Origin of the sequence: Methylococcus capsulatus str. Texas = ATCC 19069 (assembly GCF_000424685.1) — a bacterium.
Lineage (GTDB): Bacteria > Pseudomonadota > Gammaproteobacteria > Methylococcales > Methylococcaceae > Methylococcus > Methylococcus capsulatus.
On the sequence record NZ_AUKJ01000019.1, the window covers coordinates 1 to 55043 of the forward strand.

The following is a 55043-nucleotide window of genomic DNA, read 5'->3' on the forward strand; positions in this document are numbered from 1 at the left end:
TCCAGGTTGGCGTGACGAGTTCTCATTTCTTCTTCGGGGATGCCTTTCTCGTGGATGATGTGAGAGATGGTGGCCTCGAGGAAGAGGAGGGTGGAGAGCTCGAAGACGGTGCCCATGGGCATGCCGACGACTTTTCCGAAGAGCTCTGGGGAGCCGATGCGGAAGACGGAGTCGGCGAGGTCGCCGAGGGAGGAGCTGTCGCGGGTGGAGATGAGGGCGATGGAGGCGCCCTGCTCCTTGGCTTTTTTGGTGAAGGCGAGCATGGTTTCGGTTTCACCGGAGCCGGAGATCACGATCAGCAAGTCGCCCTTGCGGATGCTGGGGGTGACGATTTCGCCGACGACGAAGACGTCATAGCCGCCGTGCATGAGGCGCATGGCGAAGAACTTGGCGACCAGCCCCGACCGGCCGGCCCCCGCGACGAAGATGCGGGAGGCCTGGTCGAGCATGGCAGTCAGTTTTGCATCATAGCCGGCATCGGTGGCGGCGAGGATGCCGGAGATTTTGTCTATGATCAGTTTCTGATGCATGCAAATTCCCGATTAGGCGGAAGCGGCGACGACCTGTTCGTAGATTTCGCGCGCGGCATCGGCGGGGGAGGCGGCGCCGTAGATGGCGGCTCCGACGACGATGATGTTGGCACCGGTTTTGACGACCTGTTGGGCGGTGGAGGCCTTGATGCCGCCGGCGACGGAGATGCGGACGGGGAGGCCGAGCTTGGCGATGGCCTGGAGGTCGGCGAAGGGGGTCTGGCCGGCGGCCTGGGCGTCGAGGCCGGTGTGGATGCCGACGATCTGGGCGCCGGCCTTGGCGGACTCACGGGCGCAGGCGGCCTTGTCGGGGACGTTGATCAGGTCGACCTGGACCTCGGCGTTGTGCTTGTTGGCGGCGTTGATGACGCCCTTGATGGTGGCCAGTCCTGCGACGCCGAGGACGGTGGTGATGTCGGCGCCGGCGGCGAAGAAGGGGGTGGCTTCGTATTCACCGGCGTCCATGGTTTTGAGGTCGACCAGGAGCAGCTTGTTGGGGAAGCGTTTTTTGAACTCCTTCACCAGGGCGATGCCGTTGTGCTTGATGCTGGGGGTGCCGATTTCGAAGATATCGACATAGGGCGCGGTGAGGCTTGCGAGCTTCAGGGTCTGCGGGATGTCCAGCGTGTCCAGGGCGAGCTGAATCAATGGTCTTGCCATGAGATCTCCTCCGATCAAAAAAGTAAGGTAGAGAGAAAAAAGTCGGGCTTAAGCCTTAGGAGTTATGGGGTATTGCTAAACGCACAATTTCCCAACTGTAAAGAGTGAGGGGGCCGCTGTCAATGCAGCCCCTCCCCTTTCGCAGGGTCAGCCGTTGAGGCTTTTCAGGTACTTGGTGACGCCGGTTTCGCCCGTGGCCACGACGGCGGGCTTGGGCAGGTTCTTGATGTACCTGGCGACACCGGTTTCGGCGGCGGCAGCCACTTCGGGCAGTGGCAGGTTCTTGAGGTAGCGGGCCACGCCGGTTTCGGCGGTACGGACGGGTTCCGGCAGCGCCTTGAGGTATTTGGCGACACCGGTTTCGGGGCCGGTGGCGAGCCCTTGGGCCTGGAGGTATTTGGCGACGCCGGTGGCTGCCGGCGCCGGTGCGGCGGCGGGGGCGGCCGCTGCGGCGGTTGCGGCCGGGTGGGCGGTGGCCGGACGGCGGCTGCTCCAGAGCACGAAGCCGATGAGGGCGGCGACCACGCCGCCGAACAGGTAATAATCCGAGCCGGTGTCCGGGGCGGGTTTGGCGGGGCTGGACGGTGCGGCCTGGGGTTCGGGGGCTGCCTCGGTCTTGGCGGGGGCCGCCGGTGCCGGGCGGGCAGACGCGGCGGGCGCTGCCTGGGGTTGGGCCGGCGGGGCGGCTTCGGGGGCCGCGGGCTTGCCGGTCAGGCTGGGATCCCGATAGATCACCGACGGCTTGAAGTCGGGCGGATAATCGGCGGCGCCCGCGAGCGGGGCGGCCAGCAGCAGGGCTGCGGACAGGATGTGGGTCGAGAACGGTTTCTTCACGTGGTTTCCCCCATAAGTCTGGTCAGTTGGGTACAAAAGCTCGGCGGGGCGGGTTGCGGGATCGCCCCCCTTGTTTTTCCAATTGCATCGCTTGCGTTCCGTTGCCGGACGCTTTCACGTCCGCCTCCCGGCGCCCGTTCGGCCCACCGCGCTAGCGGACGATCGGATCGAGTTTGCCCTGGGCATACGCCAAGCTCATGTCCTCCAGGCGCAGGGGCTTGATCTTGGCGGCCTGGCCGGCGGCGCCGAAGGCCTCGTAGCGGGCCCGGCAGATCGCGGTCATGGCGGTTTGCGCGGCCTTGTAGAGCTTGCGCGGGTCGAAGTTCTTCCTGTCCTCGACCATGAACCTGCGCATGGCGCCGTAGGAGGCGATGCGCAGGTCGGTATCGATGTTGACCTTGCGGACACCGTGGCGGATGCCCTCGACGATCTCCTCGACCGGCACGCCGTAGGTCTGGCCGATGTCGCCGCCGTAGTCGTTGATCATCTGCGCCCACTCCTCGGGGACCGAAGACGAGCCGTGCATCACCAGATGGATAGTGGGGATCCGCTGGTGGATCGCCTTGACTCGGTCGATCCGCAGCACCTGCCCGGTCGGTTTGCGGGTGAACTTGTAGGCGCCGTGGCTGGTGCCGATGGCGATCGCCAGGGCATCGACCTGGGTCTGGCGGACGAAATCCGCCGCCTCGTCCGGATCGGTCAGCAGCAGCGAGTGGTCCAGCTCCCCTTCCGCGCCATGGCCGTCTTCCTTCCCTGCCCGGCCGGTTTCCAGCGAGCCCAGGCAGCCGAGTTCGCCTTCCACCGATACCCCACAGGCATGCGCCATCTCGACCACCTTGCGGGTGGTCTCGACATTGTACGCATAGCTGGCCGGGGTTTTCATGTCCTCCAGCAGGGAGCCGTCCATCATCACCGAGCTGAAGCCGGATTGGATGGAGCGGATGCACACCGCCGGGGAGGCGCCGTGATCCTGATGCATGCACACCGGGATGTGCGGATACATCTCGATGGCGGCCTGCACCAGATGGCGCAGGAACGGCTCGCCGGCATAGGTCCTCGCGCCGGCCGAGCCCTGCAGGATCACCGGGGCGTCCACGGCCGAAGCCGCCTCCATGATGGCCTTGATCTGCTCCATGTTGTTGACGTTGAACGCCGGCAGGCCGTAGCCGTGCTCGGCGGCGTGGTCCAGCAGTTGGCGCAGGGAGATCAAAGCCATGGGATGGTCTCGGGTGAGGTTAGAACAAGGCCTCGGCCTGGCCGACCACGTTGTCGACGGTGAAGCCGAAGGTCTTGAACAGCACGCCGGCCGGCGCGGATTCGCCGAAGCGGTCCAGGCCGATAACTTTGCCATGGCTGCCGACGTATTTCCACCAGCCGTCGCTGACACCGGCCTCGATGGCGAGGCGGCGGGTCACGGCGGGCGGCAGCACGCTGTCGCGGTACGCCGGCTCCTGGGCATCGAACACGTTGGTGGAGGCCATCGACACCACCCGCACCTGCCTGCCCTTGGCGGTCAGGGCCTCGGCCGCTTTCACCGCCAGCTCGACCTCCGAGCCGGTGGCCAGCAGGATGAGGTCGGGGGTGCCGGTGCAGTCAACCAGGACATAGCCGCCCTTGGCGATCGCGGCGATCTGCTCCGGCGTGCGGGGCATGTGCGGCAGGTTCTGGCGCGAGAAGATCAGGGCGGAGGGACCGTCCCGGCGCTCGATCGCGCACTTCCAGGCCACCGCCGATTCCACCGCGTCGCACGGCCGCCAGACCTGCATGTTGGGGATCAGGCGCAGGGTGGCGGTCTGCTCGACGGGCTGGTGGGTGGGGCCGTCCTCACCCAGGCCGATGGAGTCGTGGGTGTAGACGTAGATCACCGGGATCTTCATCAGGGCCGACATGCGCAGCGCGTTGCGGGCATATTCGGAGAACATCAGGAAGGTCGCGCCGTAGGGCTTGAAGCCACCGTGCAGGGCGATGCCGTTCATGATGGCGGACATGCCGAATTCACGCACGCCGTAGTAGACGTAGTTGCCGTCGTGGCCGGGGGCGTTGACGTCCTTGCAGCCGGACCACAGGGTCAGGTTGGAGCCGGCGAGGTCGGCGGAGCCGCCCAGGATCTCCGGCAGCAGGGGCCCGAAGCCGTTGAGGGCGTTCTGGGAAGCCTTGCGGCTGGCGATGGTCTCGGCCTTCTCGTTCACCTGGGCCACGAAGGCGGCGGATTTCTCCGCCCAGTCGCGGGGCAATTCGCCGGCCATGCGGCGTTCGAACTCGGCGGCCAGCTCGGGGAATTCGCGGCGGTAGTTTTCGAAGCGGTCGTTCCACTCGCCTTCGGCCTTGGCGCCGGTCTCGCGCGCGCTCCAGGCCTCGTAGATGTCGGCCGGGATTTCGAAAGGCGGGTGCGACCAGCCGATGTTCTCGCGGGTCAAGGCGACCTCGTCGGTGCCGAGGGCGGCGCCGTGGCAGTCTTCCTTGCCCTGTTTGTTGGGCGAACCCCAGCCGATGATGGTCTGGCAGCAGATCAGCGACGGTTTGTCGGTGACCGCGCGGGCTTCCTCGATGGCCGCCTTCACGGCGTCCGGATCATGCCCGTCGACCTTGGGGATCACGTGCCAGCCGTAAGCCTCGAAGCGCCGGGGGGTATCGTCCATGAACCAGCCGGGCACGCCGCCATGGCCGCGCACTTCGCCGTCGATGGAGATGTTGTTGTCGTCGTAGAAGGCGATCAGCTTGCCCAGCTTCATGGAGCCGGCCAGCGAGCAGGCCTCGTGGGAGATGCCCTCCATCAGGCAGCCATCGCCCAGGAAGACGTAGGTGTAATGGTCGACGATGGTATGGCCGGGGCGGTTGAACTGGCCGGCGAGCGTGCGCTCGGCCAGGGCCATGCCGACGGCGTTGGTGATGCCCTGGCCCAGCGGACCCGTGGTGGTCTCCACCCCGGGGGTGTAGCCGTATTCGGGATGGCCGGGGGTTTTGGAGTGGAGCTGACGGAAGTTCTGCAGCTCCTCGATGGGCAGATCGTAGCCGGTCAGATGCAGCAGGGAATAGATCAGCATCGAGCCGTGGCCGTTGGACAGCACGAAGCGGTCGCGGTTGGGCCACTTCGGATTGGCCGGGTTGTGGCACAGGTAGTCGTTCCACAGCACCTCGGCAATGTCCGCCATCCCCATCGGCGCCCCGGGATGGCCCGAGTTGGCCTTCTGCACGGCATCCATGCTCAAGGCGCGTATGGCGTTGGCGAGTTCTCGTCGCGTCCTCATGTCGGTCTCCTCCAATGTTGTCTGCTCGCTGGGATGCGTGGAAAATTCTGAAACAATGTATTATCCCTCAGTAAATTCCATCTTGTCACGCCTCGAGGAACCGGCGCGGGGGGGCGGGCGCGCCGCGCTGAAACGGCCGGCGTGACTCGGGGCGCCTAATTTATTGGCAATCCAGGATAAGAGAAAATCAGTCTATATTAACAAAATAATAAATAAAAATTATCCATGAACATTACCCTCCGGCAGTTGAAGGTCTTCGAGCGGGTCGCGCGGCGGCTGAGTTTCACGCGCGCGGCGGAAGAGCTCTATCTGACGCAGCCCGCCGTTTCGATGCAGATCAAACAGTTCGAGGAGAGCATAGGGCTGCCATTGTTCGAGCGCTTGGGAAAAAAAATCTTCCTCACCCGTGCCGGCGAGGAGCTGTATCGATTGAGTCGGCAGATTTCGCTTCAGCTCGATGAGGCCGAGCAGCTCATCGAGGAGTTGAAAGGCATGGAAGGCGGGCGGCTGGTCGTCGCGGTGGCGAGCACGGTGCATTATTTCGCGATCCGGCTGCTGGCGGACTTCTGCAAGCGCTATCCGAAGGTGCGGGTGAATTTCAAGGTGACCAATCGCAAGGGGCTGCTGCAGATGCTCGACGACAACGAAGTGGATACGGTGCTGATGGGGCGTCCGCCGGATGACATGGACCTCGTGGCCGAGGCGTTCATGGACAATCCCTTGGTCATCATTGCGCCGACGGATCATCCCCGGGTAGGCGAAAAAGGCATACGTCTGGAGGACTTGCGCAATGAGACGTTTCTCATGCGCGAACAGGGGTCGGGCACCCGCAATGCGGTCGAGCGGTTCTTCGCCGAGCGGGGGGTGCGGGTGCTCGCCAGCATGGAAATGAACACCAACGGAGCCATCAAGCAGGGAGTCGAAGTCGGTCTGGGGCTGGGACTGGTCTCGATACATACGGTCGAACGCGAACTCGCCGACCGCCGGGTGGTGGTGCTGGACGTGGAAGCATTTCCGATCATGCGTCAGTGGTACATCGTGCATCGGGCGGGCAAGCGCTTGTCGGCGACGGCCACGGCGTTTGAGGAGTTCGTGCGAAGTGAGGCCCGGCGGTTCGTCGCGCCATTCAATGCAATCCTCGGCGCCGGGAAGGAGGCGGTGGTCGGAGCGATGGAATATTGAGGGGAGAGACTATTTGCCGAGACAGAAACTCGAAAATATCCGGTTCAGCAAGTCCTCATTGGTGAATTCGCCAGTGATCTCGCCCAGCGCTTTCTGGGCGGCGCGGAGTTCCTCGGCCAGGAGTTCGGCAGTCTTGGTGTGCAGGTAGAGGCGGGCGTTGGCCACGGCGGCGCGGGCTCTTCGGATGGCGTCCAGATGCCGTCGGCGGGCACTGAACACCCCTTCGGTGCCTTTCTTGTAACCCGCGCGACGGATGATTTCCTGCCTCAGCAGATCGACACCTTCGCCGGTGCGAGCGGAAAGATGGATCACGGTGGTTTCTCGTTGGACCGTCAGGGATGCCGGCGCCCCCGTCAGGTCGATCTTGTTGAAGATCCGGATGAGCGGGATGGTTTCCGGCAGGTCCGCCGGCAGGGCGTCGCCGGCTTCGGTGTGGCGGGCGTCGCAGACCAGCAGGATGCAGTCGGCGTTGGCGAGTGCATCCCGGGCGCGCCGGATGCCTTCGCGTTCGATCGGGTCTTCGCTGTCGCGCAGTCCCGCGGTGTCGACGATATGCAGGGGGAGGCCGCCAACCTGCAGCGATTCGCGGAGGAGGTCGCGGGTGGTGCCGGGAATCTCGGTCACGATCGCCAAGTCGCGGCCGGCCAGGGCGTTGAGCAGGCTGGATTTGCCGACATTGGGACGTCCTGCGATCACCGTCGTGAGACCTTCGCGCAGCAATGCCCCTTGGTGCGCCTTGGTGTCGATGGTGTCGAGCTCGTCCAGTAGTCCGGTGATCTCATGGCCGAGAGTGGCGTCATCCAGCAGGTCGATGTCCTCGTCGCTGAAGTCGATGGCGGCTTCGACGTAGGTCCGGAGCCGGACGAGGCATTCCTGCAGGTGATGGATGTGAGCGGAAAACTCGCCCTGGAGCGAGCGCTGTGCAGAGCGGGCGCTTTCTTCGGTGCTGCTGTCGATGAGGTCGGCGATGGCTTCGGCCTGGGCGAGGTCCAGCTTTCCGTTCAGATAGGCGCGTTCGGAAAACTCCCCCGGTCGGGCGAGCCGGCATCCCAACTGCAGCGTACGTCGCAGCAGGAGGTCCAGGACCACTGGGCCGCCATGGCCGTGCAGTTCGAGGACGTTTTCGCCCGTGAACGAGCGGGGTGCGGGAAAATACAGTGCGATACCGCTGTCGATGGCGCGGCCGTCGGCGTCCAGGAAATGGCGGAACTCGGCGTAGCGGGGACGCGGCGGGCGGCCGAGCAGGGCGTCGAGAACCGGTCCGAGATTGCTGCCGGAAATGCGGACGATGCCGACGCCGCCCTTGCCGGGCGGCGTGGCGATCGCGGTTATGGTGTCTCGATCGGGGGCTGCCATCGCCGGGCGAGGACTAGGCCCTGGCGGTGTTTTTCTCGATCTGGCGGGTGATGTACCACTGTTGGATGATCGAGAGAATGTTGTTGACCACCCAGTACAGCACCAGCCCCGAGGGGAAGAAGAGGAAGAACACCGTGAAGACCAGTGGAAAGAACTGCATCACCCGTGCCTGGATCGGGTCGGTAGGCGGCGGGTTCAGGCGCTGCTGGATGAACATGGAAACACCCATGATGAGCGGCAGGACGAAGTACGGGTCTTTGGACGAAAGATCGTCCAGCCAGAGCAGGAACGGCGCTTGGCGCAGATCCACGCTTTCGACCAGCACCCAGTACAGCGAGATGAATACCGGGATCTGAACCAGGATCGGGAGGCAGCCGCCGAGTGGGTTGACCTTCTCCTTGCGGTAGAGTTCCATCATCGCCTGGTTGTAGCGCTGGCGGTCCTCGCCATAGCGCTCCTTCAATTCCACCAGCTTGGGTTGCAGCTTCCGCATGTTGGCCATGGAACGGTAGCTGGCTTCGGAGAGCTTGAAGAACAGCGCCTTGATGACCAGGGTCACGAAAATGATGGCCCAGCCCCAGTTGTTGAAAAAGCCGTGGAATGTTTCCAGCAGCCAGTAGATGGGCTTGGCGATGACGGTCAGGATGCCGAAGTCGGCGGTCAGCTCGAGGCCGGGGGCAATGCCTTCCAGCACGTGCTGCAGCTTGGGGCCGGCGAACAGCCGGGCTTTGAGTGTCTGGCTGCTGCCTGCCGGGACCTCGGCCGGGGGCGAGTAGGCGCCGATCACGAAAACGCGGTCGGCCAGCGCCTTGGTGTAGAAGGTCGATTCGTCTTCCGCGGGAGGAACCCAGGCGGCGAGGAAGTAATGCTGGATCATGGCGATCCAGCCTTGGCGGGATTTCGCGTCCAGGTTGCCGCTCGCCATGTCCTTGAAGGCGATCTTCTCGTAGCTTTTGTCCTCAGTGTGCAGGACACCGCCGGTGTAGGTACGGATGAATTGAGAGTCTTCCTGCGCACTGGTTGGTTCCTTGCGCTGGAGTTGCATGTACTGGCGGCCCGTCCAGTTGGTGTTCGAGCGGTTGTCGATCGTCTGTTCCATGTCGATCAGATAGCTGCCGCGCCGGAGGATGTATGTCTTGGTCACCGTCACGCCCTGGCCGTCGGTCCAGGTGAGGGGTACGCGTAGGATGTCCTGGCCATCTTGTAGGCGGTACTCGCCGGCTTCGGCCTGCCAGAGGCTGTGATGGTTGGGGACCTGCTGGGCGGCACCGATGAAGCCGCTCTGGGCGACGAAGATGTCGCCCTGGTCGGTCAGGAGGCGCACGGGCCGGTCCGGCTGCTCCTTGCTGACGGGGTAGTTGAGCAGGTCGAGTTGGCGCAGGTCGCCACCGCGGGTGTCGATTTCGAGGCTGAGGACGTCGGTGTGGACCCGGATGCGCCGACTGCCTTCCTGCGTCGGTGCTTCGGTGTGCACCGTTACGCCGCTCTCGTCGTCGCTGGGCCGTTGCGGCAGATCGCCTGCCGGGCGGGAGGCGCCGTCGGTCTGGGCCACGGCTTGGGGCTTCGGGCCGTAGTCGATCTGCCACTGCTCCCATAGCAGGAAGCTCAGGAATATGAAAAAGACGAAAAGCACAAACCGTAGGTTATCCATTATTGTTTTCCAAGTTTTTCCGGGACCGGATCGATGCCGCCAGGATGCCAGGGGTGGCATCTCATGAGCCGCCGTATTGTAAGGTATGCTCCGCGCATCGCGCCAAAGCGTCCGATGGCGTCCATGGCATAGTTCGAGCAAGTGGGGAAGAAACGGCAGTGATGGCCGAGCCAGGGGCTGAGCAGGTATTGGTAGAGCCTGATCAGGGTGATGAGGAGCCGCTGCATCGTCGGGTCAGTATGAGCCAGTGTTTTTCCAGGGCGCGCAGCAGGACGGCGGAATTCACGCTGGTTGCCGGGGTGCGGGCCATGACGACATAATCGATGGTGCCGAGCTGTGCCTGGCGAAGACGGAACGATTCGCGAACCAGTCGCTTGATCCGGTTGCGATCGACCGCTTTTCGAATCTGCTTCCGGGAGAGCGCCAAGCCCAACCGTGGATGGGCCAGGCTGTTGGGGCGGGCCAGCACCGTGAGCCACGAATCCGAGGAGCGGCAGGCGTCTTCGAATACGAAACGGAACTCGACGGGGCTGGCCAATCGGTGGGATCTGGGAAACCCGTACCCTTGGCCGGGAACGGGCCGTTCCATCAGACCGAGAGCTTTCTGCGCCCTTTCGCGCGCCGGGCGCTGAGGACGGCGCGGCCGCCGCGGGTCTTCATGCGGGCGCGGAAGCCGTGGGTGCGCACGCGCTTGATCTTGCTTGGTTGATAGGTTCTTTTCATGATCGGTCCTGCTTGATGCCGAGCAGCGGCAAAAAGAAAAAGAGCGTAACTATAAGATGCGGTACGTTCGCCGTCAAGAATCTGGTAAGGGGCCATTTTCCGGTAGAATAATCCCCCCTTCCGGGGCGGCCCGCCCCTGCCAGTTTCCCTAAGGATATCCCCGATGAGCGTGCTTTGGAGTCATTGCATCAGCAAGCTTGAAGGCGAACTTCCTCCGCAACAGTTCAACACCTGGATCAGGCCGTTGCAGGCGGTGGAGGACGGGGGGGAGTTGCGTCTTCTGGCGCCGAACCGGTTCGTTCTCGACTGGGTGAAGCAGCATTTCATCGGTAAGATCGAGGAGGTCGTGTCCGAGCAGAACCGCGACTCCGCCCCCAACGTCGTGCTGGAGATCGGTTCGCGCGCCGCCGAGGCGGCCCAGATGAGGTCGGCGAATCCCCCCCGCAAGACCGCTCCGGCACGCAAACAGGTGCCTAACAACCTGAACAGCGCCTTCATTTTCGGTAATTTCGTCGAAGGCAAGTCCAACCAGCTGGCGAAGGCTGCCTCGCTGCAGGTGGCGCAGAACGTGGGGCGCGCCTATAATCCGCTGTTCATTTATGGTGGCGTCGGTCTTGGTAAGACCCATTTGATGCACGCCATCGGCAACGAAATTCTCCGCGGAAATCCGGCGGCCAACATCGTTTATCTGCATTCCGAGCGCTTCGTTTCCGATATGGTGAAGGCGCTGCAGCATAATGCGATCAACGCCTTCAAGGAGTTTTACCGTACCGTCGATGCCCTGCTGATCGACGACATCCAGTTTTTCGCAGGCAAGGAGCGCTCGCAGGAGGAGTTTTTCCACACATTCAACACCCTGCTGGAAAACAAGCATCAGGTGGTGCTTACCTGTGACCGCTACCCCAAAGAGATCAAGGGCCTGGAAGAGCGGCTCAAATCGCGGTTTGGCTGGGGATTGCCGGTGGCCATCGAGCCGCCCGATCTGGAGACGCGGGTCGCCATTCTCATGAGCAAGGCCCAGCAGTCCGGCATCGATCTGTCACCGGAGGTGGCGTTTTTCATCGGCAAGCGTATTCGCTCCAATATCCGTGAGCTGGAGGGCGCGCTTCGTCGCGTCATCGCCAACGCGCAGTTCACCGGGCGGCCGATCACCCTGGAGTTTGCCAAGGAGGCCTTGCGCGACCTGATCGCGCTGCAGGACCGGATGATCAACGTGGAAAACATCCAGAAAACGGTCTCGGAGTATTTCAAGATCCGTCAGGCCGACCTGTTGTCGAACAAACGCACGCGTTCGCTCACCCGGCCACGCCAGATCGCCATGGCTTTGTCCAAGGAGCTGACCAGCCATAGCCTGCCGGAGATCGGTCAGATGTTCGGTGGGCGGGATCACACCACGGTGCTGCATGCCTGCCGGAAAGTACAGGAGCTCAAGGAGAGCGATGCCAGATTCATGGAGGATTTTTCCAATCTTCTGCGTATTCTCTCCAACTGACACCCCGTTTCTTTCGCCAAGGGCTCGAGCCATGAAATTCCGTATCTTGCGGGAAGATTTGTTATTGCCGCTGCAGCAGGTCATCGGTGTCATCGAGCGGCGCCAGACGCTGCCGATTCTTTCGAACGTGCTGATCGAGGTGGAGGCCGGACGGATGGAACTGGCCGGGACCGATCTGGAGGTTCAGCTGGTTGCAAATACCGACATGGAAGGTAAGGAATCCGGGCGTTTCACCGTGCCTGCGCGCAAACTTATGGACATCTGCAGGCTCCTGCCGGAGGGCGGGGAGCTAGCATTCGACGTGAAGCCGGAGCGAGTATCGCTGCAATGCGGCAAGAGCCGTTTCATTTTGGGTGCACTGCCGGCGGAGAACTATCCCAACTTCGAGCATGGCGATCCGGAGGCGGTGTTCGACTGCGAGGCGCAGTTGCTGCGGCGGGCCATCGAGAAGACGGCTTTCGCTATGGCTCAGCAGGACGTGCGCTATTATCTGAATGGTCTGCTTCTGGAAATCCGGCAGGGTCGGATACGGGCTGTGGCGTCCGATGGCCATCGGCTGGCGCTGTTCGAGGATGTTGTGGACGGAATGCCGGACGTCGCCAGGCAGATCATCATTCCCCGAAAGGGGGTTCTGGAGCTGGGGCGTCTTCTGGCTCGCGTGGAAGGCTCGGCGAGCGTGCGGATATCGGCGAATAACGTCAGGATCCTGTTCGGCACATTCAGTTTCGCCGTGAAGCTGGTCGAGGGTCGATATCCGGATTATGAGCGTGTGATTCCAAAGACGGCTTGCCGGGTCGTCGTGGTCGACCGCCATGAACTGCGCGGTGCACTGACGCGGGTCGCCGTGCTGTCCAACGAGAAGTTCAAGGGCGTCAGCCTGGAAATCGGAGAGGGGCTCATCCGTCTCAGGGCGCAGAATCCAGAGCATGAGGAGGCGGAAGACGAGGTGCCTGCCGACGTGTCCGGCGAGGCCTTCGCGGTGGGTTTCAATGCCTCCTATCTGCTCGATGCGATCAACGCGGTGGCTTCGGATGCGGTGCGCATGTCCTTTACCGATGCCAATGGCAGTTGCCTGATAGAAGATTTGTCGGATTCCAGGTACCGCTTCATTGTGATGCCGATGCGTCTCTGATGCCGGAATATCCGGCCTTGAGGAGCAAAGGAGTCGGAACCGCCGGCACCGTATGGCGCTGCTGAAGCTCGACATTGCCGATGTCCGTAATATCGAATCCGCCAGCCTGAGTCCCGGCGAGGGGCTCAATCTGCTGTTCGGAGCCAACGGCAGCGGCAAGACTTCGCTGCTTGAGGCGATTTATCTTCTCAGTCGGGGCAAATCCTTTCGCTCCCCGCAGTCCGGCCGGATCATCCGTTTCGATCGGCCGTGTCTTACGGTTTCCGGTAGTATCGGGCGGCCGGGAGCGGGTATTGCGGTGGGCGTTCGCCTCGGTCGCAGCGAGAAGGAAGTCCGTGTCGGGGGGCGGAGCTGTGATTCCAGTGCGCAATTGATCCGCCTTTTTCCTGCTGTCTTGATCCATCCTGCCAGCGTTGCACTGCTCGAGGGGCCGCCTCGATGGCGAAGGCAGATGCTCGATTGGGGGGTGTTCCACGTGGAACAGGGCTATCTCGATCTGCTGCGCCGCTTTTCGCGCACACTCGAGCAGCGCAATGCGGTACTCCGGGGCGAGGCGCCCGGTTCGAGTCTGGCGGCATGGTCGGGAGAGCTGGCACGATGGGGTACAATGATCGCCGAACTGCGATCGTCCTACCTTGATCGGATTCGGATGCATTTCGGGGAAATGGTGTTCGCATTGCTCGGCCGGACGGATGTCGAACTGGTGGTTCGTCCGGGGTGGCGAGCGGGATGGTCCTATGCGGACGCTCTCGCCGCATCCCAGCCGACGGACCGGCGGTTGGGCTATACGGAGCCGGGTCCCCAAAAAGGGGATTTCGCGGTGCTGGTCGGGGGGCGGCCGGCCAGGGACTATTTGTCGCGGGGCCAGCTGAAGCTCCTGACCTATGCGCTTTTGCTGGCGCAAGCCGGCCTGCTGGAAGCGGATCAGCCGGGTCGGGTCTGCCTTCTGGTCGATGACATTGCTTCGGAACTGGATTCCCGCAACCAGGAGCGGCTGCTGAGCCTGGTCAAGTCGACCGGCTTGCAGTCCTTCGTTACTTTTTCCGGCGCCACTCAGGGGGTGGCGGCCGTGGTCGGCCGGACCGCCAGGGTGTTCCACGTGGAACAAGGTCGCATCCGCACTGGCTCATGAGAATGAGACGATCCCGGCGACCCGCTTTCCCGCTTTACGAAAGCGACCTTCACGCCATGCTCGTTTCCCCTCGCCCCGCCCGCTCCCAAGGGAGCGGGTGAGCAAGGTTGAGCGACTTTCACGATTAAATGACTCAATCGAATGACTACCAAGCCTAACGAATACGACAGCTCCCACATCAAGATTCTCAAAGGGCTCGACGCGGTGCGCAAGCGTCCGGGCATGTACATCGGCGACACCGATGACGGGACGGGGCTGCATCACATGGTCTTCGAGGTCGTGGACAACTCGATCGACGAAGCCATGGCCGGCTACTGCAAGCGTATCTGTGTGACGGTCCACGAGGATGAATCGGTCACGGTCTCCGATGATGGCCGCGGCATTCCTGTCGATATCCATCCCGAAGAGGGGCGTTCGGCCGCCGAAGTGATCATGACCGTGCTCCATGCCGGGGGCAAGTTCGACGACAACGCATACAAGGTGTCGGGAGGGTTGCACGGCGTGGGCGTTTCCGTGGTCAACGCATTGTCCGAAAGGCTCTGGCTGGAGATCTGCCGGGGGGGGAGGCGTTACCGGCAGGAATATCGGGACGGGGAGCCTCTGGCGCCCTTGGCGGAGGTCGGGCCGGCCGATACGACGGGAACGACGGTGCGGTTCAAGCCCAGTCCCCAGATTTTTTCCAATATAGAGTTTCACTACGAGATCCTTGCCAAGCGCCTGAGAGAGCTGTCCTTCCTCAATTCCGGCGTGCGGATCGAGCTGGAGGATAAGCGCAGTGGAAAGAACGAGGTGTTCGAGTTCGAGGGCGGCATCCGGGCTTTCGTCGAGCACCTGAACAAGAACAAGACACCGCTGTTCGACAAGGTATTCCATCTCCAGGCTGAACGGGATGGCGTCGGCGTCGAGATCGCCATGCAGTGGAACGATTCTTATCAGGAAAACGTTTTCTGCTACACCAACAACATTCCCCAGCGCGACGGGGGGACGCATCTGGCCGGCTTCCGCGCCGCCCTCACACGTACCGTAAACCAGTACATCGAAGAACAGGGGCTGCTGAAGAAGCAGAAGGTCGTCACCGTCGGCGACGATGCCCGCGAAGGACTGACTGCGGTGTTGTCGGTGAAGGTGCCGGACCCCAAGTTCTCTTCCCAGACCAAAGAAAAGCTGGTGTCATCGGAAGTGAAATCCGTGGTCGAATCGGTCATGGCGGAGAAGCTGAACGACTTCCTGCTGGAGAATCCGTCGATTGCCCGGACCATTGCCAACAAGGTCGTCGATGCGGCCCGCGCCCGGGAGGCGGCCCGGAAGGCCAGGGAAATGACACGCCGCAAGTCCGCGCTGGATATCGCGGGTCTGCCAGGCAAGCTGGCGGACTGCCAGGAGAAGGACCCGGCACTTTCTGAGCTGTTCATCGTCGAGGGCGATTCCGCCGGCGGTTCCGCCAAACAGGGACGGGACCGGCGCAGCCAGGCCATTCTTCCGCTCAAAGGCAAGATCCTGAACGTCGAACGGGCGCGGTTCGACAAGATGCTGTCGTCGGAAGAAGTCGGAACTCTCATCACCGCCTTGGGGTGCGGCATCGGCCGGGAGGAATACAACCCGGACAAGCTGCGCTACCACCGCATCATCATCATGACCGATGCCGACGTCGACGGTTCGCACATACGCACTCTCCTCCTGACCTTTTTCTACCGCCAGATGCCGGAGCTGGTCGACCGCGGCCATGTCTACATCGCACAGCCACCCCTTTACAAGGTCAAGAAAGGGCGCCAGGAGCACTATGTCAAGGACGACGCCGAACTCAACGAATACCTGCTGCAGCTCGCCATAGACAAGACCCGGCTGGTCGTCGACGACCAGTCCCCACCCATCCAGGGGCAAGGCCTGGAAAAGCTGTCGCACGAGTACCTGCACGTCAGGAAGCTGATCGGCCGACTTGCCCACCGCTATGATGAGGCCTTCCTCGAGGCGCTGACGGTGTTGCCGCCTCTGTCCGCCGCAGAGCTCGAAGATGAAGCCCGGCGCCGCGAATGGTTCGCGGAGGTCGGGCGGATCCTGAATGCAGAAGGGCCGGCGCACTATGTCGTCGCGGTCCGGTCCGGGGACGCTCCGGGAGACTTCACGGTGCAGGTGGACCGCCGTCTGCACGGGGTCGAGCGGACTTTTGAAGTCGGAGCGGGATTCTTCGGTGGCAATGACTATGCCGTATTGAGTGCCTTCGGCCAGCGTGTGGCGGGTTTGTTCGGCGACACCAGCACAGTCTGTTTCAACGACGAACGCCGCCCGGTGCGGTCATTCAAGGAGTTGTTTGACTGGATGCTGACTGAGGCCAAGAAGGGACAGCACATTCAGCGCTACAAGGGATTGGGGGAGATGAATCCGGAACAGCTTTGGGAAACGACCCTGGATGCCAACACGCGTCGCCTGCTGCAGGTCCGCATCGAGGATGCCATCGCTGCCGACGAGGTGTTCACCACCCTGATGGGGGATCAGGTCGAGCCGCGGCGTGAGTTCATCGAGCGCAACGCGCTGCAGGTGGCGAATCTGGACGTGTAGTGCAGGCGTGCCCCGCCGCCCCTCGGGGGCGGGGCGGCTCTTCACTTGAGCCCGGTGGGGCCGGGGCCGACGTAGGCACTGAACTTGATTCCGTATTCCAGCCTGGCGAGAGAATTGAGCAAAGCCTCCGGTTGGGTCTGCCACAGGGGTTCTCTCGTCGCGCCGGCGCTCTTGCGTTCCATGTGCCCGAGCAGGGCATTGATATGGAGTTCCGGAGCACCGGCCAGTCTCAGGTAATGCTGAAAAGTCGCGCGGAAAGCCTCGGTTCGCCGCCCGCTCCGTTTCAGGCCATGTCGTTCCAGGTGTCTGCTCAGCCACATCCCCATATTCTGTCCTTTGCTGCCCAGCCGGGGGATGATCAGGCCCGGCCACAGCGTGTCGAGGCCGTCGAGTCCGTCGACGTAGGCCAAAAGACCCAGCTCGATCAGTTTGGGGTGCACCGGTACCCGGCGTTCGGATTTTCCCCGGGCGGTCGACGCCACGAACCGGAACGCCGGAATCCGCTCGCCGATCAGGGTGATGTCCTTGGGTTCGAGCTGGCAGATTTCGCCGATGCGTGCGCCGGTGTGCAGCTGAATCAGAGGAACCCAGTATTTATAGGGGGTGTCGAAATCGGCAGCGGTCTCTTCGCCTTCGAAAAAAGCCCGCAACTGTTCCAGGGTCAACGGCTTGTCTGCCGGCTGCTGGCGCTGCTCCGCCGCCACCGTGCCCGTCGGCAATTTGCAGCCGCTGCAGGGATTCTCCATCAGGCCTGGGTGCCCCTGAGCGAGCGCCCAGTTGAACAAAGCGGAGAGGGAGCTGAGGTGGCCGTTGACCGTGGAAGCGGAGAGGCGCCGCCTTTCTGACAGTTCTTTCGCGAAGGCCGTGACGTCGGCGCTCAGGTATTCCGGGAGCGGCCTGTCGCCGGCGATCTCGATGAAACGCAGCAGATGGTTTTCCGCCTGCCGCAGCCTTTCGAACCGGACTTTCCCATGCTGGTCCCGGATGTATTCCCGGATCATGGGGAACATCGTAGGGGCCCCGCCGTGCCGCCGTCGCCGATGTCCATACCGCTCGACATGCCGAGTTTCTGCCTTTTGGGTCTGGGGCTCGCTTTGCTTTTCGATGTTCATCGTCGCGCGTGATCTCTTTCTGGACATGGATGGATGGCGGAGTTGAAGGGGGCGTGTCGCGTGGTGGCGGGAGGCGCGGCGACATAAACTTGCCCTTGGCATCCCATTTTTGGAAACCCTAGCAAATCATCCGTCTTCGTTCTTGGACAATAACGTATTCGAATAGGACTATTCTTTACTCTGAAACATGGGATATGCCCGGACGTCGCCCGTTCTGGCGAAAAGCAGACATCCTCCGGCCGGGTCTGTCCCGACTTTCGGTCCGTTCGAGGCACGACGCAGCGCGGACAGGGGCTGCGGATGTTGTCCACCTAAGAGGAGGTTTCGGCCATGATCACTGAGCTGACGTTCGATTCCGATGCCATCGCCGAATGCGATCGTTTCGAAGTGTGGCGGGAGATGTTCTGTTCGAAGATGTGGGGGTTGGACATCGCGCATTCCGACTCCCGGCCATTTTTCGCCCGCTGCCGTTTCGTGAGTCTCGGAGCCGTAGAGGTCATCCGCAGCGAGCTGAACGGGCTGGATTTCAGTCGCACCCCACGTAGGGTTCGTCAGCAGGAGTCGGACGACTTCGGGTTTCACCTCAGTCTGTCGGGGGGCGTCCGTGCGGTTCAGGCGGGATGCCATGCCGAAGTACGCGGTGCGGGGGGGCTGCTTTTGGCCGGCGGCCAGCCCTATACCCTTTCCACTCCACAGATGCCGGGAAGCGCCCATTACCAGTGTTATTCGCTGCATTTGCCGAGGAAAGAACTGCTGCAGCGCGTCCCGGATGCCGAACGCCATTTGGCCGAAGTCTGCGCTGGCGGCGAGCCGTTGAATCTTCTGGTGCAGTATCTGGACCTCGTGGCGGGTCATGATGCGGCCTTGCGGTCACCCGACCTGCGCAGACTCGCCGGCGAGCACCTGCTGGATCTCGTTGCCCTGACGCTGGAGCCCGGGCGCGATCCGGAATCACAGTTCCAGCGGGGCGGGCTGCGCGCCGCACGGCGTGCGGCATTGGTGAGATATCTGGAGCAGCACTACCGGGACGAACGTCTTTCAGTGAAAACGGCCGCGGCCGCGTTGGGGATCTCCGAAAGCTACCTGCACCGTCTGATGGCGGAGAGCGGAGAGAGTTTCACCGAAATGGTCAACCGTTTGCGGCTGGAGCGGGCGAAACGCATGCTCGAAGACCCGGGATGCGATGGTCTGCGCATCGGCGACATCGCATTCGCCACGGGATTCAACGATTTCACCTATTTCAACCGGCTGTTCCGGCGACGCTTCGGTGATACTCCCCGGACGTTCCGTGCCGATCGGCCGGAGCAGGGCGATACGATGCAGTGATCGTCCCCGCGCGCCCTTGCGAAGGCAGTCACTCCACGTTCTGGACCTGTTCGCGCATCTGCTCGATCAGTACCTTGATGTCCACGGCCGCGCGGGTGGTCTCCAGATCGGCCGACTTGGACGCCAGCGTGTTGGCCTCGCGGTTCATTTCCTGGATCAGGAAATCCAGGCGGCGCCCCGCGGGTTCCCGTTGGGTGAGGATGTGCCGCATTTCAGTGGTGTGCGCGGTCAGCCGATCCAGCTCTTCGGCGACGTCCATCTTCTGCGCGAGGTAGACCAGTTCCTGTTCGAGGCGGGCGGCATCGGGCTCGGCGGCCAGTTCGGCCAGCCGCGCCCTCAGCTTGTTCCGGATACCGGCGAGAATCGCCGGCAGGCGCTCCCGTACCGCGCCGACCGCGCGCTGGATGTCGGCACAGCGCAGGTCCAGCAACGCGGCGATCTGGGCACCCTCGCGCTCACGGAACGCCCGCGCCTCGGCCAGCGCCCGGTCGAGCACGGCGAGGAGCCCAGGTTCGAGCGTGGCGAGGTCCGGCTCGCTTTCCTGCATGACGCCCGGCCAGCGCAGCAGTTCGATGGCGCTCAGGCCGGCCCAGCAGCGGTCTTCCAGCGCTTCGACGTTTCGCAGCGCACCGAGCAGGCCGCGTACCAGCGCGGTGTCGATACATGTCGGGCCGGCTTCCGGCGCCGAGGGTTTCCACGTCAGGGTGCAGTCCACCCGCCCCCGCTTGAACGACTCGCCTATCCTGTTGCGCACCGCCAGTTCCAGGCCGCGCAGGGGATCCGGCAGGCGCAGGCCGACATCGAGATAGCGATGATTGACGGCACGCAGGTCCCAGCTAACCCGCCAGTTGCCCACCGTCCCTTGCGCGGTCCCGAAAGCCGTCATGCTGCGGATCATGATGTCTCCTCAAAGCTCCATTCAATGTCCGCGTACTATGCCCTGCATGAGGATCACGTGAAACCCCTCGCTGGCACCAGGCGTCAGAGTGCTGGCTTGAGTCGCAGCGTTTCCACGGGCGGGCCGGGTTCGAAAGGCAGGGGTCGGCCGGTGGCCCAGGCATCGTGCTGATCGCGGTAGTGCGGGGATAGAGGATGACCGGACTGGCCGGCCGGCATGTGCAGGATGCCGTCACCATGATGGCCGGGCGATACCACCAGCCGCTCGCTCGCTCCCTGATGGGGTGTCAGCACCCGGATGCATTGGCCGCCGCAGCCGACACCCTCCACTTGCGGCATGTCCAGCAGCGCGGATATCAACGGCAGGTTCTTGCTGAACGGATGCCGGACCTCCACCCGGTTGACCCGGCCCCAGGTCAGGTCTTGAAGTGCGGCGGTACCGAATTCCCTTTTCAGTTCGTCTATGCTCTGTTCCAGAGTACCGCGTAGAAACGCGTCCCAGGAGCCACTGCGGTCCGGAACGGTGCCCGGCAGACGCGAGGAAATCAGTGCACGCAGCGGCGTCTCCGCTTCGCGCCAGGCATAGACGAAGCCGGGGTCGGTCTGGTTGCAGCGGCTCAGCAGGCGGGAGAATACCGTGCGGGCGAGATTGCGCCGGTAACGTACCAGCAGCGCGATGCCACGGCTGTCCGCCTCCATCCGTCCATCCCAGGCTTCCACCGCCCGCCGGGCTTCGGTGAGCACCGGATCGTTGGCGTTCGCCGTCAATGCCAGGACCAGGTCGCGGTAGAAATCGAAGAACTCACTGCGGGTATCGAGCTGCAAGCCGAACAACTCGGTTTCGGTCAGTGCCTGTGCCTGCTTCAGTCTTTCGCCGATACGGTAGGCGCGGTAACTGTTGGAATAGTTGTGGCCGATGACATAGGGATAATCGCGCCCGAGTGTGCGGTTGTTGGCCGTGGCGAGGTATCCCCCGGGGGGATCGACCACCCGCGGCAGCCGTTCGGGCGGAACGAAACCGTCCCAGGCGGCGCCGTCGCTCCAACTCCGGCTCACCGAGCCGTCGAAGCCGCGCCGCAGCGGAAACCGGCCGGTGAGGGTCCAGGCGATGTGACCCGCCCGATCGGCCAGCACCACGTTCTGCGGCGGGTTCCCGGCACGGTTCATGACCGCCATGGCCGAATCCAGATCGCGGGCGCCGTCCATCTCCAGCAGGCCGAGATCGACCCCCTGGGCCTCGAGCGCGGTCCAGCGCAACGCCACCGGCATGCCCAGCAGCGGCTCGGTCATGACCGGCCCCCAGCGGCTGGATTTGAGGACCAGGGTTTCGTCCACCCCGTCTTTCACGCGCAAGGTTTCGGTACGCGTGTCCAGTGTCGCCCAGCCTTCGGGTGTGCGGTAGCGATCCGGTTCGAAGGCGTGCATTTCCAGTTTCACCAGGTCCAGCACGTCCGCGTCGACGTTGGTGAAGCCCCAGGCGATCCGGTCGTTGCTGCCTGCCACCAGCAGCGGCAGGCCGGGCAGGGTCACGCCGCTCATCACGGCTTCGCCATAGCGCAGTTCGGCCCGGTACCAGATGTTGGGTACGCCCAGGTTCAGATGCATGTCGTTGGCAACGATCGCCCGTCCATCCCGGGTCCGGGTGCCGGCGACCGCCCAGTTGTTGGAGCCGGCGGGGAGGGGTTCGGCATCGACCGCGGCGCCCAGCGTGAGATGCGGGGTTTCGGCGAGCAGCTCTGCCAGCGCAGCCGCGGGTACCGGCCGTTCGGGGCGCCGCGAGCCGTTCCCGCCGGCGAGGACCGTGGTGTAGGCATCGACGTCCGGCGTCAGGAAGGCGAGGACTTCCGGCGGCAAGGTCTCGGCCATTACACTGAGCATGCGTTCTTCGTCGGGATGGCCGTTGAGGGTCTGGAACATGCCGAGGCCGACCAGCAGGCTGTCTTCCGCCCGCCATGGTTCCGGGGTATAGCCAAGGACCAGTATTTCCGGGGGCGGTACGGTCTGTTCGGCCATTCGGGCGTTGACGCCGGCGACGTAGGCCTCGAGCGCCAGCCGCTGGGATTCCGGAAGCGCGGCGACGATGGCCGCGGCGGCGCGCCCGAAGGCGTAGATCCGCTGCGCGCGGTCGTGCGCCCGGGCCTGTTCTCCGAAGATTTCGGCCAGCCGGCCCGCAGCTTTGCGCCGCATCATATCCATCTGGAACAGCCGGTCGCGCGCGTGCAGATAGCCCAGCACGCGCAGGGCGTCTTCCCGGTTCGCCGCCATCACCCGCGGGATGCCGAGCCGATCGAATTCGACGGTGGCGGGCCGGGTGAGCCCCGGCAGTACGCTCTCGCCGCCGGTGGCAGGGAGCGAGGCCGCCGCCTTTTCCAGGCGGGTGCCGGCATAGGTCGCGAGGGCGAGGATCCCGAAGCCGGCGATGTACAGGATATGCTTGAATTTCATGGTGAAAGCGGGTCAGCGCCGCAGCGGCAATTCGAGTATACTGACGCGCTTTTCATCGGATAAGCAAGCCCATATGAGACCCAGCGGACGCCGTCCCGATCAACTCCGTCGCATCGCCTTCACCTGCAACTACACCAAGCACGCCGAAGGCTCGGTGCTCGTCGAATTCGGCGATACCCGCGTCATCTGCACCGCGAGCGTGGAGGAGCGGGTTCCGCCTTTCCTCAAAGGCAAAGGCAGCGGCTGGATCACCGCCGAATACGGCATGCTGCCGCGTGCCACCCACGAGCGTACCGGCCGTGAGGCCGCCCGCGGCAAGCAGGGGGGGCGGACCATGGAGATCCAGCGCCTGATCGGCCGCTCCCTGCGCGCCGCGTTGAACCTGGAAGCCCTGGGCGAGCGCACCGTCACCCTCGACTGCGACGTCATCCAGGCCGACGGTGGCACCCGCACCGCATCGATCACCGGCGGCTACGTGGCTCTGGTGCTGGCCGTGCAGCGGCTGCTGAAGAGCCGCAAGATCAAGACCAATCCGGTGCACGGTCAGATCGCTTCGGTCTCCGTCGGCATCTGCCAGGGGGTTCCCGTCCTCGACCTGGACTACGCCGAGGACTGCGACGCCGAAACAGACATGAACGTGGTCATGAACGACGCCGGCGCCTTCATCGAAATCCAGGGCACGGCCGAAGGCCATGCGTTCCGCCGCGACGAGCTGGATGCCATGCTGCGGCTCGCCGAGGCCGGCATCGCCGATCTCCTGCTGCACCAGCAGGAGGCGTTGGATGGCTGTGGCATCAAAAGCTAGGCCGGTCATGCGGCGCAAACTGGTCCTCGCCAGTAACAACGCGGGCAAGGTGCGGGAACTCCAGGCGCTGATTTCGACGTCGGGCTTCGAGATCATCCCCCAGGGGGCGCTGGGGATCCCGGAGGCCGAGGAAACCGGCGCCAGCTTCGTCGAAAATGCGTTGATCAAGGCGTACCACGCGGCCAGACACAGCGGATTGCCCGCCATCGCCGACGATTCCGGACTGGAGGTCGATGCGCTGGGCGGTGAGCCCGGGGTCCATTCGGCGCGCTATGCCGGCCCGGCGGCCTCCGACGATGACAACATCGACAGACTGCTGGCCGCTTTGGACGGCGTCGAGGCTGGGCGCCGCCGTGCACGTTTCCGCTGCGTCATGGTGTTCGTCCGCGATGCGGAAGATACCGATCCCCTCGTTGCCGAAGGGTGCTGGGAAGGCTGGATCGGCGAGAACCGCCGGGGTAGCGGCGGCTTCGGTTACGATCCGGTGTTTATCGTACCGGGAACGGGTCTTTCGGCCGCCGAACTCCCACCGGAGGACAAAAACCGCCTGAGCCATCGCGGCCAGGCTGCGGCTGTCCTCGCTAGCCGGCTCCGGGCTCTGACGGGCGGCTGATCCGCCCGGTTTCCTGCGGTTTGTCATCCCTCTGTGCCTCGACAGGAAAGGGAAAACACACCACAATTCAGGGCCGGGTCCAGCCGTCCCGGCGTCACCGGATCTCGCGCTGGCAGAAGGTGCCCATGACCAGTTCCGATACGCTCGAATTTCTCGAATCGTTCCTGGCCAAGGACTTTGAGGCCGAATACCATCGGCGTCGGCCCCGCAGGCGCGCCGAACCCCTGGTCATCACCCTGTCCCGCGATTTCGGCGCCGGCGGCGAAGCGCTGGCTGCGGATCTGGCCCATTTTCTGGACCTGCCGATCTACGACAGGGAGATTCTTGACCGGGTCGCCGACAAGACCCGGATCGACAAAAGCCATTTCGAGCATCATGATGAGGATAGCGCCGAGCGCATCAGCGACCTGCTCTACAACTTGATGTTCGGTACGAAGGTATTCCGTCTGCGCGTGGTCGGGTCGCGTGCGGTCTGCGGCGAACGCATCGCGGCCGAACTGGGCATCGGCCAGGCCGAGGCCGAGCGACTGGTGTTCGAGACCAACAACAAACGGCACAAGTCGGTCCAGACGCTGTTCAGCGATCTGTATGACGCGTGTTCCCTGGAACACGCCGTCAATTTCGATCTCGTGCTCAACACCGACCATCTGCCAGCCGGTAACGCTCTGCCGACCGTACTCGTGGCGGTACGGCAGTTCGGCTTCGAAGTCTTCGATCTCGGTCAGCGGGAAGCCTCGTGAGCCAGGCGGTGGGACAGACCGCATCCCGTCTGCTAACGGTCGAGATCGTCGACGTCTGCCGGGAGATATTTTCCGGGCGTTGTAGCCGGGTGGTCGCGCCGGCCGTGGACGGTGAGGTCGGCGTCCTGCCCCGTCATACGCCGTTCCTGACCCGGCTCCGGCCCGGCGAGATAAGGCTCAGGACCGAGGCAGGCGAAGACCAGTATTTCTACCTCTCGGGGGGCTACATGGAGGTGCAGCAGTGGGAGGTCAGCATCCTGGCCGACCAGGTGCTCCGCTCCCAAGAGATCGACCGGGAAGCGGCCCTGGCGGCCAAGCGCAACGCCGAGCGGATGCTCCGCGAGAACCGGATTCCCGGCGAGCGTGACCGCGCCTATCTGGAATTGCTCAAGGCCCTGGCCCAGTTGCGCCTGCTGGAACGGCTGAATGCACGAAAGAGGGGCCGGAACCGGCTCTGATCCTGCGGTGACAAGCGGCGAACGCGATAGTTCGAGGAGACCATCATGACGATGAAGAAGCGTGTCTACGCCTTCTCCGAAGGCGACGGCAAGAACAAACGCCTGCTCGGCGGCAAGGGGGCCAACCTCTGCGAAATGACGCAGATCGGGCTCAACGTGCCGCCGGGTTTCGTTATTACCACGGAAGCCTGCCTCGAATACCTGGCAGACAAGAAGCTGCCGGCCGGCTTGATGGACGAAGTCCGGGAGCACATGGCCCGGCTCGAACAGGCTACCGGCAAGCGCTTCGGCGATCCCGCCAATCCGCTTTTGGTCTCGGTGCGTTCCGGTTCGGCCCTGTCCATGCCGGGCATGATGGATACCATTCTCAACCTCGGCCTCAACCACGATACACTCCAGGGGTTGATCCGGCAGACCGGCAACGAGCGCTTCGGTCACGATGCCTACCGGCGGTTCATCCAGTTGTTCGGCAAGGTTGCCCTCGGTGTTCCCGACGAGCTGTTCGACGCCGAATTCGAAGCCATCAAGCACCAGGCCGGGGTCGCCGCCGACATCGGCCTGAGCGCCGTCCATCTCGCCGACATCGGCGAACGTTTCCTCGCCGTCGTGCGCCGCCATACCGGCAAACCCTTCCCCGAAGACGTCTACGAGCAGCTCGAGATCGCGATCCGGGCGGTATTCGACTCCTGGATGGGAAAACGCGCGGTGGATTACCGCCGCGAATTCCACATCACGCCCGACCAGGCCAACGGCACGGCGGTGAACGTGGTGACCATGGTGTTCGGCAACATGGGCGACGACTCCGCCACCGGTGTCGGCTTCACCCGCAATCCCGGTACTGGTGAGAACGAGATGTTCGGCGAGTATCTGGTCAACGCCCAGGGTGAGGATGTGGTAGCCGGAATCCGCACGCCCAAGCCCGTGCACGAGATGGCAACCGAAATGCCGGCGCTTTACGCCCAACTGGTGGAACTGCGCGACAAGCTCGAAGCCCATTACCACGAGGTGCAGGACTTCGAGTACACCATCGAGAAAGGGGTCTTGTACTGCCTGCAGACGCGCAACGGCAAGATGAACGCCCAGGCGATGGTGCGCACCTCGGTCGAGATGTGCCGGGAAGGGCTGATCACGCGGGATCAGGCACTCCTGCGGGTCAACCCCGCCCATCTGGAACAGTTGCTCCATCCCTGCCTCGACACCTCGCACAACCCCACGCCGCTGGCGCAGGGGCTGCCTGCCTCGCCCGGCGCCGCCAGCGGCCGTTGCGTGTTCGATGCGGATCAGGCCGAACTGTTGGGACGGGCCGGTGAAAAGGTCATCCTGGTGCGTGAGGAGACCAAGCCGGAAGACATCCACGGCTTCTTCGCGGCCCAGGGAATCCTCACCAGTCGCGGCGGCAAGACCTCGCATGCCGCCGTGGTCGCCCGCGGCATGGGCAAGGCCTGCGTGGCCGGTGCCGAAGGCATCAGGGTGGACAGCCGGGCGCGGCTGGCAACGGTGGGGGAAGTCACGTTGCACGAAGGTGACATCATCACCATCGACGGCAGCACCGGCCGCGTCTATCTCGGCGCGATCCCGACGATCGCGCCGACCTTCTCCGAACACCTCAGGACACTGCTGTCCTGGGCCGACGAAGCCGCGCATCTCAAGGTCAAGGCCAATGCCGACACGCCGGAAGCGGCGAAGGAGGCGCGCGAATTCGGTGCCGTGGGCATCGGGCTGTGCCGTACCGAACGCATGTTCAACGCCAGCGACCGGCTCCCGGTGGTGGTGGAGATGATCCTGGCGCCCGACGTGGAGGAACGCAAGGCTGCACTGGACAAGCTGTTGCCGATGCAGCGCTGCGACTTCCAGGCGATTTTCACCCTGATGGCTCCCTACCCCGTCACCGTCCGGCTGCTGGACCCGCCCATCCACGAATTCCTTCCAGACGAGCATTCCCTGGCGGACGAGATCGATGCGCTGCGGCAATTCCGGCGGGTCGCGAAAGGGCGGGCGGCGGCTTTGAGCGCGCTGGGTCAGGCCGTCGAGACCGACGGCGTCGGCGAGGATGCCGTGGCTGCCGTCATCGCCCGCAAGGAGCGACTGCTGGCCAAGGTCCGAGAACTGCACGAGATCAACCCGATGCTGGGGCATCGTGGGGTGCGACTCGGGATCACCTTCCCCGAAATCTACGAGATGCAGATCCGCGCCGTGCTCGAGGCCGCGGCGGAGTGCGTCAAGGCCGGCGTGGCCGCCGCCCCGGAGATCATGGTGCCCCAGGTCGTCGACGGCGCGGAATTGGAGTGTGTCCGGGCGATGGTCGATCGCCTGCGGCAGGAAATCGAAGCCAGCCACGGCGTCCGGCTCGATTTCAAGTTCGGCAGCATGGTGGAAACCGTGCGCGCCTGTGTGAGCGCCGATGGGTTGGCGCGGACCGCGGAATTCTTCTCCTTCGGGACCAACGACCTGACCCAGGCGACCTGGTCGTTCTCGCGCGAGGATGCGGAAAACAAGTTCCTCCCTCAGTACATCGGCAGCGGCATCCTCAAGGACAATCCGTTCGAAGTGCTCGACGTCGTCGGTGTCGGTGCCATGATGCGGATGGCGGTGGAAAAGGGACGCAGCGTCCGTCCGGACCTCGAAATCGGCATCTGTGGGGAGCACGGCGGGCATCCCGGCTCCATCCGTTTCTGCGACGGCATCGGCCTCAGCTACGTCTCCTGTTCGGCGCCGCGGGTGCCTGTCGCCCGGCTGGCGGCGGCACACGCCGCCTTGCTGAACGGCGGCTGAGGGAGCGTCTGGCAGGAAGGGACTGCCGCGCCGAGCGCGGTCGCCGCGGTTTGCCATCGTTCCATCGCGTCCGTATACTTCGCCGACCCTGTAACGACTGGCCGAACTCGAGGAGCGCGCCGTGGAAAAGCCTTATATCCTGCACATGTTCACGCCGGAAAAGAATCTGAGCCCGTTCGATGCGAACATGGCGCTCGACGCCGGCTGGTTGTCCCTCGTGCCCTATACGAACCTGGAGGCGGGGGAAATCACCGCCCTGGTACAGGATGCGATCTTCTCGCGCAGCCCCGCCGGCGTGAAGCGCACCGCCGTCTTCATCGGCGGACGTGATGTCGGGACAGCCATGGCCATGCTGCGCACCGCCCGGAAGTCGATGGTTCCGCCGTTCGAGATTTCCGCTTTCGCCGATCCGAGCGGCGCCTTCACGACCGCCGCGGCGATGGTCGCAATGGCCGAGGGCGAGCTGCGGAAGCATTACCAGACCGGTCTCGAAGGCAAGTCGGTGCTGGCACTGGGCGGCACCGGTCCGGTCGGCCAGATCGCCGCCGTGCTGGCGGCCCGTGCCGGCGCCCAGGTCAAGATCATCGGACGCCAGCTCGAAAAGGCCCAGAAAGTGGCCGCGCTGTGCAATGCCGAATTCGGCGAAGGCCAGACCGCCATCGAGGGCGATGCCGATGCCAACAAGGGCGAACTGCTCAAGACCGCCGATGTGGTATTCGCGACCGCCGCCGCCGGCATCCAGGTGCTGAGCGCCGAGCTGCTGGCGGCATCACCCCGGCTCAAGGTGGCCGCCGACGTCAACGCCGTGCCGCCGTCCGGCATCGCCGGCTTGGATCCCCATCACAAAGGCACGCCGATCGAAGGTTCGCCGAGCGGGGCCATCGGCATCGGCGCGCTGGCCATCGGCAACGTCAAATACCAGGCCCAGCACCGGCTGCTGCTGCGGATGCGCAACACCGACATGCCGGTCTATCTGGCATTCAACGAGGCTTTCGAGATCGCCCGCGAAGTCGTCCGCGGTGGCTGAGGTCCAGCCCTAAGCCGCGCCGGTCGGAATTTTCGCAGGGCGCGGCCCGACGCCTTCTTTACTTACCGATTTTTTCCGAGACCCACCCAGAATGGAAAAACGCGCCGTCCTCCACATGTTCGACCCCATGCCGCATGTGAGCCCCTTCGATATCAACATGGCGGTCGACGCCGGTTTCGAGGTCATCGTGCCCTACAGCGACGTCAAGGCGGAAGAGGTGCATGGCCTGGTGCAGGATGCGATTTTCTCGCGCGGTCCGGCGGGCGTGAAACGCACCGGAATCTTCATCGGCGGGCGCGATCTGGCGGTCGCGCTCACCATGCTGGAAACCGCCAAAGCCGCGATGGTGCCGCCGTTCGAAGTGTCGGTGCTGGCCGATCCCAGCGGCGGATTCACCACCGCGGCGGCGCTGGTGGCGCTGGTGGAAAAGCAGCTCAAGCTGAAGCACGGCGCAGAGCTGGCGGGCCAGCGTGCGGTGGTGTTCGGCGGCACGGGGCCGGTGGGCATCGCCACCGGCGTCATCGCGTCGCTGGCCGGGGCGGACGTGACCCTGGTCGACCCGTTCAACGTCGAAACCGCACTGGCCAAGGCCGACGAATACAACCGGCGCTGTGGTGCCCGCCTGCACGGTACCTTCGCCGGTTCGGAAGCCGACAAGGCGCGCCTCTTGTCGAATGCCGACGTGGTGTTCTGCACCGCCAAGGCCGGTGTCGAAGTGCTCAACGCGTCGGTACTGGCCGATGCCAAACGCCTCAAAGTCGCCGGTGACGTCAACGCGGTGCCACCGCTCGGCATCGAGGGGATCAAACTGAAGCACAATGGCGAACCGCTGGTGCATGCGGTCAACAGTCCCGGTGCCGTCGGGGTGGGAGCCCTTGCCGTCGGCAACGTGAAATACCAGTTGCAGAATCACCTGCTGGCGCTGCTGTTGAAATCGGAAAGTCCGGTCTTCTTCGACTTCCGGGCCGCGTTCGAGCGGGCACGCGAAATCGTCTGATCGGTGTTTCCTCGATGGACGGACGAAAAGACCCTGCCCTCATGGCCGGGTTTTTCGTCGAAGGAATGATCAGGTGCCGTCACTCGGACCGGGCAATCGGGCGGCTTCGATGGCGCCGGATTCGACTGCTCCTGGCTGGATGGTCTGTCTGGCGCCGACCCGGCGGCCCACCACTATTCCCCCCAACAGGCAGGCCAGGAAAACCCCCACGCCGGCATCCGCCGTGACGAGGGAAACCACGGCAGGTCCGGGACAATAACCGGTCAGCCCCCAGCCCACGCCGAAGATCGCGGCACCTCCCACGAGGCGGCCGTCGATGTGTTTCCGGACCGGAAGATCGAAGCGATCTCCCAGGACAGGGCGCCCCCGTCGCAGAATCCGCGGAAACGAGACGAAGGTCAGGCCCACTGCCCCTCCCATCACCAGCATCAGCGACGGGTCCCAGTTTCCGCCGACGTCCAGGAAGGCCAGGATTTTTCCTGGGCGGGTCATGCCGGCCAGCCCCAGCCCCGTTGCGAAGATCACGCCCCAAAGGAAAGCACTGAAAATGGGCATCCCGGCTCAACCTCCGCTGAGGCGGTTGAAAAGGAGCACGGTTGCCATGCCAGTGCCCATGAAGGTCAGCACGGCGATCACGGAGCGCATGGACCGGCGGCCGAGCCCGCAGACGCCGTGCCCGCTGGTGCAGCCGTTGCTGATCTGTGCCCCCAGGCCGACCAGAAAGCCGCCGATACCCAGCGCCCACAGCGGCCTCGGAGCCGTGTCGAAAGTATCCGGGTAGACGCCGAGCAGCAGTACGCCGGCGACCACCAGCCCCAGCACGAAGGCACATCGCCAAGCCCAGTCTACCGAGGCGGGCCATAGCATTCCCGCCAGTATGTTGCTGACCCCTGCCAGCCGGCCATTGAAATAGAGAAGGCCACACGCGGCCGCGCCGATCAAGGCGCCGCCGCCGAGAGCCGACAGCAGGGCTTGAGAGTTCATGAGGATCGCATCCGAGTTCGTACACCAATGAGCGGCACTATAAGGCGTGCAGTGTACATTCGGCAAAGAGCATTTTCTCATTTCGTTATATTCAAATGTTTTCATAATCTCCGTGCCGATTTTGAGTTTCCCCTCCGTCGTCAAGTGCGCTATCTTGGACCGTGAAAACCGTCGGTCGACGGAGGACCTAAAGTCATGAACAAGGCTTTGTGGTATGTCGTCTTGCCCGCATTGCTGGTCACCGTCCTGGCGCAGCGCTTCGGCCATCTTACGGTCAACTTCCCGCTCAAATCCGTGTTCGGCGGAGCAGCGCCCGCCGAGGCGGCTTTGCACCGGAGGATCGCGCTGCCTTCGGGGTTCAGCCTCACGGTTTACGCGGCGGACTTGCCGGGGGCCCGGATGCTGCGCTTTACCCGGACCGGCGACCTGCTGGTCAGCCAGCCGCATGCCGGCGCCATCGTCCTGCTGGAAAAGGACGCCGACGGTGATGGCCGCCCCGACGGCCGGCGGCAACTGCTGACGGGACTCAGTCGGCCGCACGGCCTCGATCTCCGCGACGGGTGGCTCTACGTGGCGGAAACCTACGGCGTCGTTCGCGTCCGTTACGACGCGGCCGAGCGGCAGATTTCCGGGGCGCCTGAGATGGTGGTGAGCGGGATTCCCGGGGGAGGCAATCACTGGAGCCGGACTCTCAAGTTCGGCCCGGACGGTGGGATGTACGTTTCGGTGGGTTCGAGTTGCAACGTTTGTATCGAAGATGACCCGCTTCGCGCCACACTGCTGCGTTTCGAGCCGGATGGCACGAAGCGGGAAATCTACGCCACGGGTCTGCGCAATACCGTCGGTTTCGACTGGCGCCCCGGCAGCCGCGAGCTTTATGGCACCGACAATGGTCGTGACCTGCTGGGCGATGATTTCCCACCGTGTGAACTCAACCGCATCGAAAAAGGCGGCTTTTACGGCTGGCCTTACGCCAACGGCAACCGCGTCCCGGATCCCGATTACGGACGAGGACACGAGGCCGACATTCGACGCAGCTTGCCGCCCGTCCATGAATTCCGTGCTCACGTCGCCCCGCTCGGTATGGTTTTCCTCAAAGGCGGGGGATTGCCGCAGGACTACCGCGGCGCCGCCCTGGTCGCCCTGCACGGCTCCTGGAACCGGTCGAAAAAACAGGGCTACGAGGTCGTGTCACTGCATTTCGGTGCTGACGGCCGGATAGCCGAGCGTCCCTTCATGACCGGATTCAATATCGACGAAGACGTCATCGGCCGGCCGGTGGATGTCGCCGAAGGGCCCGACGGTGCCATCTATGTGTCCGACGACTATGCGGGGGCCATCTACCGCGTCCTTTACCGCCCGCCTGTCACCGCTTCCCACGACTGACTGCATAAGCTCGGAAACCTTTGGCCCTCCTTTGGCGAGGGAGGAGTGTCGTGCAAGTGCAGCACATTGGGCACGGCGTCCGGGGGTGACCGGGTAGCCACTTCGGGGCGTCTTGGGGAGATGACACCCAACGATGACCAACGAAGACTCGAAATCCGGTGCCTTGGGGACGAGCACAGGTTGGCGGCCCAGTCCAGTGCGGCCCAACCATCGCCACCCCCAGAGCGATCCGGGGCTGGTGGCCGAAATCCGTAGGCTGCGCACGCTGCATCCCAACCCAGGCAAAGACCGCCCTACTGGCATGCCTGGCGGTTGATACCATCGATTGCGTCCGCAATGGCATGCGCCGCTACCTCATCACCTTCATCGATCCAGCCAGCGCCTCGGCCGCCCTCCTCTCCAATCCCTCGTCCAACATCATCCCGAGTGTCAAAGGTGGGGGAGGCATACGCTGCTTGACTCAAGGAGCCGTTCCCTGCTTTAATTGGCAGCTCTTTGGCCAGGTAGCTCAGTTGGTAGAGCAGGGGACTGAAAATCCCCGTGTCGGCGGTTCGATTCCGTCCCTGGCCACCAATATATGAAGGTCAACCGTTCTCGGTTGGCCTTTTTTCTTGCGCGCTCCCGCGTGTTCGCGGGGACTCCTGCGGATTCCTGCGGACTTCCTTCCTCCGGTCGTCTCGCCCATCTCGGACCCATTTCGCTCTCTCCGCGCCGTTATTCTCTCCAGCCTCGCTCCCCGACTAAGGGCCGAAGTCCACAGAGGCCGCAACGCGGACCCATACAGATCAATGGGTTACGCGCTGACGAATCAAACGGTTGGATTGCGGCATCGGCAGGCAAAGGAAACCATGTCAGTTGTGTTTTGTCGGTAGTTCTTGACAGCTACCGACGTTTCGCAACATTATGACGACATGGACAGTTCGCACCAGAGCATTCTGGATCTTGCCGCCCAGCGCGGCCTTATTCGCCCACGCGATCTCAATGAGCGTGGGCTGCCCACGGTCGCCCTCACGCGGCTGGTGCGGCAAGGGCTGCTCCAGCGCGTGGGACGGGGCCTGTACGCAATTCCGGACCGGGCCGTCTCGGAACACGGCGCACTCGCCGAGGTGGCACGCAAGCACCCGCAAGCCATCGTCTGTCTGCTGTCGGCACTTCGCCTACATGAACTCACCACACAGTCGCCGTTCGAGGTCTGGCTGGCAATCCCCAACAAGGCACGTGCGCCAAAGATGGACTATCCCCCGCTGCGCATCGTGCGCTTCTCCGGCGCCGCGCTGACGGAGGGGGTCGAGGAGCACCTCATCGATGGTGTGCCTGTGCGCGTGACCAACGTCGCCCGGACGGTGGCCGACTGCTTCAAGTACCGCAACAAGATCGGCCTGGATGTCGCGCTGGAGGCGCTGCGTGAGGCCTGGAAAGCAAAGCGCGTCGGCATGGACGAACTGTGGCAGTTTGCCAAGCTGTGCCGGGTGGCCAACGTCATGCGCCCCTACCTGGAGAGCCTGACGTGAGCAGCCGGAACACCGCCGCCTCGGTCCGTGCACGACTGCTCGCCAAGGCCCGCACCGACAAGCAGGACTTCAACCTCGTCCTCACCCGCTACGCCCTGGAGCGGCTCCTGTATCGCCTGAGTGTTTCCGCTCATGCGGATCACTTCCTGCTCAAGGGCGCCTTGCTGTTCGATCTGTGGTTCGACATCCCGCATCGTCCGACACGCGACGCCGATCTGCTGGGCTTCGGCTCGGCCGAGATCCCGCATGTCGAGGCGGCGTTCCGGGATATCTGTGCGGTGGAACTGGACGACGGCATACGCTTTCAAGCCGACTCGGTACACGCGGAGGAGATCCGCAAGGAAGCCAACTACTCCGGTGTCCGGGTCACGCTGATCGGCCTGTTGGACGGTGCCCGATGCCACGTGCAGGTCGACGTGGGTTTCGGCGACGCCGTGACGCCCGGCCCCGAGACCGTCGACTACCCGGTGATGCTGTCGGAGATGCCAGCCCCGAAGTTGCGTGCCTACCCCCGCTACACGGTTATCGCCGAGAAGCTGGAGGCGCTGGTGTCGCTCGGCATCGCCAACAGCCGCATGAAGGATTACTTCGATCTCTGGATCTTGTCGCGCTACACCGACTTCGACGGCAAGCTTCTGTGCAACGCGATCCACGCCACCTTCGAGCGCCGCAGGACACCGCTGCCGGATGGCGTCCCTTTCGGCCTGAGCGACGAATTCGCACAGGATCGGCAGAAGCAGACCCAGTGGCAGGCATTCTTGAGGAAGAATGCCTTGGTCGAGCTTCAGATCTCCGAGGTCGTTGCCGGTCTGCGTGTATTCCTGTCGCCCCCGCTGGACGCGCTCCAGCAAGGTGCCGCTTTTCCGCAAACATGGTTTGCCGGAACCGGGTGGACGTCGACCAGCGAGGAATCGGGCCGATGACCTGGAATCCTGATCTGCTCTTGGAGGATTTTCGCCGAGTCGCTGGCATGGCTGGCGTCTCGTTGGCGCATGACGCCATCGCGATCGAGCGGCGCCCTGCACCGCATGTGCCGCCCAAGGCACTACCGCCCGGCACTATGGCAGTGTACGTCTTCTCGTTTGGACCTCATGTGCTGAAGGTCGGGAAGGTCGGCCCCAACAGCGCTGCTCGCTACACGGCTCAACACTACAACGCCGGCAGCGCGAAGAGCACTCTGGCAGCCTCGTTGATCAAACACGGCGAGCGCATCGGCGTCGCCGGCTTGAACGAGACGAACGTCCCCGGCTGGATCAGGGAGCACACCGATCGGGTGAACTTCATCCTCGATGCGCCGCTCGGCATCCACGTCCTCAACCTCCTCGAGGCATTTCTGCAGTGCCGCCTCCGGCCTGAGTTCGAGGGATTCGCCAGCCAACGGATCGATCGCGAGGGCGGACAGGCATGAAAGAGGACATCCTCGAACAGATGGTGGACGAGTACCTGCAGCACAAAGGGTACTTCACCAGGCACAACATCAAGTTCCGGCCCGCCGGCGATCACGTGGAGTACGACACCCGCCAGGATGCTGTGCATAGCGACATCGACGTGATCGGCATCCATCCGCGACTCGACGGTGCGCGTCGGGTGATGGTGGTGAGCTGCAAGAGCTGGCAGGGTGGCTTTCGTCCCGAATACTGGGTCGACGCGATCGCCAAGAACAAGGTGGTCTCGGGGCGTGAGGCCTGGCGCGGTTTCCGCGAACTGACCAGGGAGAAGTGGGCCGCAGCGTTCAGGACGATGGTCGCAGAACTGACGGGATCGTCCTCGTTCACCTACATCACGGCCGTCACGAAAGTCGTCGGCAACCGAGCGGCGTGGCAGGACAACGCGACGTTCTGCGAGAATCTCGGCGGCAACCCCATCGAGATACTGACCTTCGGCGACATGCTGAAGGAACTCTTCCCGTCCATCGACACGACTCCGGCATCATCGGAAGTCGGACGGGTTCTGCAGCTGATCAAGGCGTCAGGCTGGTCTCTCGACAAGTAATCCAACCCGAAGGATTCCCGTGCGACGGTAATCAGCGATCGATGATGGCCCGCTGCTCGTCCCACAACAACGGCGTTCCCGACGCCAGATCGAACAGCGTCACCTCTGGCGGCAAAGTCTCGTCGAGGATGGCGGCGACGATATCGGGTGCCAGGGTGGTGAGGTTCACCATCCGGCTCACATAGGCCCGATCCATCCCCTCGCGCTCGGCCACCTCGGATAGCGTGCGCGCCTCGCCGGACTCCACCATCGCCAGCCAGCGGTGGCCGCGGGCGAGCGCGAGCTGGATCGGCGTCGGCGTGTCATCCCACGGGCGTGGTTGCACGGCGCCGCCGTCCGGCAGGGTCACGGCCTTGCGGCTGCCGCGACGCTTGATCCGGATTGGCACGGTGACGGTGAGGCTGCCGTCGCTCGCGGTGATCACGTCTGGCTGACCGGTCTTGTCGATCAGAATTTCATTCATGCCACGGCCTCCTCAAGCGTCTCCGGGGCGGGCTCGGGGCGCAGCTCCAGGGCGAGCACCTCGATGCCGTTGGGCCGGAACCGCACCTCGATGTCGTTCGGCGAGACAATCACCTTGTCGATGAGGAGCCGCACGATGCGCTGCTGCTCGGCCGGAAAGAGCTGATCCCAGATCGCATCCAGCCGGGTCATGGCCACCGCGACCTGGGCCTCGTCCAGGGAGGGATCGAGCCGGGCGGCGCGCTCGGCCACCCCGGCGACCATGTCCGGGGCGCGCAGCACGCGGCGCATCTGCTCCAGCACGGCGGCCTCCAGCTCACCGGCCGGCAGGCGCGGCAATCCGGAGGCACCGGCGTGCTCCTTGTTCTCCCGCGTCGGCAGGTAGTAGCGGTAGATGCGCCCGTTCTTCTTGCGCGTGGACCAGGGCGTGAGCGCCCGGCCATCGATTCCCACGACGATCCCCTTGAGCAGGAACGGCACCCGGGCGCGGGTGTTGTTGCCTCGCACCCGCGAGTTCTGCGCGAGGATCGCCTGGACGGCGTCCCACAGTTTGCGTTCGACGATGGTCGGATGCTCGCCGGCATACCACTGATCGCGGTGGCGGATCTCGCCCAGGTAGACGCGGTTGTTGAGGATCTTGTAGACGAGGCTCTTGTCGATGGGCTTGCCCTCGCGCACCCGCCCGTCTTGGGTAGTCCAGGCCTTGGAGGTCACGCCGTCGAGGCGCAGCTCCTTCACCAGTAGGGTCGAGGAGCCGAGCTCGACGAAGCGCTGGAAGATGTGGCGGACGATCTTGGCCTCGCGCTCGTTGGGCACCAACCGCCGGTTCTCGACGTCGTAGCCGAGCGGCGGCACGCCGCCCATCCACATGCCCTTGCGCTTGCTGGCCGCGATCTTGTCGCGGATGCGCTCACCGGTCACCTCGCGCTCGAACTGGGCGAAGGAGAGCAGGATATTGAGCATCAACCGGCCCATCGAGGTGGTGGTGTTGAACTGCTGGGTGACCGAGACGAAGGAGACCCCGTGGCGCTCGAAGACGTCGATCATGCGCGAGAAGTCGGTCAGCGATCGCGTCAGCCGGTCGATCTTGTAGACCACCACGATGTCGATCCTGCCGGCCTCGATGTCGGCGAGCAGCCGCTTGAGCGCGGGCCGGTCCATGTTGCCGCCCGAGAACGCGGGGTCGTCGTAGTCGTCGGCCACCGGAATCCAGCCCTCGGCGCGCTGGCTGGCGATGTAGGCGTGGCCGGCGTCGCGCTGGGCGTCGATGGAGTTGTACTCCTGGTCGAGCCCCTCGTCGGTGGACTTGCGGGTGTAGACGGCGCAGCGCAGGCGCCGCTTCAGGGCTTCGCTCATCGCCGGCCTCCCTGCTTCTTCGGATGCTTCTGCTTGGCCGGCGCCTTCACGCCGAAGAAGAGCGGCCCGGACCAGCGGGTGCCGGTGATCTCGCGGGCGATCATGGAGAGACTCGGGTAGCGCCTGCCCTCGAACTCGTACTGCCCGTCCTGGGCGACCGACACCCGGTGCTCGATGCCCTGGTATTCGCGAGTCAGCACGGTGCCGGGCATCAGCCGGATGTCGCGGTCGAGCTTGCGCGCCTTGCCGGTCTCCATCAGGGCCTTGATGCGCCGTTTGTTGCGCTCCAAGAGGCTGGGATCGACCTTGCGGAACTCGATCTCTTGCAGCTTGTAGGCGATCCGCCGCTCCATGAACTGGCGATTGGGCGTCGGGTTCTCGCTGCCGAAGAGTTCTCGCCAAAGCGCCCTCATTTCCTCTATCGAGAGATCCGGGAGCCCGGCGATCCGGGCGACGACGCTCGGCGGGGTGGGGGGGACGATGCTTGCCTTCATGGAGCCTCCTCCAAAGTGTTGTTGACGGGGTGGCTATGAAGGCGCTGGTGGCCGGAGAAGCCAAGCTCAAACTCGCTCTCTGCGGGGGCCGCCTGCGGACTGAGCGAACACGGCCTCGCGCAGTCGGACCAGGCCGTGCGCCAGTAAGGACGCGACCTCTTGCCGGCGCTGTTCCGGCGTCATCCGCTCGGGTGGTAGGTGGTTAATCGTGCACATCGGTATCGGTCCTGAACGTCCAACTCGCTTGATGACGAGATTGTCCAGTCAGGCCGTGACCTCGGCCATCAGGGAGTTTCGGGCCGGTGCGGACTGGTGCGGCCTACTGCGAGAAGGCGGTGCCGGCTCACTCCGATAGGTGCCGGGCCAGCATCGTCCTCATGAGCGAGTTTCCGGGCTGCGTGCCGGCTGTCATCTCCCGGATCTGCTCATTGATGCGCTGAGTAGGAACGCCTGCGCCGTGAGCCGCCTGCGTCACCGCCGAGTAGGCATCCAGCACATCAACGCCGGTGATTTCGTACCCATACCCATGAGAGATCCAATGCAGCGCAGCCAATCCAGCCGCAAGTGCGAAGTCAGGATGCTTCTCAGCAAAATCACGGGCGGCGCGAGTCAAGGTGCGAGGATCGGTCGGACTGCGCGTAGCCAGTTCAGCAGCAACGACGAAGAGACCTGCATCCTTGGCTGCGGCAAACCATTTGCCCTCGGCGCGAGGCGTGCTGGCAATCAAGTCGCGCAGGATTTCTTCCGGCTGCTTGTTTGGATACTTCTTGGAAATGGCGCGAAACGTGGCGAGATGAGTCGTGCCTTGATTGGCTTCCAGCGCGTAGCGACGGTAGGCCTCGTCGAGCAAACCGGATGACAACAGGATGGCTTCACAGTCCTGGGCTATTTGCCAGCCCGGGTCATTGAGCCCGCGTGAATCCTCTGCATAGCGGATCGCCTCTGCCTTCTTGCCCATCGCCGATAAGGCTTTCACGCCCCAGCGCCGGTCGTGCCACCACTTGAATGGCGCCTTGTCGATCAACGCCAGCAATTCCTGGTGACGGCCTGCCGCGTACAGGGATGCCAGGCAAGCACTCGTGCCCTTGAAGAATCCGTGGCCGGACGCAGTCCGGCTCCAGACATGCTCGACAAGCGGCAGAAACTCATCGGCCCAGTGTGATGCCAACTCCGGGGTCACGCACAGTTCCCCCCAATAGTCGCCTAGCAGTTCGATGTAGGGCATCTCGTCGTCCTGCAGCGCTTGCCATAACCGTTCGAGCCAACGCTGGCGCAAGGGCGTGTCGACGTCCGCCTTGGCGATGAGAGGTACCAGTGTCTCGATGGCCTTGTTGACGGCGGAACCCAAGGCGCCCGACGAGCTATCGACTTGCTCCAGGGCTGGCGAGAGTTTTTCCAGCAGAGTAATGGCGCCCTCGGCCGCCAACACCGGCTCCTTGCGGGCGACCTGCTTGATCTCCGCGATGGCTTCCTTGATCCGCTGCACCGGCGTGTCGGATCGCCAACCGAACGCGTGTCGGCGGAAACGGGAGGCAAACTGCCACTTGTGGGCACTCATGATCGGCGACCCATTGCCTATCGCACCGGGTACTGGCCATTGCGGATGAAACGATCGTAGGTGTCCTCCTCCGACTCCTCATCGTCGTGATGGGCACCCTGCCACTCGGCTTCCGGCAGCAGGAGCAGGGTCAGGGTGTATTCGTACTGGCCAGCGTCCCTGATCATCTCATTGACCATCATGGTTTCCGGCTCGCGCGGAAACCAATGCCGTGCCGCTGTCGTTTGCTGCTGGCCGATGTCCAAGGCGTTACTGCTGTGCGCCAGCGCATCACGCGGCAGCTCGATGATGTTCCTGCGGGTTGCGAAGTAGGCGCCAGACCTGAGCGCCGCCTTGTTCGACTTGGCCCACAGCATATGGTCGTCGCGGCTGGCGATGAGGACCGCCCGCTTGGGCGCGATCTCGGTCCAGCGCAAAGCTGCCGCAGTCAGCGAGACGCCGTAGCGGTCGGCGCAGTGACCCAGCAGATCGAAGCTGACTGGCTGCCCGTCCACCTGTCGCCGGAAGTCGTCCAGTGGCATCAGCAGGGTCGAGGCGAAAAGATCCGCTTCGGCCTCGATGTCGCACTCGTCGTCATTGCCGGTCTCAATGTCGTCGTCGCCGCACTCGAAGCGGTCTTTCTGGTGACGGTGCAGGATGTAGTGCCCAAACTCATGCGCGATCGTGAAGCGCTTACGGCCTTCTGATCGGGTGGCGCTGTTGTACAGGATCAGCCACTTCGACCGCGTCTTGTTCGCCGCCAGCATGCCGTCGAACCCGTCCAGCGCTTCCCCCCGGACCTTGTCTACGGGCGAATCCGCGAAACACTGGCGCGAGTACTCGATGGCGAGCTCATCGACCTTGACCGGAAATCGATCCGTGCCCAGAACCGCGTTGAGCATGGCCGAGATGCGGTTGGCCTCGGCCATGGGCTTTTTCGCCTCTGTCATTCATCTTCCCACGCGTCGAGGATCTTGCGGATCTTCTTCTTGTCCGGCTCGGACATGTTCTTGTACTTACGGAAGAAGGCCTCATCGAGCACTTCTTCGTCCGGCGTGGTCGCCGACTCGGTGAGCAGGAATTCTGTAGTCACCTCGAGTACGGCAGCGATCTTGCCGATCTTCTCAGCCGAGGGCTTCGGTTCGTCCTTGTTCTCCAGCTCCCAGATGTAGCTCTTGCTGGAGTCGGTCAGTTCGGCCAACTGCTCAAGGCTGAGCTTCTTCTGTTTCCGCAATGAGCGGATCTTGTCCCCCAAGGGCGATGGCACCGGTATCTCCTAATCGTTCTGCGTCAGGCCGAAGATGTTACCACTACGCCGAACGATTTCGTACCTGCTTGACAAACCCGGCATCAGTCCGAGACAATCCGAAACGTTCGGCACACCGAACGTTCGCGTCCTTGGTGGGATGTGGCGGCGCCGGGCATCGTCCGTTTGAAGAAGGAGAAGAAAGGCATGACCGCGTTCAACCCTCGTCACCTCGCCCGTCAGGTTCCGGCCACCACTTGGCAGGCGTATCTGTCCTCCCGTTCCATCGCTATCCCCGAATCTTTCGACTGGAACGCCGAGGAAAAGGCATTTTCCGATGCCCTGATCGCCCTCCTGGAGGAACTCGAACCGGATCAACAGGCCCTGCTGCACGCCGAGCTGCGCCATGTCTACGCCCTTGCGACCCAGAAAGGCATCGATGCAATCCTCAACGCCAGCGACAACGACGTGGCCATTCGGGAGGACTTCGGGCAGCTCCGCAACCACGCCGAGCGGGCCATGTGGGTGTTGGTGAACTGGCCGCAAACCTTCATGACGGCCGAGGCGCTGCTCCAATTCGATCTCGGCGTCGGCAAGCGGTCGTGGAAACGGCAAGCCATCAAGGTGACCGAGCCGGTGTCCCGAGAGGCTGCCGACATCGAGGGATTGCAGGCCGCCTTGTCCGAGGTGCTCTCGAAACGCAAGGGACCGCGGCGCGCCTGCCACGTGGACGTCTGCGACCGTCACCTGGACGGCGGTGTGCAGATCAGCGTCTACGTGGAGGACGATCCCAACGATCTGGTGGAGTTCGTCGAGGAGGGCATGCGCCGCCGGACGACCCGCCCGGCGACCAATCTCGCGCTGGTCTACTTCCCCGCATCCGGCATCGTCGACACCGTCGGCCGGGGCGGCGCCAAGGTCCACCAGCCGCTGGTGACGCTCTTCGCACGCCATCTACTGAAACAGGAGGTCAAGCCCGAGGCAGTGAAGCAGCCGATGTTCTATCTCAACCGGTTGCGGCACGGCTTGGACCTTCCGGAGGACAGCGACATCGACCTCGCCGCCCACGGCATTGATCGCATTCGCCTCCGCCGCGCCCGGCTCAGGAGCACGAGGGCGCCGATCTGCGACTTCTGGGTAGGCGTACCGGCGGATCAGGCCGAACACTGCGTGCTCGCTGCATCGAGCGCCCACCTGAAGGACCACGACCTGTTCCGCGGTCCGTTCAATATCGTCGAGGCCCTCATCAGCATCTACTTCGCCCCTGCCGAGGTGGGCAAGCGCGGTCGCGTACTGAACATCGACATCAAGCAATCGGGGATCTCCAACCTCCAGGACATGGCAGAGGAGGACGCCAAGCTCGCTGAGCGCCTCCTGCGTGCCTGGCGCGTCTCCGAACCGACCGAGGTCGAACTGGCCCTGGTCGCGTAGAAGCCGCCGTGCAAGCGCGCAACGACATCGCCTTCGGCCTGCTCTGCGGGCTCGTCGAGGAATCCGAGGGAAGCCTCCATCCGGATGCCGCCCGGTATTCCGGACAAATGGATGCCTATCGGCATCTCCTCGACCTCGGCGCCCTCGGGGCGGGTGATGGTGTCGGATCGAGCATCCTCTGTCCCTGGTGCGGAATGGGCGATCTAGAGGGGATTCGCTTCGAGCAAGGAGGCCGCCAGGGGTACTGCACGGACTGCGGCTGGGTGGATCTGGCCAGTGATCAAGTGACACGGCTCAGGGTGGACATCACGCGCATCGTCCGGTGGCTCGCCTCGGCCCTGGGCCTTGCGGGACGGTATCAACATGAAGAGATGGTTCCGACAGCGCTGTGGCGCCTGGGCGAGATCGAACATCGACGAAAGCGGCGCACTATCTTCTTCGGTCGGAGGCTGAGCGACCCGGCCTTGACGCCCATCATCGAAGCTCGTTTGCGCACCGCCTGCGCACCCGGCTGCGGCGTCCTGATCACTACCACACCTGACGTCCCTCAAGCGATCCAGGCCGCCGGCCATCTCGTCGTTCCGCTGCGTGCCGTGGCGCATCTCCGCAAGGCCGGCTTCGTCATCGAGAATCTCGACGCATACCTCGACGGCTCCGCCGGGATCGGTGAACGGGATTCGGAAACCTCCCTGCGGCTCATGCACTCCGGCCGCATCGCAGTGATCGACGGAGAGCGGCACGCACTGTCGCCCCAGGTCTACGGCTTTCTTTCGGTACTCGCGCAGGGCGGCGGCGATCCCGTCCATAAACGCACCATCGCCGACGCCTTGGAAATCGATGTCGACAAGTGCAAGGGCGCGGACATCTGCAAGCGGCACAAGGCCGTCTACCGCACCTTCGTCGCCCACGACAACGACGGTCACTATTGGCTGAAACCCGAATTCGTCAACGACCAAAGGAGGTGATGCACCCAACGAAGCGCAATCCTTTCATCCGGCAGTTCAACTTCGATCTCGATGAGGTAAATGACATGAGTGGTAAGAACCAGTGGGTCGTCCGCAACGGCGACAAGTGGGGTGTCCGGGGGGAAGGCAACGACCGCCTGACCTCCGTACACGATACGCAACAGGAAGCCTTCGAGCGCGCACGCGACATCGCGCGCAACCAGGGCAGCGAGGTGCTGATCCAGGGCGAGGACGGGAAGATCCGCGAGCGCAACAGCTACGGCAAAGATCCGTTCCCGCCTCCCGGCTGACCACCCCGCATTTCCACCCCCGATAAGGGCCCGGAGCCAACCACTCCGGGCCTTTTTCTTTTCCGGCTCTGCGAAGAGCCGATTTGCACGATTTGCCCGCCCATCCTGCCCGCTTTGCCCGCCGGTTTGCCCACCCCCTGAAACCCAGAATGACCTCACGTTTCCGCAACAACCCGTAAGGAGCGAATCGTGAGTATCAAACACCTCAACCAACGCCAACTGGCCGACCGTTGGGGCGTCAGCGAAGCCACCTTGGAACGCTGGCGCTCCGAAGGAATCGGGCCGGTCTTTCTCAAGATCCAGGGGCGCGTGCTCTACCGCGTCGAGGACGTCGAGTCCTACGAAGCGGATTGTCTGCGCAAGAGCACCTCCGAGCGCGTCGGCGCGGGAGGTGTGGCATGAGCCGCCTCACCCCAGACCAGGTTCTCGCCACGCCGGCCGGCGAGCTCGCCGCGCTGCAAAGCGATGCGCTGTTCCAGCTCAAGAACGATGCCGCCGATCTGCTCTCGGCCGCCAAGGCCATCGTCGAGCACCTCGAGCGCGCATTGGAGCTGAAGTACGCCGACCGCGCCCAGGCCCTGCGCCTGGCCGCCGGCAAGGACACCGGTGTCGTGCATTTCGACGACGGCCGCGTGCGCGTCACCGCCGACCTCCCCAAGCGGGTCGAGTGGGACCAGAAGCGTCTCGCCGAGATCGTGCGCCGCATCGCCGAGGGCGGCGAGGACCCGGCCGAGTACGTCGAGACCGCCTACCGCATCTCCGAGACCAAGTTCAACGCCTGGCCCGAGTCGCTGAAGAGCGCCTTCGCCCCCGCCCGCACCCTCAAGACCGGCAAGCCCGGATTCCGTCTCGCCCTGCTGGAGGAGTGACCGTCATGTTCAAGAACCGCACTTTGCTCGACAAGCTGAAAAAGCAGCACCCCTATCTGCTGGAGTCCCTGCCGGAACGGATCGAGAGGAATGGCGCCGACGTGGCCATCGAAGATGCCACCCTGGATCAGATCGCCTTCGCCGTCATCGCCCTCGAAAACGAGGTCCGGCCCATCAGCCGCCGCATGAACGCTCTGCGGGAGCTCTACGACCTCGCCCGCAAACACGGCGCACTCGGCGCGCACCGGATCGGAGACGCCTTCGCCGACAAAGGAGGCCGCTCATGAGCCTTCCCATCATCTCCGCCGACCAGCGTCTGGCCGAGAAGCGCGGCGTGAAAGGCGTGCTGGTCGGCAAGAGCGGCATCGGCAAGACCTCTCAGCTCTGGACCCTGGCGCCCGAGGCCACCCTGTTCTTCGATCTCGAGGCGGGCGACCTCGCCGTCGAGGGGTGGGCCGGCGACACCATCCGCCCGCGCACCTGGCAGGAGTGCCGCGACTTCGCGGTGTTCATTGGCGGTCCGAACCCGGCGCTGCGTGAGGACCAGCCTTTTAGCCAGGCCCACTTCGACGCCGTCTGCGCGCGCTTCGGCGACCCGACCGTGCTCGATCGCTACGACACCGTGTTCGTCGACTCGATCACCGTCGCCGGACGTCTGTGCCTGCAGTGGTGCAAGGGCCAGCCGCAGGCCTACTCGGAGAAGACCGGCAAGCCGGATACCCGCGGCGCCTACGGCCTGATGGGCCAGGAGATGATCGCGTGGCTCACCCACCTGCAGCACACCCGCGGCAAGAACGTGTGGTTCGTCGGCATCCTCGACGAGCGTCTCGACGACTTCAATCGCCGCGTCTTCCAGCTGCAAATCGACGGCTCCAAGACCGGGCTCGAGCTGCCCGGCATCGTCGACGAGGTGGTGACGCTGGCCGAGCTCAAAGCCGACGACGGCACGGCCTACCGCGCCTTCGTCTGCCACACGCTCAACCCCTGGGGCTACCCCGCTAAGGACCGCTCCGGCCGCCTCGACCAGATCGAGGAGCCGCACCTCGGCCGGCTGATGGCCAAGATCGCCGGCCCCGCCCGCCCCGCCCTCGAACGCCTCGACTTCGCGCGCCCCGCGCCTTCCGAACCCGTACAGCAATAAGGAGCTACGACCATGAGCTATTTCGATTTCAACGATGCCAACGAGCAGTCCTCGTTCGACCTGATCCCCAAAGGCACGCTGGTGCACGTGCGCATGACCATCCGCCCGGGCGGTTTCGACGATGCGAGCCAGGGCTGGACCGGCGGCTACGCCACCCGCAACGACAACACCGGCTCGGTGTACCTCAATTGCGAATTCGTGGTGATGGAGGGTGAGTACGCCCGCCGCAAGCTGTGGTCACTGATCGGTCTCTACAGCCCCAAGGGTCCCGAGTGGGCCAACATGGGCCGCGCCTTCGTCAAGGCGATCCTGAACTCCGCGCGCGGCGTCCATCCGGGCGACGCCAGCCCCCAGGCCCAGAACGCGCGGCGCATCGCCGGGTTCGCCGACCTCGACGGCATCGAGTTCCTCGGCAAGGTCGATTGGGAGAAGGATCAGAACGGCCAGGACAAGGCCGTCATCAAGCAGGCGATCCAGCCGGATCACAAGGAATACGCCGCGCTGATGGGCAACGCGCGTCCGTCCGCCCCGGCGCCCACCACGCCGAACGCCTATGCCCAAGCCACGGGTCGCGCTCCGGTCACGGGCCGTCCGAGCTGGGCGCAGTAAGGGAGACTGCCGGCATGATGCTTCGTCCCCGTCAGGCCCTGCTGGTGGAGCGCTCGCTCGCGGCGCTGCACCAGCACGGCAACACCCTGGCCATCGGCCCCACCGGTTCGGGCAAAACCATCATGCTGTCGGCGGTCGCCGGCGGCGTGTTGGAGGAGCCCGACGCCAAGTCCTGCATCCTCGCACACCGCGACGAGCTCACCGCCCAGAACCGGGAGAAGTTCGGCCGGGTGAATCCCGGCCTCACCACCTCGGTGTTCGATGCCAAGGAGAAGTCCTGGGCCGGGCGCGCCACCTTCGCGATGGTGCAGACGCTCTCGCGCGATGCGCATCTCGACGCGATGCCCACGCTCGATCTGCTGGTGGTCGACGAGGCGCACCATGCTGCCTCGCCCTCCTACCGGCGCGTGATCGATCGCGTGCTGTCGCGCAACCCACGGGCGCTGATCTTCGGTGCCACGGCCACGCCCGCGCGCAGCGACGGCAAAGGGCTGCGCGAAGTCTTCAGCAACGTGGCCGACCAGATCCACCTGGGCGAGCTCATCGCCTCGGGCCATCTGGTGCCGCCGCACACCTTCGTCATCGACGTCGGCGCGCAGTCTGCGCTCGCCCAGGTGCGCCGCACCGCCACCGACTTCGACATGACCGAGGTGGAGGCGATCCTCAACAGGACGCCGATCACCGACGCGGTGATCCGTCATTGGCGCGAGAAGGCCGGCGACCGCAAGACCATCGTGTTCTGCTCCACCGTGGCCCACGCGCAGTGCGTGGCCGACGCCTTCGTCGCCGCCGGCACCCGCGCCGTACTGATCCACGGCGAGTTGTCGGACGCCGAGCGCAAGGCGCGGCTCGCCGAATACGAGACCGGAGATGCGCAGGTCGTGGTCAACGTGGCGGTGCTCACCGAAGGTTACGACTACACGCCCACCTCCTGCGTGGTGCTGCTGCGACCGAGTTCGCACAAGTCGACGCTCACCCAGATGATCGGGCGGGGGCTGCGCACCGTCGATCCGGCCGAGCATCCCGGCGTGGTCAAGACCGATTGCATCGTCCTCGACTTCGGCACCGCGACCCTCATGCACGGCTCGCTGGAGCAGGAGGCCAACCTGGACGGCCACCAGCACCAGGGGGAGGCGCCCACCAAGGAGTGTCCGTCCTGCGAGGCGACGGTGCCGCTCGGCTGCCGCGAATGCCCACTGTGCGGCTTCGAATGGACCATTGATCCAGCCGAGCAGGCGGAAGCCATGGACGACTTCGTCATGACGGAGATCGACCTGCTCAAGCGCTCCAACTTCCGCTGGTGCGATCTCTTCGGCTGCGACGACGCGTTGATGGCCACCGGCTTCGGTGCTTGGGGCGGGATCTTCTTCCTCAACGGCCGCTGGCACGCGGTCGGCGGCGGCAAGGATCTGCAGCCTCGTCTGCTGGCGGTGGGCGATCGCACGGTCTGCATGGCCAAGGCGGACGACTGGTTGAACGAGAACGAGTCCCTCGACACTGCCCACAAGACCCGCCGCTGGCTCAACGAGCCGCCCACCGAGAAGCAGCTGCGCTACCTGCCGCAGGCCATGCGTTCCGACTTCGGGCTCACCCGCTACCAGGCCTCGGCGCTGCTCGCCTTCCAGTTCAACAAGTCGTCCATCCAGCGCCTCGTACTGGCAGCCAACGACGAACACCGGAGGGCGGCGTGATATGCGCGATCTGCGGACGAGAGGGACGCGGCCTCTGCTGGCTGTCGCCGAGGAATGGCCCGCGTGCGCCGGACGGAAGGCCTCTGTTCAAGCGCTTCTGCTCAATGCGCTGCCAGGACATCCATCTGCGCAGGCTGAAGGCGGGAGGTGGCGTCGTGATTGATCCCACCCACAACGAGAAGGCCGCGATGGAGGCCGTACTGCCCCACCTCGGCGAATACGTCGCCGCTATCGGGATGGACCGGCCGCTGTCGGCCTACAGCCGCAAGGAGGTCCTGCAACTGGTCGACGTGGTGCTCACCGCCTACTTCGACAACCTGCGGGAGATCACGCCCGACGACGTGCCGTTCTGAGGGGGGTGTCCATGCTCGATTACAACCACCGCCCCAAGTTCCACGAGCGCGTCGGCGCCGTCATCGACGAGGCGCTGGCGCGTCAACGTGCCTCACAAACGCCGCGCCGTTATCTCGGCGCGTCACGACTCGGCGTGGCCTGCGAGCGCGCCCTGCAGTACGAGTACGCCCAGGCCGCGGTCGATCCCGGCCGCGAGCTGCCCGGGCGGGTGCTGCGGGTGTTCGAGGTCGGGCATGCCCTGGAGGATCTGGCGATCCGCTGGCTGCGCCTGGCCGGCTTCGAGCTCTACACGCGCAAGGCGGACGGCGGGCAGTTCGGTTTTTCCGTCGCCGGCGGGCGTATCCAGGGGCACGTCGACGGCATCCTCGCCGCCGGCCCCGCCGACATCGAGCTCGACTTCTCCATGCGTTGGCCCGCGCCAAGCCGATCTATGCCGCCCAGCTCGCCGTCTACCAAGCGTACATGGAAGGCACCGTGCCGGGCATCGCGAGCAATCCCGCGCTGTTCACGGCCATCAACAAGGACAGCGAGGAGATCTGGTTCGAGCTCGTGCCGTTCGACGGCGGGCTCGCGCAGCGCATGTCGGACCGGGCCGTGCGGGTCATCACCGCCACCGAGGCCGGCGAGCTGCTGCCCCGGCACGCCACCACGCCGACCCACTTCGAGTGCAAGTCGTGTCCCTGGCAGGACCGCTGCTGGAGACCGGCTTGATGGCAGACGTCATTTGGCTCGATTACAACGACGCCCCCGAACAGCATGGCGAGACGCCCTCCGACACCGAGGCGTTGCGCCGGGGCCTGCTCGACCGCCTGGAGGCCGTGCTGCTCTACCTGTTCCCGCAGGGCCGCATCCGCGGCGGCAGGTTCTACGTCGGCGACGTCGACGGCAACCGGGGCAAGAGCCTGGTGGTCGAGCTCGAGGGCGAGCGGCGCGGTTTGTGGAAGGACTTCGCCTCCGACGAAGGCGGAGACGTCATCGATCTATGGGCGCGCTCGCGCGGCCTTTCCGCGCGGCACGACTTTCCCCGCCTCGCGGACGAGATCCGCCGATGGCTCGGGATCGCGACGCCCACTCGCCCACCCGAACCCCGATCCAAAATCCGCAGCGCGCCAGTCGACGAACTCGGCCCGTACACCGCCAAGTGGGACTACCTTACGGCGGACGGTCGGCTCATCGCCTGCGTCTACCGCTACGACCCGCCCACCGGCAAGGAGTACCGCCCCTGGGACGTGCGCGCCCGCATGTGGCGCGCCCCCGACCCGCGTCCGCTCTACAACCTGCCAGCCGTGGCCGAGGCGCGCGAGGTGGTGCTGGTCGAGGGCGAGAAGGCGGCTTGCGCCCTGATCGGGACGGGCATCACGGCGACCACGGCCATGAACGGCGCGCGGGCGCCGATCGACAAGACCGACTGGACGCCGCTCGCGGGCAAGCACGTGCTGGTCTGGCCGGATCGCGATGCGCCCGGTTGGGACTACGCGGAGAACGCCGCCCGTGCCTGCGTGACGGCGGGCGCGGCGTCGGTCGCCATCCTCGTGCCGCCCATGGACAAACCGGACAAGTGGGACGCGGCCGACGCCGTGGCCGAGGGCTTCGATTGCGCCGCGTTCGTGCATGAGGGCGAGCGCAGGGTCGTGAAGACCGCCGCCCCCGGGCTCCCGACCTTCACCCTGGGCATGCTGCTGGACGACGACTCGCCCCTGCCGGCGGATCTCGTCGCGCCGCGCGTGCTGACCCCGGGCGGGATGCTCGTCTTCGGCGGCGCGCCCAAGGTCGGCAAGAGCGACTTCCTGCTGGCCTGGCTCACGCACATGGCCGCGGGCGCGACCTTCCTCGCCATGACACCGCCGCGCCCGCTGCGGGTGTTCTACCTGCAAGCCGAGGTGCAGTACCACTACCTGCGCGAGCGCGTGAAGGAGATCCGCCTCCCGCCCAGTCGCCTGGGTGCGGCACGCGCCAACTTCGTCGCCACGCCCCAGCTGCGCCTGGTGCTGGACGACGCCGGGATCAATCAGGTCATCCCCGCCATCGCGCAGGCCTTCGGCGGCGAGCCGCCCGACATCATCGCCATCGATCCCATCCGCAATGTCTTCGACGGCGGGGACGCGGGCGGCGAGAACGACAACGCCGCCATGCTGTTCTTCCTGTCACAGCGGGTCGAGCGCCTGCGCGATGCGGTGAACCCGGACGCCGGCGTCGTGCTGACCCACCACACCAAGAAGCTCGGCAAGAAGCAGTTCGAGGAGGACCCGTTCCAGGCCCTGGCCGGGGCCGGGAGTCTGCGCGGCTACTACACCACCGGCATGCTGCTGTTTCGCCCGGACGAGACACGCACCACGCGCCAGCTGATCTTCGAGTTGCGCAACGGCGCGGCCATCCCCTCGATGCACGTGGACAAGATCCGCGGCGAGTGGCGGGAGGTCGATGCCAACGAGCGGCTGGTGATGAAGGACTACGGCGAGCGCCTCGATGCCGAGCGCCGGCGCAAGCGCGACGCCATCCTGCAGATCCTGTTCGACGAGGCGGCCCAGGGGCGCTGCTACACCGCCAACCAGTTCGCGGAAAGCTTCGAGGGCAAGGCGGGGCTCGGCGGCGAGCGCACCATCCGCGAGCGCCTCTCCGCGCTCTCGACCCAGGGCTACATCAAGTACTTCCGCAACGCGCAGGACTACGGCCTGCCGCCCGCCCGCACCAAGTTCGGCTACCTGTGCGTCGAGGCGATGGTGCTGCGCTCGGTCGTCGGCGAGCCCGATCCAGACACCGGCGAAGTGTCGCTGCGCGAACTGCCGGTGCTGCCCACCCACTTCAAATGCCCGCAATCGGGGGCCGCGCTGCCGGTCGAGAACCCCGAGGTGTGGGTTTACCAAGACGACCTGAACGACCCCGAGGAGCCCGCATGAACACGCACAGCCAAGTTGGCAAAACCGCTGCCAACTTCCCCCCGATTTTCAGAGACGTTGGCAAGTTGGCAAACGCCTGCCAACTTGAATCCCATACTGATCAACGCGTTAGGGAGTTGTCGGCAGATTGGCAAGTTGGCAAGGCTGCCAACTTGCCAACTTCCCCAAACCCGCGTGGTTGCTGGGTTTCCGGAGATTTCCAAGTTGGCGAAAACTCCCTCCCCCCTACGGGGGGAGAGGAACACGCGGTGTCCTCTCCCCCGACCCGTCGGGGTCTGCCCGGCATCGACGGTCGGGATCGGGGACCGGGCACGGCCATCCTGAGCCTCGACCTGGGCACCCGGACCGGCTGGGCGCTGCTCGGCCGTGACGGCTCCATCACCAGCGGCTCGGAGTCCTTCAAGCCCCGGCGCTTCGAGGGCGGCGGCATGCGTTATCTGCGCTTCAAGCGCTGGCTCACCGAGGTCAAGCCATCGGCGGACGGGCTGGATGCGGTGTACTTCGAGGAGGTCCGCCGCCACGCCGGAGTGGATGCCGCCCACGCCTACGGCGGCTTCATGGCCCAGCTGACCGCCTGGTGCGAGCACCACGGCATCCCGTACCAGGGCGTTCCGGTGGGCACGATCAAGAAGCACGCCACCGGCAAGGGCAATGCCGGCAAGCAGGAGATGGTGGCCGCCATGCAGGCCTTGGGTTTCCGGCCCGAGGACGACAACGAGGCCGACGCGCTGGCACTGCTGATGTGGGCGATCGCGACGCAGGAGGTGCCGGCATGAATGCACCCAGCCCCAACTATCGTTGCCCCCTCGGGCGCCTGCAACCGACTCGCCCGGACGTCGATGCCATAAAACGCGACGGCTGGCGGGACCAGGGCATCCTGGTGGTCTCGCTCGACGACGAGCGGCTCGACTGGATCGAGCGGGAGCTGGTGAAGCGCATCGGCGAGCGGCTCTACGGTCGCCAGGGAGACGGCCATGTGGAGCGTTGACGACGTCGCCGAGCGCTTCCGGGAGGCCGCCCAGACCGCGCGGCGTCTGCCGCCGGTACGCGTCCAGGGCTACTTCAACACCTGGCCGGCCATCCTGCGCCAGCCGTGGGAGACCTACTCGGGCGACGACGTGCTGTACCGCTTTCCGCCCGACCCGGCCGCCATCGACCGCATGGAGGAGACGATGCGCTGGGTGCTGTGGCTCACCGAGGAGCAGCGCCATCTCGTCTGGATGCGCGCCGAGGAACGCGGGTGGCGGGAGATCTGCCGGCGCTTCGGCTGCGACCGCACTACGGCCTGGCGGCGGTGGCAGAAGGCGCTCGACATCGTCGCCTGCCGTCTGAACGAGCAGACCCGCCGGAACGTGGCCAGCCTTTCATGAGTGAAGTTGCGGGTCGTTTCCAAAGTGATCCAAGCCATGCGGGCGGATGCGGAACGATGCCGGTTTCGAGCCATTTTGGACGTGCAACACTTCACCCGTTTTTGCGCTAGGATTTCGCTAACCTCGCGAGAGAAGCATGTGCGAAGGCCACGGAGCGATCCGTGGCCTTCGTCGTTTCTGCCTTCGCGATCCGACCCGCCGAGCGCGATGGGTCCTTCCTGGCCGAAAAGCCATGCGGGGGGCGCGAGCGCGATGCTTTTCTAGCGTCAGAGTGCAAACCGGGGTTTGCACGGTTTGCGGTTTGCAGGCCCCATCCCTGGGGCCTGCCGCTTCGCGGTCAGCCTGCGGCTGTCCAAATCCGCTCCAGGCGGATTTGTGCACTCCCCGATACACATCACGAGCCCGCCCACGGTTCTCCGTCGGCGGGCTTTCCATTTCGAGGTTCCGATCCTGAACACGCTCAACGTCGAGTACCGCAAGGTCGAGACGCTGATTCCCTACGCCCGCAATCCGCGCACGCACAGCGACGAGCAGGTCGCGCGCATCGCCGCCAGCATCGCCGAGTTCGGCTGGACCAACCCGATCCTGGTCGATGGCGACCATGGTGTGATCGCCGGCCATGGCCGACTGCTGGCCGCACGCAAGCTGGGGCTGACCGAGGTGCCGGTGATCGAGCTCGCGCACCTCACCCCGGCGCAGAAGCGCGCCTATGTGATCGCCGACAACCGGCTCGCGCTCGATGCCGGCTGGGATGAGGCCATGTTGGCGCTGGAGTTCGCGGAGCTGGCCGACGCCGGCTTCGATCTGGACCTGACCGGCTTCTCGGCCTCCGAGATCGAAGGCCTGCTCGATCAGATCGAGGAGACGGAACCGGCAGCCGATGAGGACGAGCGTGCACCGGAAGGCGACGCGGACGAGGACGACGTCACGCCGCCCACGGTTGCGGTCACGCGGCCCGGCGACTTGTGGCTGCTGGGCGAACACCGGCTGCTCTGCGCCGACAGCAGCGACGCTGCCGCCGTCGCGCGCCTCATCAATGGCGAGCGCGCTCACCTGCTCTTCACCAGCCCGCCCTACGCGAACCAGCGCGACTACACCACCGGCGGAATCGTTGACTGGAACGCGCTCATGCAGGGCGTGTTCGGCACCGCCCGCGGCGCGTTGCGCGAGGACGCGCAAATCCTGGTCAACCTCGGCCTCGTCCATCGCGACGGTGAGTGGCAGCCGTACTGGGACGGCTGGATCGAATGGATGCGGGGCCAGGGCTGGCGCCGCTTCGGCTGGTACGTCTGGGATCAGTCGGTGACCGTGCCCGGCGACTGGGCCGGGCGCCTCGCGCCCCGGCACGAGTTCGTCTTTCATTTCAACCGCCAGGCGCGCAAGCCGAACAAGATCGTGCCCTGCAAGTGGGCAGGCCACGAGACACACCTGCGCGCCGACGGCTCCTCCACCGCGATGCGCGCCAAGGACGGTAAGGTCGGCGAATGGAACCACGCCGGACAGCCCACGCAGGAGTTCCGCATCCCGGATTCCGTCGTCGAGGTGACGCGCCAGCGCGGCCGCATAGGTGAGGGAATCGACCATCCGGCGGTGTTCCCGCTGGGCCTACCGAAGTTCTTCATCGAGGCCTACACCGACGCGGGCGAGATCGTCTTCGAGCCGTTCTCCGGCGGCGGCACCACGCTGCTGGCCGGGCAACTCACCGACCGCAAAGTGCGCGCCATCGAGCTCGCGCCCGAGTACGTCGACGTCGCGCTGCGCCGCTGGCTGCAGCACCACCCGGGCATGGAGCCGGTGCTCGCGACCACCGGCCAGCCCTTCGCCGAGGTTACTGCCGAGCGCTTGGGCGAGACGGCGGAGGCGGCCGCATGAACTGGCTCGCCGAGCGCATCGAGCACTGGCCGATGGACAAGCTACTGCCCTACGCGCGGAACGCCCGCCAGCACTCGGACGAGCAGATCGCCCAGATCGCGGCATCCATCGCGGAGTTCGGCTTCGTCAATCCCTGCCTGGTCGGCGCCGACGGTGTGCTGGTCGCGGGCCATGGGCGGCTCGCCGCCGCGCGCAAGCTGGGCCTGTCAACCGTGCCGGTGGTGGTGCTCGATCACCTGACGCCCACCCAACGACGGGCACTGGTGCTCGCGGACAACCGCCTCGCGGAGCTCTCGACTTGGGACAACGACCTGCTGCGCATCGAACTGGAGGCGCTGCAGGACGATGGCTTCGATCTCGACCTGACCGGTTTCGATGCCGATGCGCTGGCCGACCTACTCGCCGGTGAGGAGCCCGAGCACGAAGGCCAGACCGAGGATGACGCCGTCCCGGAGATGCCGGAAGAGCCGGTGTCCAAGCCGGGCGACGTCTGGCGGCTGGGGCCGCACCGCCTGGTCTGCGGCGATGCGACCACGGCCGAGACATACGTGAAGCTGTTCCCGCACGGCGAGCGGGCGGACATGGTCTTCACCGATCCGCCGTACAACGTGAACTACGCCAACAGCGCCAAGGACAAGCTGCGGGGCAAGTACCGTCCCATTCTCAACGACGCGCTCGGCGCAGGCTTTCACGACTTTCTCTACGACGCGCTGTCGCTGCTCGTTGCCCACACGCGCGGCGCGATCTACGTCGCCATGTCGTCGAGCGAGCTCGACAACCTGCAGGCGGCGTTCCGCTCTGCCGGCGGCCACTGGTCCACGTTCATCATCTGGGCGAAGAACACCTTCACGCTGGGCCGCGCCGACTACCAGCGCCAGTACGAGCCGATCCTCTACGG

At 64.7% G+C, this 55043-nt stretch carries 57 protein-coding genes and 1 tRNA gene (1 of these 58 running past the window's edge); 36 read left to right on the forward strand and 22 right to left on the reverse strand.

The features are described 5' to 3' along the window. From hxlB to tkt, 5 genes are all read right to left on the reverse strand, one after another. On the reverse strand, positions 1-530 hold a 530-nt coding region (gene hxlB / locus H156_RS0107635), incomplete at its 3' end, for a 6-phospho-3-hexuloisomerase (protein WP_026045767.1). A 12-nt stretch (positions 531-542) separates the two neighbouring features. Next, positions 543-1190: a 3-hexulose-6-phosphate synthase gene (gene hxlA, locus H156_RS0107640; RefSeq protein WP_010962231.1), complete on the reverse strand. Its 648-nt coding sequence runs from the start codon at positions 1188-1190 to the stop codon at positions 543-545. A gap of 147 nt (positions 1191-1337) precedes the next feature. Beyond that, on the reverse strand, positions 1338-2024 hold the full coding sequence (locus H156_RS0107645; RefSeq protein WP_026597591.1) for a hypothetical protein: 687 nt from the start codon (positions 2022-2024) through the stop codon (positions 1338-1340). Positions 2025-2175: 151 nt separating this feature from the next. Then, a complete protein-coding gene (fba, locus tag H156_RS0107650) occupies positions 2176-3240 on the reverse strand; it encodes a class II fructose-bisphosphate aldolase (protein WP_017364098.1) in 1065 nt (354 codons plus the stop codon). A gap of 19 nt (positions 3241-3259) precedes the next feature. After that, positions 3260-5272, reverse strand: coding sequence for a transketolase (tkt, locus tag H156_RS0107655; RefSeq protein ID WP_026597594.1), 2013 nt, complete (start codon positions 5270-5272; stop codon positions 3260-3262). Between the two features lie 225 nt (positions 5273-5497). Here tkt and H156_RS0107660 point away from each other — a divergent pair, with 225 nt between their 5' ends. Next, positions 5498-6454, forward strand: a complete 957-nt coding sequence (locus tag H156_RS0107660) for a LysR family transcriptional regulator (protein WP_010962227.1) — start codon at positions 5498-5500, stop codon at positions 6452-6454. A 9-nt stretch (positions 6455-6463) separates the two neighbouring features. Here H156_RS0107660 and mnmE read toward each other — a convergent pair whose 3' ends face one another. From mnmE to rpmH, 5 genes are read right to left on the reverse strand one after another with little or no spacing between them, the layout of a single operon-like run. Continuing rightward, positions 6464-7810, reverse strand: a complete 1347-nt coding sequence (gene mnmE / locus H156_RS0107665; protein ID WP_017364413.1) for a tRNA uridine-5-carboxymethylaminomethyl(34) synthesis GTPase MnmE — start codon at positions 7808-7810, stop codon at positions 6464-6466. A gap of 13 nt (positions 7811-7823) precedes the next feature. After that, entirely contained in the window at positions 7824-9461 is a 1638-nt protein-coding gene (yidC, locus tag H156_RS0107670) for a membrane protein insertase YidC (protein ID WP_017364412.1), read from the reverse strand. Continuing rightward, complete coding sequence (gene yidD, locus H156_RS15915) at positions 9461-9688, reverse strand: membrane protein insertion efficiency factor YidD (RefSeq protein ID WP_010962224.1); 228 nt, start codon at positions 9686-9688, stop codon at positions 9461-9463. Before yidD ends, yidC begins: the two co-directional genes overlap by 1 nt. Then, the gene (rnpA, locus tag H156_RS0107675; protein ID WP_010962223.1) at positions 9664-10050 is read right to left on the reverse strand and encodes a ribonuclease P protein component; all 387 of its coding nucleotides are present in this window, start codon (positions 10048-10050) and stop codon (positions 9664-9666) included. Before rnpA ends, yidD begins: the two co-directional genes overlap by 25 nt. After that, positions 10050-10184, reverse strand: a complete 135-nt coding sequence (gene rpmH / locus H156_RS0107680) for a 50S ribosomal protein L34 (RefSeq protein ID WP_010962222.1) — start codon at positions 10182-10184, stop codon at positions 10050-10052. The genes rnpA and rpmH overlap by 1 nt, the downstream gene beginning before the upstream one ends. Positions 10185-10347: 163 nt before the next feature. Between rpmH and dnaA the strand changes: the two genes are divergently transcribed. From dnaA to gyrB, 4 genes are all read left to right on the forward strand, one after another. Further along, the gene (gene dnaA, locus H156_RS0107685; protein WP_010962221.1) at positions 10348-11676 is read left to right on the forward strand and encodes a chromosomal replication initiator protein DnaA; all 1329 of its coding nucleotides are present in this window, start codon (positions 10348-10350) and stop codon (positions 11674-11676) included. Positions 11677-11707: 31 nt separating this feature from the next. Next, entirely contained in the window at positions 11708-12808 is a 1101-nt protein-coding gene (gene dnaN / locus H156_RS0107690; protein ID WP_017364410.1) for a DNA polymerase III subunit beta, read from the forward strand. A gap of 52 nt (positions 12809-12860) precedes the next feature. Further along, on the forward strand, positions 12861-13940 hold the full coding sequence (gene recF / locus H156_RS0107695; protein WP_017364409.1) for a DNA replication/repair protein RecF: 1080 nt from the start codon (positions 12861-12863) through the stop codon (positions 13938-13940). A 141-nt stretch (positions 13941-14081) separates the two neighbouring features. Then, positions 14082-16496, forward strand: coding sequence for a DNA topoisomerase (ATP-hydrolyzing) subunit B (gene gyrB, locus H156_RS0107700; protein ID WP_017364408.1), 2415 nt, complete (start codon positions 14082-14084; stop codon positions 16494-16496). 41 nt (positions 16497-16537) lie between these two features. Here the strand turns inward: gyrB and H156_RS0107705 are convergent, their stop codons facing one another. Next, a complete protein-coding gene (locus tag H156_RS0107705) occupies positions 16538-17497 on the reverse strand; it encodes a site-specific integrase (RefSeq protein ID WP_017364407.1) in 960 nt (319 codons plus the stop codon). Positions 17498-17938: 441 nt separating this feature from the next. Here H156_RS0107705 and H156_RS0107710 point away from each other — a divergent pair, with 441 nt between their 5' ends. After that, positions 17939-18934, forward strand: coding sequence for an AraC family transcriptional regulator (locus tag H156_RS0107710; protein ID WP_010962215.1), 996 nt, complete (start codon positions 17939-17941; stop codon positions 18932-18934). 28 nt (positions 18935-18962) lie between these two features. Here H156_RS0107710 and H156_RS0107715 read toward each other — a convergent pair whose 3' ends face one another. After that, positions 18963-19832 (reverse strand): YicC/YloC family endoribonuclease, encoded by an 870-nt coding sequence (locus H156_RS0107715; protein ID WP_017364406.1) that lies wholly within the window; start codon positions 19830-19832, stop codon positions 18963-18965. 83 nt (positions 19833-19915) lie between these two features. Then, positions 19916-22276, reverse strand: coding sequence for a penicillin acylase family protein (locus tag H156_RS0107720; protein ID WP_017364405.1), 2361 nt, complete (start codon positions 22274-22276; stop codon positions 19916-19918). Between the two features lie 73 nt (positions 22277-22349). Between H156_RS0107720 and rph the strand changes: the two genes are divergently transcribed. The 7 genes from rph to H156_RS0107755 all read left to right on the forward strand — a co-directional run bounded on the left by rph (position 22350) and on the right by H156_RS0107755 (position 29688). Next, positions 22350-23081, forward strand: coding sequence for a ribonuclease PH (gene rph, locus H156_RS0107725; protein WP_010962212.1), 732 nt, complete (start codon positions 22350-22352; stop codon positions 23079-23081). A 7-nt stretch (positions 23082-23088) separates the two neighbouring features. Further along, positions 23089-23694: an RdgB/HAM1 family non-canonical purine NTP pyrophosphatase gene (rdgB, locus tag H156_RS0107730; protein ID WP_017364404.1), complete on the forward strand. Its 606-nt coding sequence runs from the start codon at positions 23089-23091 to the stop codon at positions 23692-23694. A gap of 125 nt (positions 23695-23819) precedes the next feature. Further along, entirely contained in the window at positions 23820-24434 is a 615-nt protein-coding gene (locus tag H156_RS0107735) for a cytidylate kinase-like family protein (protein ID WP_017364403.1), read from the forward strand. Continuing rightward, on the forward strand, positions 24431-24892 hold the full coding sequence (locus H156_RS0107740) for a F0F1 ATP synthase subunit epsilon (RefSeq protein ID WP_017364402.1): 462 nt from the start codon (positions 24431-24433) through the stop codon (positions 24890-24892). The genes H156_RS0107735 and H156_RS0107740 overlap by 4 nt, the downstream gene beginning before the upstream one ends. 45 nt (positions 24893-24937) lie before the next feature. Then, positions 24938-27664: a pyruvate, phosphate dikinase gene (gene ppdK, locus H156_RS0107745; RefSeq protein ID WP_017364401.1), complete on the forward strand. Its 2727-nt coding sequence runs from the start codon at positions 24938-24940 to the stop codon at positions 27662-27664. 121 nt (positions 27665-27785) lie between these two features. Beyond that, entirely contained in the window at positions 27786-28691 is a 906-nt protein-coding gene (locus H156_RS0107750; RefSeq protein ID WP_017364400.1) for an NADP-dependent methylenetetrahydromethanopterin/methylenetetrahydrofolate dehydrogenase, read from the forward strand. Between the two features lie 91 nt (positions 28692-28782). After that, a complete protein-coding gene (locus H156_RS0107755; RefSeq protein WP_017364399.1) occupies positions 28783-29688 on the forward strand; it encodes an NAD(P)-dependent methylenetetrahydromethanopterin dehydrogenase in 906 nt (301 codons plus the stop codon). A gap of 69 nt (positions 29689-29757) precedes the next feature. Here H156_RS0107755 and H156_RS0107760 read toward each other — a convergent pair whose 3' ends face one another. Together H156_RS0107760 and H156_RS0107765 are read right to left on the reverse strand one after the other, a co-directional pair. Then, on the reverse strand, positions 29758-30243 hold the full coding sequence (locus H156_RS0107760) for a DUF6691 family protein (RefSeq protein ID WP_017364398.1): 486 nt from the start codon (positions 30241-30243) through the stop codon (positions 29758-29760). Between the two features lie 6 nt (positions 30244-30249). Continuing rightward, a complete protein-coding gene (locus H156_RS0107765; RefSeq protein ID WP_017364397.1) occupies positions 30250-30672 on the reverse strand; it encodes a YeeE/YedE family protein in 423 nt (140 codons plus the stop codon). Between the two features lie 195 nt (positions 30673-30867). Between H156_RS0107765 and H156_RS0107770 the strand changes: the two genes are divergently transcribed. The 6 genes from H156_RS0107770 (at position 30868) to H156_RS0107800 (ending at position 35561) form a co-directional block, all read left to right on the forward strand. Further along, the gene (locus H156_RS0107770; RefSeq protein WP_017364396.1) at positions 30868-32058 is read left to right on the forward strand and encodes a PQQ-dependent sugar dehydrogenase; all 1191 of its coding nucleotides are present in this window, start codon (positions 30868-30870) and stop codon (positions 32056-32058) included. A 497-nt stretch (positions 32059-32555) separates the two neighbouring features. Beyond that, positions 32556-32631, forward strand: a tRNA-Phe gene (locus H156_RS0107780). A gap of 338 nt (positions 32632-32969) precedes the next feature. Continuing rightward, a complete protein-coding gene (locus H156_RS0107785) occupies positions 32970-33569 on the forward strand; it encodes a type IV toxin-antitoxin system AbiEi family antitoxin domain-containing protein (RefSeq protein ID WP_026045817.1) in 600 nt (199 codons plus the stop codon). Beyond that, the gene (locus H156_RS0107790) at positions 33566-34492 is read left to right on the forward strand and encodes a nucleotidyl transferase AbiEii/AbiGii toxin family protein (RefSeq protein ID WP_017364394.1); all 927 of its coding nucleotides are present in this window, start codon (positions 33566-33568) and stop codon (positions 34490-34492) included. Before H156_RS0107785 ends, H156_RS0107790 begins: the two co-directional genes overlap by 4 nt. Next, positions 34489-34977, forward strand: coding sequence for a hypothetical protein (locus H156_RS0107795; RefSeq protein WP_017364393.1), 489 nt, complete (start codon positions 34489-34491; stop codon positions 34975-34977). The genes H156_RS0107790 and H156_RS0107795 overlap by 4 nt, the downstream gene beginning before the upstream one ends. Beyond that, a complete protein-coding gene (locus H156_RS0107800) occupies positions 34974-35561 on the forward strand; it encodes an NERD domain-containing protein (RefSeq protein WP_017364392.1) in 588 nt (195 codons plus the stop codon). Before H156_RS0107795 ends, H156_RS0107800 begins: the two co-directional genes overlap by 4 nt. A 31-nt stretch (positions 35562-35592) precedes the next feature. On the opposite strand, the gene H156_RS0107805 is transcribed toward H156_RS0107800, so the two are convergent. The 6 genes from H156_RS0107805 to H156_RS0107830 form a co-directional block, all read right to left on the reverse strand. Next, on the reverse strand, positions 35593-36024 hold the full coding sequence (locus H156_RS0107805; RefSeq protein ID WP_017364391.1) for a hypothetical protein: 432 nt from the start codon (positions 36022-36024) through the stop codon (positions 35593-35595). Further along, the gene (locus H156_RS0107810; protein ID WP_026597596.1) at positions 36021-37379 is read right to left on the reverse strand and encodes a recombinase family protein; all 1359 of its coding nucleotides are present in this window, start codon (positions 37377-37379) and stop codon (positions 36021-36023) included. Before H156_RS0107810 ends, H156_RS0107805 begins: the two co-directional genes overlap by 4 nt. Continuing rightward, entirely contained in the window at positions 37376-37873 is a 498-nt protein-coding gene (locus H156_RS0107815) for a DUF2924 domain-containing protein (RefSeq protein WP_026597597.1), read from the reverse strand. Before H156_RS0107815 ends, H156_RS0107810 begins: the two co-directional genes overlap by 4 nt. A 343-nt stretch (positions 37874-38216) precedes the next feature. Next, a complete protein-coding gene (locus H156_RS0107820; protein ID WP_017364508.1) occupies positions 38217-39431 on the reverse strand; it encodes a hypothetical protein in 1215 nt (404 codons plus the stop codon). A 17-nt stretch (positions 39432-39448) separates the two neighbouring features. Next, the gene (locus H156_RS0107825) at positions 39449-40360 is read right to left on the reverse strand and encodes an ImmA/IrrE family metallo-endopeptidase (RefSeq protein ID WP_026045838.1); all 912 of its coding nucleotides are present in this window, start codon (positions 40358-40360) and stop codon (positions 39449-39451) included. Beyond that, on the reverse strand, positions 40357-40677 hold the full coding sequence (locus tag H156_RS0107830) for a helix-turn-helix domain-containing protein (RefSeq protein ID WP_026045837.1): 321 nt from the start codon (positions 40675-40677) through the stop codon (positions 40357-40359). Before H156_RS0107830 ends, H156_RS0107825 begins: the two co-directional genes overlap by 4 nt. 186 nt (positions 40678-40863) lie before the next feature. Between H156_RS0107830 and H156_RS0107835 the strand changes: the two genes are divergently transcribed. The 10 genes from H156_RS0107835 to H156_RS15920 all read left to right on the forward strand — a co-directional run bounded on the left by H156_RS0107835 (position 40864) and on the right by H156_RS15920 (position 48005). Further along, positions 40864-42087: a hypothetical protein gene (locus tag H156_RS0107835; RefSeq protein ID WP_154656693.1), complete on the forward strand. Its 1224-nt coding sequence runs from the start codon at positions 40864-40866 to the stop codon at positions 42085-42087. A gap of 8 nt (positions 42088-42095) precedes the next feature. After that, on the forward strand, positions 42096-43052 hold the full coding sequence (locus H156_RS0107840; RefSeq protein WP_017364504.1) for a hypothetical protein: 957 nt from the start codon (positions 42096-42098) through the stop codon (positions 43050-43052). Positions 43053-43117: 65 nt separating this feature from the next. Continuing rightward, positions 43118-43342 (forward strand): DUF2188 domain-containing protein, encoded by a 225-nt coding sequence (locus tag H156_RS0107845; RefSeq protein WP_026045836.1) that lies wholly within the window; start codon positions 43118-43120, stop codon positions 43340-43342. 189 nt (positions 43343-43531) lie between these two features. Next, positions 43532-43744, forward strand: coding sequence for a helix-turn-helix transcriptional regulator (locus H156_RS0107850; RefSeq protein ID WP_017364502.1), 213 nt, complete (start codon positions 43532-43534; stop codon positions 43742-43744). Further along, positions 43741-44211: a hypothetical protein gene (locus H156_RS0107855; protein ID WP_017364501.1), complete on the forward strand. Its 471-nt coding sequence runs from the start codon at positions 43741-43743 to the stop codon at positions 44209-44211. The genes H156_RS0107850 and H156_RS0107855 overlap by 4 nt, the downstream gene beginning before the upstream one ends. A gap of 5 nt (positions 44212-44216) precedes the next feature. Further along, positions 44217-44498, forward strand: coding sequence for a hypothetical protein (locus tag H156_RS0107860; RefSeq protein WP_026045835.1), 282 nt, complete (start codon positions 44217-44219; stop codon positions 44496-44498). Then, complete coding sequence (locus H156_RS0107865; protein ID WP_017364499.1) at positions 44495-45352, forward strand: ATP-binding protein; 858 nt, start codon at positions 44495-44497, stop codon at positions 45350-45352. The genes H156_RS0107860 and H156_RS0107865 overlap by 4 nt, the downstream gene beginning before the upstream one ends. Positions 45353-45364: 12 nt before the next feature. Then, on the forward strand, positions 45365-45961 hold the full coding sequence (locus H156_RS0107870) for a hypothetical protein (RefSeq protein ID WP_017364498.1): 597 nt from the start codon (positions 45365-45367) through the stop codon (positions 45959-45961). A gap of 14 nt (positions 45962-45975) precedes the next feature. Next, entirely contained in the window at positions 45976-47652 is a 1677-nt protein-coding gene (locus H156_RS0107875; protein ID WP_017364497.1) for a DEAD/DEAH box helicase, read from the forward strand. 155 nt (positions 47653-47807) lie between these two features. Further along, complete coding sequence (locus H156_RS15920; protein ID WP_154656694.1) at positions 47808-48005, forward strand: DUF6511 domain-containing protein; 198 nt, start codon at positions 47808-47810, stop codon at positions 48003-48005. A 122-nt stretch (positions 48006-48127) separates the two neighbouring features. Here H156_RS15920 and H156_RS17330 read toward each other — a convergent pair whose 3' ends face one another. Beyond that, positions 48128-48358, reverse strand: coding sequence for a hypothetical protein (locus tag H156_RS17330; RefSeq protein WP_017364495.1), 231 nt, complete (start codon positions 48356-48358; stop codon positions 48128-48130). Between the two features lie 56 nt (positions 48359-48414). On the opposite strand from H156_RS17330, the gene H156_RS17335 reads away from it, so the two are divergent. From H156_RS17335 to H156_RS0107915, 7 genes are all read left to right on the forward strand, one after another. Continuing rightward, the gene (locus H156_RS17335) at positions 48415-48717 is read left to right on the forward strand and encodes a hypothetical protein (protein WP_017364494.1); all 303 of its coding nucleotides are present in this window, start codon (positions 48415-48417) and stop codon (positions 48715-48717) included. Next, on the forward strand, positions 48717-50903 hold the full coding sequence (locus H156_RS0107890) for an AAA family ATPase (RefSeq protein ID WP_017364493.1): 2187 nt from the start codon (positions 48717-48719) through the stop codon (positions 50901-50903). Before H156_RS17335 ends, H156_RS0107890 begins: the two co-directional genes overlap by 1 nt. 248 nt (positions 50904-51151) lie before the next feature. After that, the gene (locus H156_RS0107895; RefSeq protein ID WP_017364492.1) at positions 51152-51679 is read left to right on the forward strand and encodes a crossover junction endodeoxyribonuclease RuvC; all 528 of its coding nucleotides are present in this window, start codon (positions 51152-51154) and stop codon (positions 51677-51679) included. After that, on the forward strand, positions 51676-51891 hold the full coding sequence (locus H156_RS0107900) for a hypothetical protein (RefSeq protein ID WP_017364491.1): 216 nt from the start codon (positions 51676-51678) through the stop codon (positions 51889-51891). The genes H156_RS0107895 and H156_RS0107900 overlap by 4 nt, the downstream gene beginning before the upstream one ends. Beyond that, positions 51878-52273 (forward strand): DUF6362 family protein, encoded by a 396-nt coding sequence (locus H156_RS0107905; protein WP_017364490.1) that lies wholly within the window; start codon positions 51878-51880, stop codon positions 52271-52273. The genes H156_RS0107900 and H156_RS0107905 overlap by 14 nt, the downstream gene beginning before the upstream one ends. A gap of 375 nt (positions 52274-52648) precedes the next feature. Then, positions 52649-54145 carry a site-specific DNA-methyltransferase gene (locus H156_RS0107910; RefSeq protein ID WP_017364489.1) on the forward strand — a complete coding sequence of 499 codons (1497 nt, stop codon included), beginning with the start codon at positions 52649-52651 and terminating at the stop codon, positions 54143-54145. Continuing rightward, on the forward strand, positions 54142-55043 hold the 5' portion of the coding sequence (locus H156_RS0107915) for a site-specific DNA-methyltransferase (protein WP_017364488.1). 364 nt of this gene lie beyond the right edge of the window; the window shows 902 of its 1266 coding nt (coding positions 1-902); it begins with the start codon at positions 54142-54144; its stop codon lies off the right edge, out of view. Before H156_RS0107910 ends, H156_RS0107915 begins: the two co-directional genes overlap by 4 nt.

Bases quoted from the DNA above. Each gene is read 5' to 3' on its own strand.
- H156_RS0107835 (WP_154656693.1), top strand. From the start codon at position 40,864: ATGACCGCGTTCAACCCTCGTCACCTCGCCCGTCAGGTTCCGGCCACC.
- H156_RS0107860 (WP_026045835.1), top strand. From the start codon at position 44,217: ATGTTCAAGAACCGCACTTTGCTCGACAAGCTGAAAAAGCAGCACCCC.
- H156_RS0107825 (WP_026045838.1), bottom strand. From the start codon at position 40,360: ATGACAGAGGCGAAAAAGCCCATGGCCGAGGCCAACCGCATCTCGGCC.
- H156_RS0107875 (WP_017364497.1), top strand. From the start codon at position 45,976: ATGATGCTTCGTCCCCGTCAGGCCCTGCTGGTGGAGCGCTCGCTCGCG.
- H156_RS0107810 (WP_026597596.1), bottom strand. From the start codon at position 37,379: ATGAGCGAAGCCCTGAAGCGGCGCCTGCGCTGCGCCGTCTACACCCGC.
- gyrB (WP_017364408.1), top strand. From the start codon at position 14,082: ATGACTACCAAGCCTAACGAATACGACAGCTCCCACATCAAGATTCTC.
- H156_RS0107755 (WP_017364399.1), top strand. From the start codon at position 28,783: ATGGAAAAACGCGCCGTCCTCCACATGTTCGACCCCATGCCGCATGTG.
- H156_RS0107905 (WP_017364490.1), top strand. From the start codon at position 51,878: ATGTGGAGCGTTGACGACGTCGCCGAGCGCTTCCGGGAGGCCGCCCAG.
- fba (WP_017364098.1), bottom strand. From the start codon at position 3,240: ATGGCTTTGATCTCCCTGCGCCAACTGCTGGACCACGCCGCCGAGCAC.
- H156_RS0107800 (WP_017364392.1), top strand. From the start codon at position 34,974: ATGAAAGAGGACATCCTCGAACAGATGGTGGACGAGTACCTGCAGCAC.
- dnaA (WP_010962221.1), top strand. From the start codon at position 10,348: ATGAGCGTGCTTTGGAGTCATTGCATCAGCAAGCTTGAAGGCGAACTT.
- H156_RS0107815 (WP_026597597.1), bottom strand. From the start codon at position 37,873: ATGAAGGCAAGCATCGTCCCCCCCACCCCGCCGAGCGTCGTCGCCCGG.
- dnaN (WP_017364410.1), top strand. From the start codon at position 11,708: ATGAAATTCCGTATCTTGCGGGAAGATTTGTTATTGCCGCTGCAGCAG.
- H156_RS0107770 (WP_017364396.1), top strand. From the start codon at position 30,868: ATGAACAAGGCTTTGTGGTATGTCGTCTTGCCCGCATTGCTGGTCACC.
- ppdK (WP_017364401.1), top strand. From the start codon at position 24,938: ATGACGATGAAGAAGCGTGTCTACGCCTTCTCCGAAGGCGACGGCAAG.
- rdgB (WP_017364404.1), top strand. From the start codon at position 23,089: ATGCGGCGCAAACTGGTCCTCGCCAGTAACAACGCGGGCAAGGTGCGG.
- H156_RS0107705 (WP_017364407.1), bottom strand. From the start codon at position 17,497: ATGATCCGGGAATACATCCGGGACCAGCATGGGAAAGTCCGGTTCGAA.
- yidD (WP_010962224.1), bottom strand. From the start codon at position 9,688: ATGCAGCGGCTCCTCATCACCCTGATCAGGCTCTACCAATACCTGCTC.
- H156_RS0107865 (WP_017364499.1), top strand. From the start codon at position 44,495: ATGAGCCTTCCCATCATCTCCGCCGACCAGCGTCTGGCCGAGAAGCGC.
- H156_RS0107720 (WP_017364405.1), bottom strand. From the start codon at position 22,276: ATGAAATTCAAGCATATCCTGTACATCGCCGGCTTCGGGATCCTCGCC.
- rph (WP_010962212.1), top strand. From the start codon at position 22,350: ATGAGACCCAGCGGACGCCGTCCCGATCAACTCCGTCGCATCGCCTTC.
- H156_RS0107710 (WP_010962215.1), top strand. From the start codon at position 17,939: ATGATCACTGAGCTGACGTTCGATTCCGATGCCATCGCCGAATGCGAT.
- recF (WP_017364409.1), top strand. From the start codon at position 12,861: ATGGCGCTGCTGAAGCTCGACATTGCCGATGTCCGTAATATCGAATCC.
- H156_RS0107735 (WP_017364403.1), top strand. From the start codon at position 23,820: ATGACCAGTTCCGATACGCTCGAATTTCTCGAATCGTTCCTGGCCAAG.
- tkt (WP_026597594.1), bottom strand. From the start codon at position 5,272: ATGAGGACGCGACGAGAACTCGCCAACGCCATACGCGCCTTGAGCATG.
- H156_RS0107805 (WP_017364391.1), bottom strand. From the start codon at position 36,024: ATGAATGAAATTCTGATCGACAAGACCGGTCAGCCAGACGTGATCACC.
- H156_RS0107795 (WP_017364393.1), top strand. From the start codon at position 34,489: ATGACCTGGAATCCTGATCTGCTCTTGGAGGATTTTCGCCGAGTCGCT.
- H156_RS0107855 (WP_017364501.1), top strand. From the start codon at position 43,741: ATGAGCCGCCTCACCCCAGACCAGGTTCTCGCCACGCCGGCCGGCGAG.
- H156_RS0107765 (WP_017364397.1), bottom strand. From the start codon at position 30,672: ATGAACTCTCAAGCCCTGCTGTCGGCTCTCGGCGGCGGCGCCTTGATC.
- hxlA (WP_010962231.1), bottom strand. From the start codon at position 1,190: ATGGCAAGACCATTGATTCAGCTCGCCCTGGACACGCTGGACATCCCG.
- H156_RS0107660 (WP_010962227.1), top strand. From the start codon at position 5,498: ATGAACATTACCCTCCGGCAGTTGAAGGTCTTCGAGCGGGTCGCGCGG.
- rpmH (WP_010962222.1), bottom strand. From the start codon at position 10,184: ATGAAAAGAACCTATCAACCAAGCAAGATCAAGCGCGTGCGCACCCAC.
- H156_RS0107715 (WP_017364406.1), bottom strand. From the start codon at position 19,832: ATGATCCGCAGCATGACGGCTTTCGGGACCGCGCAAGGGACGGTGGGC.
- H156_RS0107890 (WP_017364493.1), top strand. From the start codon at position 48,717: ATGGCAGACGTCATTTGGCTCGATTACAACGACGCCCCCGAACAGCAT.
- rnpA (WP_010962223.1), bottom strand. From the start codon at position 10,050: ATGGAACGGCCCGTTCCCGGCCAAGGGTACGGGTTTCCCAGATCCCAC.
- H156_RS0107785 (WP_026045817.1), top strand. From the start codon at position 32,970: ATGGACAGTTCGCACCAGAGCATTCTGGATCTTGCCGCCCAGCGCGGC.
- H156_RS0107870 (WP_017364498.1), top strand. From the start codon at position 45,365: ATGAGCTATTTCGATTTCAACGATGCCAACGAGCAGTCCTCGTTCGAC.
- yidC (WP_017364412.1), bottom strand. From the start codon at position 9,461: ATGGATAACCTACGGTTTGTGCTTTTCGTCTTTTTCATATTCCTGAGC.
- H156_RS0107900 (WP_017364491.1), top strand. From the start codon at position 51,676: ATGAATGCACCCAGCCCCAACTATCGTTGCCCCCTCGGGCGCCTGCAA.
- H156_RS0107820 (WP_017364508.1), bottom strand. From the start codon at position 39,431: ATGAGTGCCCACAAGTGGCAGTTTGCCTCCCGTTTCCGCCGACACGCG.
- H156_RS0107760 (WP_017364398.1), bottom strand. From the start codon at position 30,243: ATGCCCATTTTCAGTGCTTTCCTTTGGGGCGTGATCTTCGCAACGGGG.
- H156_RS0107845 (WP_026045836.1), top strand. From the start codon at position 43,118: ATGAGTGGTAAGAACCAGTGGGTCGTCCGCAACGGCGACAAGTGGGGT.
- mnmE (WP_017364413.1), bottom strand. From the start codon at position 7,810: ATGGCAGCCCCCGATCGAGACACCATAACCGCGATCGCCACGCCGCCC.